This window comes from Caulobacter sp. 10L414, assembly GCF_056395525.1.
On the sequence record NZ_JBFTJR010000007.1, the window covers coordinates 1 to 57,173 of the forward strand.

Consider the following 57,173-nt stretch of genomic DNA (forward strand, 5'->3'; position numbering starts at 1 on the left):
GGAAGGGTTCGCAGGGCCCCGGATCTATCCACGAACAGACCCTGTCCCGCCTTCCCGAGACCTTCTTGCGGCCCCGCTCGATGCGGTCCTCGCCACGCTTGGGCCGGTACCAAGAGCCCTCCCCATGGCGGGGACGGCTTTGATTATGCCCCGGGTTTCAGCGCGTCTGATTGAATTGGCTGAGAAAGTTGTAGAGCGTTGAGTTCGTGGGACTCTTTTCGACGAGCGCCGGGGATGGACGGGGCTCTATCCCCATAACCGGGAACCTCCCCCCGTGGGGGAGGCGATCGCGCAGCGATCGGTGGGGGGAGTTGGAGGGAAGACGACCAATGCCCCGCAAGCTGAGAACTTCCCCCCACCGGCCTTCGGCCGCCTCCCCCACAGGGGGAGGTTCCTGGAGCCGGATGCTCCGGGGGTCTGGCGCCCTCCGGCCCTTCGGGCCGCCACCGCAGGGGGGAGGATGGATCCATCGGGACGGAACGAACCTTGGCCGGGCGTCGTTGACCGGCCGGCGCGGGGGCGCCATCGAGAGTTTCATGAGCAAGCCGACCGTCGTACCGCAAGACCTTTCCCTGCCGTCCATCGCCAACATCAAGGCCGACGAGACCATGTTCGGGCATTTCCTGGATTGGCTGGGCAAGATCGCCGTCAACCTGGTGGTCGCCGCGATCATCCTGATCGTCACCTTCTGGGCGGCCGGCTGGCTGGCGGGGGTGGCCAGGCGGGCGCTGGGCCGCGTGCATCGCACCAATCCCGACCCGACGCTGGAAAGCTTCGTCTCCTCGCTGGTGCGCTACGCCATCGTCGCCATCGGCCTGGTGGCGGTGCTGCAGCAGCTGGGCGTGCAGGCCACCTCGATCATCGCCGTGCTGGGCGCGGCCTCGCTGGCCATCGGCCTGGCCCTGCAGGGGGCGCTGTCGAACGTGGCGGCCGGGGTGATGATCCTGCTGTTTCGCCCCTATCGCGTCGGCGACGTCATCGAGACGGCCACCCGCCAGGGCACGGTGAAGTCGCTGGACCTGCTGTTCACCGAGATCGCCACGCCCGACAACGTCAAGGTGATGATCCCCAACAGCAAGGTGTTCGGCGACGTCATCCTCAACTACTCGACCCACCGCACCCGCCGCGCCGACGTGCTGTTCAAGGTGCCGCTGAAGACCGACCTCGTCCTGGTGCTGCAGAAGATGCGCGAGCGGGCCGAGAACGATCCGCGGGTGCGCAAGGATCCCGCCCCGATGATCGAGGTCACCGACCTGTCGGAGGTGTTCGCCCAGGCCGCCATCCGCGTCTGGACCGCCAAGGAGGACCACGGCCCGGTGAGGACCGACCTGATGCTGGCCGCCCACCTGTGGGCCGAGGACCCGACGCGCGAACTGCCGCCGCCCCGGGCCTCCAAGGCCCCGGACCCGTCGCCGGCCATGCCCGGCGACAAGGACCATCACCTGTTCAAGTTGCGAGCGCCGAGGAAAGGTCGGAAATCAGGTCCGAGCAGTCCTCAATCCCCACCGAAAGCCGGATGAGGGTGTCGCTGATCCCCAGCGCCTTGCGCTGATCGGCGGGGATCGAGGCGTGGGTCATGATCGCCGGATGCTCGATCAGGCTCTCGACCCCGCCCAAGCTCTCCGCCAACGTGAACAGGCGCGTGCGCTCCAGCACCCGCCGCGCGGCGGCCTCGTCGCCCTTCAGCTCGACCGAGATGATCCCGCCGAAGCCGCCGTGCATCTGGCGGCGGGCCAGGTCGTGCTGGGGGTGGGTCTCCAGGCCCGGATAGATCACCCGCTCGACGTCCTTGCGGGTGGCCAGCCACCGGGCGATCTCCAGCGCGCTGTCGCAGGCCCGCTGCATGCGCAGCGCCAGGGTCTTGACCCCGCGCAGGGCCAGGAAGCTGTCGAACGGCCCCAGCACCGCGCCGACGGCGTTCTGCAGGAACTTCAGCCTGTCGATCAGCTGCGGATTGTCGCCGACCACGGCCACGCCCGCGACCACGTCGGAGTGGCCGTTCAGGTACTTGGTGGCCGAGTGCATGACGATGTCGAAGCCCAGCTCCAGCGGCCGCTGGACGAAGGGGCTGGCGAAGGTGTTGTCGGCGACGGTGATCAGGCCGCGTCGCCTGGCCAGGGCCGCGATGGCCTCAAGGTCGGCCAGGCGCAGCATCGGGTTGGTCGGCGTTTCGACCCAGATCATCTTCGTCTCGGGGCGGATGGCCGCCTCGATCGCCGAGACGTCGCCCATGTCGACGAAGCTGAAGGTCAGGCCGGCCGAGCGCTTGCGCACCTTGTCGAACAGCCGGAACGAGCCGCCGTAGAGGTCGTCGCTGGCGATCACGTGGGCGCCGCTGTCGAGGATCTCCAGGATCGTCGAGGCCGCCGCCAGGCCCGAGGCGAAGGCGAAGCCGGCGGTCCCGCTCTCCAGGTCGGCGATCGCCCGCTCGAAGGCGAAGCGGGTGGGGTTCTGGCTGCGGCTGTACTCAAAGCCCTTGTGCTCGCCCGGGCTCGACTGGACGTAGGTCGAGGTGGCGTAGATCGGCACCATCACCGCGCCGGTGGTCGGGTCGGGGAACTGGCCGCCGTGGATCGCGCGGGTGGCGAAGGCCAGGCGGTTCTTGCCGGGGATGTCGGTCATGAAGTCTCTGGACGTTGTGGCGATGGAAGGTCGCGCAACAAGTTCGGAAGATCTTGTGCGCCATGCAGAACGCGAGCGATCAACACCGGCTGGGCGCTGGCGTCGTAGATCGCGAGATAGGGATGGTCGCGAACCGCGGCCAGTCGGAAGGGCGGGCCGATGATCTGCGGGCGCTCGAAGCCGCTTTCGGGATACTCGCCCAGCCGCACGGCGAGTTCGCGCACCAGAGCCTGAAACCGCCTTGCCGCCCGGGGACTATCGGCGGCGATCCTCGACATCGCCGCCGCGACGTCTCGCTGGGCGCGCCGTGTGAGTTGCGCGGGCTTCACCCGTGCGCTGCGGCGGCTTGTTCGGCTTCGGCGGCCTCGATGATGGCGTCCAGCTCGACCATCAGTTCATCGAGCGTGACATAGCCGTCGCGCTCGGACTCCGCGATGGCCTCGTCGATCGATCGCCTGAGCGCCAGACGTTCGGCCTCACGGCTTTGCAGCAGGGTCAGGCTTGACCTCACGACGGCGTCGATGTCGGCGTAGCGCCCCTCGGCGACGAGGTCCTCGGCGAACTTCTCCAAGGCGGGCGTCAGTTTCACCTGGATGGTCATGCGACCCTCGTGTCGATTTCGATCGCAGCATGACTCCGTGGGAACAAAACCGCAACCATCACGCCTCCAGCCGCAGGTGGTTGAGCAGGTCGACGCGGGTGATGACGCCGACGAACTCGTCGCCGTCGACCACCAGGGCCACCTCGTCGCGATCGAACACCTCGGGCAGGGCCTCGACGCCCTGGTGGGCCTGCAGGGTGTTGATCTCGCGCGTCATGGCCTGGGCGACGGCGGTCTTGAAGCGGGCCCCACGATGTTCGTCGCCGCCCTCGACGGCGGCCAGGATGTCGCTCTCGTCGAGGATGCCCACCAGCTTGCCGTGATCGACCACCGGCAGCTGGCTGATGTCGGACGAGCGCATGCGGTTGTAGGCCGTCAGCAGGGTGTCGCCCGGCCCGATGGCGATGACGCCGCCGTCGGCGTAGCGCTTGGCGATCAGGTCGCGCAGGTCGCCGTGCAGCTCGCGCTGGTCGAAGCCGTGCGCGGCCAGCCACATGTCGTTGAACATCTTGGTCAGGTACTTGGCGCCGGTGTCGCAGACCAGGGTGACGACCCGCTTGGCCTGCGTCTGCTCGCGGCAGTACTTCAGGGCCGCGGCCAGCAGGCAGCCCGAGGACGAGCCGGCCAGCACGCCCTCCTTGCGCAGCAGCTCGCGGGCGGTGTCGACGCTCTCGCGGTCGCTGATCGAATAGGCCTTGGAGACGAGGTCCATCTGGGCGTTGTCGGGGATGAAGTCCTCGCCGATGCCCTCGACGATCCACGAACCGGCCTCGCCGTAGGTTCCGGTGGCCACGTAGTCGCAGAGGATCGAGCCGACTGGGTCGGCCAGCACCATCTTCGTCTTGGGGGAATGCTTGGCCATGTAGCGGCCGACGCCCGTCAGGGTGCCGCCCGAGCCGACGCCCACCACCACGGCGTCGACGTCGCCGCCCATCTGCTCGAGGATCTCCGGGCCGGTGCCGGTCTCGTGGGCCAGCGGATTGGCCGGGTTGGCGAACTGGTTGACGTAGATCGCGCCGGGGATCGACTGGGCCAGGGCCTGGGCCATGTCCTGGTAGTATTCGGGGTGGCCCTTGCCGACGTCGCTGCGGGTCAGGCGCACGTCGACGCCCATAGCCCGCAGGTGCAGGATCTTCTCGCGCGCCATCTTGTCGGGGACGATTAGGATCAGCTTGTAGCCCTTGAGGCTGGCCACCTGCGCCAGGCCAAGGCCGGTGTTGCCGGCGGTGGCCTCGATGATGGTCCCGCCCGGCTTCAGGCTGCCGTCGGCCTCGGCCGCCTCGATCATCGAGCGGGCCACGCGGTCCTTGATCGAGCCGCCGGGGTTCTGGCTTTCCAGCTTCAGGAACAGGCGGCAGGGGCCGGTGTCGAGGTTGCGGACCTCCAGCATCGGCGTGCGGCCGATCAGGTCGAGCGCGGAACCGGCGACCGGCGGAAGTGCGGATCTGGGGTCGTTCATGGCGCGACTCCGGGTCAGGGCGAAACGATCACCCTGTGTAACGCCCAAAACCGGAAACGGGAAACGCCGTTATTCAAGCTTGGCCGTCAGGCGCCGGCGGCGGCCAGCCGGTCCATCCGCCATTCGCGCGCGAACTTGTGGCCGACGCCGACGTCCTCGAACACCACCTTGCGGCGCTCGGCGCCCAGCTCGGGCGTGTTGTGGATCATCACGAACGGAAAGCCGTTGCTGGCCAGGAAGCTCTGCACGAAGCGCGAGAACCGCACGGCTTCCTCGGCGGAAGCCAGGCAGATGTCGATGGCGATGTCGGCGGCTTTCATGGGCGCGCTCCTCAGAACTCGAGGTTTCCCGACCCTAACGCGCGAATTCGCATTTGCGAACCACCTTCGCAGCCGCAAAAAGAAACGGCCCCGGACGAATCCGGGGCCGCGCCTTGTGGTGCAACGGTTTGCGGCGACTGGAAAATCGCCCGGCCGACTACAGGATCGACTGGCCGGTGCCGGCCCAGTCCTTCAGGAACTGCTCGAGGCCCTTGTCGGTCAGCGGATGCTTGAACATGTCGCCGAACACCGCCGGCGGGATGGTGACCACGTCGGCGCCGACGATGGCGGCTTCCTTGACGTGGGCGGTGTTGCGCACCGAGGCGGCCAGGATCTCGGTCTCGTATCCGTAGTTGTCGTAGATCGCGCGGATGTCGCGGATCAGGTCCATGCCGTCGAAGCCGTAGTCGTCCAGGCGGCCGATGAACGGCGAGACGTAGGTGGCGCCGGCCTTGGCGGCCAGCAGGGCCTGGCTCGGCGAGAAGCACAGGGTGACGTTGGTCTTGACGCCTTCGTTGGCGAAGTGGCCGCAGGCGATCAGGCCGTCGCGGGTCAGCGGCAGCTTGATCACGACGTTGGGGGCGATCTGCGCCAGCTTGGCGCCTTCGGCGATCATGGCGTCGGCGGTGGTGGCGGCGACTTCGGCGCTGATCGGGCCGGGGACGAGGTCGCAGATCTCGGCGATCACTTCCAGCATCGGGCGGCCCGACTTGGCGATCAGGGTCGGGTTGGTGGTGACGCCGTCGATCAGGCCGGTCGCGGCGAAGTCGGCGATGACCTTGGTGTCGGTGCTGTCGAGGAAGATCTGCATGGCTCTGCGCGGGGGCCTTGTTGTGGAGAATTTACAGCGGGTTTAGCCCCTCGGGGCCGGCCGCGCCAGGATTTCAGATCTCGCCGTCGGCCAGCTGGCGCAGATAGCGGTGATAGCCGGTCTTAGGGGCCGGGCCGGCGAGGGCGCGCAGCTGGTCGGCGTCGATGAAGCCCATCTGGAAGGCGACTTCCTCGACGCAGCCGATGCGGAAGCCCTGCCGCAGCTCGATGGCGCGGACGTATTCGGAGGCCTCCATCAAGGAGTCGTGGGTGCCGGTGTCGAACCAGGCGTAGCCGCGGCCCAGGCGCTCGACGGTCAGGTCGCCGGCGTCGAGATAGGCGCGGTTGACGTCGGTGATCTCCAGCTCGCCGCGGGCCGAGGGCTTGAGGCCGCGCGCGATGGCCGGCGCCTTGCCGTCGTAGAAGTAGAGGCCGGTCACGGCGTGGCGCGAACGCGGCTTGGCGGGCTTTTCCTCGATGCTGAGGGCGCCGCCGTCGGGTCCGATCTCGACGACGCCGTAGCGCTGGGGATCGACCACGGCGTAGCCGAACACGGTGGCGCCGGCGGGGCGGGCGGCGGCTCTCTGCAGCACGTCGGCGAAGCCGGCGCCGAAGAAGATGTTGTCGCCCAGGACGACGACGCTGTCGGCCCCGTCGAGGAAGGCCTCGCCCAGGATCAGCGCCTGGGCGATGCCGTCGGGCGAGGCCTGGGGCTTGTACTCGATGCGCAGGCCCAGTTGCGAGCCGTCGCCCAGCAGGCGCCGGAAGGCGGTCTCGTCATGCGGGTTGGTGACGATCAGCACCTCGCGCACCCCGGCCAGCATCAGGGTGGTCAGCGAGTAGTAGATCATCGGCTTGTCGTAGACCGGCAGCAGCTGCTTGCTGACGGCCAGGGTCAGTGGGGCCAGCCGGCTGCCCGAGCCGCCGGCGAGGATGATCCCGCGCCTCATGTGTCCAATCCTTCGGCGATGATCTGGTCGGCGGCGCGCGCGACGGCGCTCGCCCATGGCTCGGCCTGCCAGCCGAACACGGCGGAAACCCGGCTGCTGTCGAGCGCGCCGTTGAGCGGCCGCGCGGCGGGTTCGGGAAAGTCGCGCTTTGCGATCGGCGACAGCCGCGCCCGCGTCAGGGGATCGCGCCGCAGGGCCGCGGCGGCCAGGTCGTGGCGCGAGGTCGCGCCGGCGTTGGTGAAGTGGAACAGGCCGAAGGCCGGATCGCCGGGCGCGGCGCCGGCCCAGCGCGGGGCGGCGGCGAGCAGGAAGTCGGCCAGGGCGACGGCGTCGGTCGGGCAGCCGTACTGGTCGGCCACCACGCGCAGTTCGTCCCTTGTCCGCCCGAGCTCCAGCATCGTGCGGATGAAGTTGCGGCCAAAGCGCGAGAACACCCAGGAGACCCGCAGCACGACGCCCTTTTCCCAGGCCAGGACGGCGGTCTCGCCCTCCAGCTTGGTGGCGCCGTAGACCGACAGCGGGTTGGGCGCGTCGTCCTCGCGATAGGCGCGGTCGAGGGTTCCGTCGAACACGCAGTCGGTCGACAGATGCACCAGCGGCAGGCCGCGGGCGGCGCAGGCCCGGGCCATGGCCGCCGGGGCCTGGGCGTTGGCGGCGCGGGCCGCCTCGGGCTCGGCCTCGGCCTTGTCGACCAGGGTGAAGGCGGCGCAGTTGATCACCAGGTCGCAGTCGGCCCCGGCGATCGCCGCCTCGATCGCGGCGACGTCGCCCAGGTCGACCTGGGCGCGCGACAGGGGCGCAAGGGCGGCCCGGCCCGGAGCGGCGGCGATCATCGCCCGCGACACCTGGCCGGTGGCCCCGAACTGGAGGATCCGGATCACGCGCTGACGCCCAGTCGCTGGCCGGCGAAGCCCTTGGCGCGCAGCGCGTCCCACCAGCCGTCGTTGTCGAGGTACCAGCGCACGGTCCGCTCCAGGCCCTCTTCGACCGTCATGGCAGGCGACCAGCCGAGATCGCGCTGCAGCTTGCCCGCGTCGATGGCGTAGCGGCGGTCGTGGGCCGGACGGTCGGTGACGTGGGTGATCAGGTCCTCGCGCGGGGTGTTGCCTGGGCGGATGCGGTCGAGGGCGGCGCAGATGGTGCGCACCAGGTCGATGTTGGCGCGCTCGGCGTCGCCGCCGATCAGGTAGGTCTCGCCCGGGACGCCGGCCTCCAGCACCCGCAGCAGCGCGGCGGCGTGGTCCTCGACGTGCAGCCAGTCGCGGACCTGCCGCCCGTCGCCGTAGACCGGGATGGGGCGCCCGGCCAGGGCGTTGAAGATCACCGTCGGGATCAGCTTTTCCGGATGCTGGCGCGGCCCGTAGTTGTTCGAGCACGAGGTGACGATCACCGGCAGGCCATAGGTGCGGCCCCAGGCGCGGGCCAGCAGGTCGGAAGCGGCCTTGCTGGACGAATAGGGCGAGGTCGGGTCGATCGGCGAGCGCTCGTCGAACGGCGCGTCGTCGGGGCCCAGCGCGCCATAGACCTCGTCGGTCGAGACATGGACGAAGCGGAAGCGCGCGGCGCGCTCGGAGGGCAGCCGGCCATGATGGGCGCGGGCGGCCTCGAGCAGCACGGCCGTGCCCATGACGTTGGTCCGCACGAAAGCCAGCGGGCCGTCGATCGAGCGGTCGACGTGCGACTCCGCCGCCAGGTGCAGCACGGCGTCGGGATCATGGCGCGCGAAGAGGGCCGCCATGGCCTCGGCGTCGGCGATGTCGGCCTGCTCGAAGGCATAGGCCGGATGGGCCTCGACCTCGGTCAGGTTGGCCAGATCGCCGGCATAGGTCAGGGCGTCGACATTGACGACGGCGTGGCCGGCGGCCAGGGCGCTGCGGACCAGGGTCGAGCCGATGAAGCCGGCGCCGCCGGTGACGAGAAGTTTCAAGCCGGATCTCCAGGCGCGGCCGGAAAACGCCGCCCCAGTTTGCGCTCGAGGAAGTTCAGCAGGTCGCCGCCCTCGAACAGGAAGCCCTCGACGCCCGCCCGGCGGGCGGCTTCGACGTCGCTGTCGTTGTCGCCGACCAGCACGCAGGTCTCGGGCGAGAGGCCGTGCTCGGCCAGGCCGCGCAGGATCATGCCGGGGTTGGGTTTGCGGTCGGGGTGGTCGTCGTGGCGATAGGCCTCGATCACGGCGTTCTTGTGGAAGGGGGCGTGATAGAACGCGGCGATCTCGCCGCCGGTGCGCGCCAGTTCCTCGCGCATGAAGGCATGCAGGGCGTGCACGGCCGTCTCGGGGAAGTAGCCGCGCGCGACGCCGGACTGGTTGGTGACCACGATGCAGCGGACACCCGCCCGGGTCAGGGCCGCGACGGCTTCCCTGGCGCCGGGGATCCATTCCAGGCGCGCGGGGTCGTGGACATAGCCGTGGTCCGCGTTCAACACGCCGTCGCGATCGAAGAAAACGGCCTTGAGCGGCGCTTCGCTGGACATCCGCTAGCCATTACGCGAGCCCCTGCACCGCCACAAGCAGAGGGTTGCGCCTCGAACGGAGCGGGCTAGAAACGGCTCACCTTGAGGAGACTTCCATGACCGACGCCGCCCGTATCGTCCGCTTGCGGGATCAGCTCAAGACATGGGCCCTGAACGACGCCTTCCCGCTCTGGTGGACGGTGGGGGCCGACCGGGTGAACGGCGGCTTCTTCGAGAAGATCGACCTCGACGGCAGCCCGGTCGAGGCGCCGCGCCGGGCGCGGGTGCAGCCGCGCCAGATCTATTCCTACGCCGTGGCGGGCATGCTGGGCTGGGAAGGCCCCTGGCGCGAGGCGCTGGCCCACGGCCTGGCGTTCTACCTGGCGCGCTACCGCCGCCCGGACGGCTTCTTCCGCACCCTGGTGGGCTCGGACGGCGCGCCGCTGGACGACAAGGTGGACCTCTACGACCAGGCTTTCGGCCTGTTCGGCCTGGCCATGGCCAGCCAGGCCCTGCCCGAGCGCGAGGACCTGCCGCAGATCGCCGTCGAACTGCGCGACGCCCTCTACGGCTCGCTGAAGCACCCGGTGGCCGGTTTCGAGGAAAGCGTTCCGCGCACCCTGCCGCTGCTGTCGAACCCGCATATGCATCTTTTCGAGGCCAGCCTGGCCTGGATCGAGGCAGGGGGCGACGCGCGCTGGCGCGAAATGGCCGACGAGATCGCCGAACTGGCGCTGGCCAAGTTCATCGATCCCAAGAGCGGCGGCCTGCGCGAATACTATGACGGCGACTGGAACCCCGCCCCCGGCGTGGCCGGGCGCATCGTCGAGCCGGGCCACCAGTTCGAGTGGGCCTGGCTGCTGCTGCGCTGGAGCCAGCTGTCCGGACGCGACGACGCCAAGACCGCGGCCCTGCGCATGATCGAGATCGGCAAGGGGCCGGGCGTGGATCCCGCGCGCGGCGTGGCGATCTTCGCCCTGCTGGACGACATGAGCGTGCACGACGGCGTCGCCCGCCTGTGGGCCCAGACCGAGTGGGTGAAGGCCGGCGTGCTGGCGGCCCAGGTCACCGGCGACGCGGCGTGGATGGACGTGGCGGCCGACGGCGCCGAGGCCCTGCTGAAGTATCTCGACGTGGCCGTGCCGGGCCTGTGGCGCGACAAGCTCCAGGCCGACGGGACGTTCGTGGAGGAGCCGGCGCCGGCCAGCTCCTTCTATCACATCGTCTGCGCCATCCTGGAGCTGGACCGGGTCGTCAGCGCCAGATCGTGATCAGGGCGGTGCTGGCCTCGGCGGCGCGCACCATGACCGGCGAGTGCAGGTCGGCGCGCGCGCCCTGGGCGTAGGTCTCGACCTCGGCTTCCAGGGCGCCGTCCAGGACTTGGATGGAGCTGGCGGGCAGGCTGGTCATGGCCCCCGCCTCGAAGCGCCAGAGCGAGACCTCGGCGGCGGCCGAGCGGGTCACCGGCTGGCGCTCGATGCCGCCGGAGAAGGCGATGGCGTGGCGGTGGGCGATGTCGCGACCGCTGGCCTTCAGCACGTCGACCAGCGTCTTGACCGCCTGGGCGTCGTCGCGGCGGCAGACCAGCACCGCGTCGTTCTCGGCCACGATCAGCAGGTCCTCGACGCCGATGGCGCCGACGAACGGACCGTTGGAGCGGGCCAGGACGCCCTTGGTGTTGATCAGGTGCACGTCGCCGTTGGCGGTGTTGCCCGAGGGGTCGCGGATCGAGGCTTCCCAGATCGCGTCCCACGCGCCCAGGTCCGACCAGGTGAAGGCGGCCGGGGCCACCGCGGCCTTCGAGGTGCGCTCCATCACCGCGTAGTCGAGCGACTTCTTGGTGGTGGTCGAGAAGGATTCCGGGTCGAGATGCAGGGTGATGCCGTTGCGGGCGGCCTTGTCGACGGCCTGGACCGCGCCGGTGCTGATCGCCGGCTCGTAGGCGTCCAGCTCTTCCAGCAGCGTCTTGGCGGAGAAGGCGAAGTTGCCGCTGTTCCAGTAGTAGCCTTCGGCCAGGTAGCGCTTGGCGGTCTCCAGGTCGGGCTTCTCGACGAAGGCCTCGATGGCCTTGACCCCGCTGGGCAGCGGCTGGCCGGGCTTGATGTAGCCGAAGCCCGTGGCCGGYCCGGTCGGCTGGACGCCGAAGGTGACGATCAGGCCGTTGCGGGCGGCGGACACGGCCGTCAGGGCGGCGTCGCGGAAGACGTCGACCTCGGCGATGTGGTGGTCGGCGGCGAGCATCAGCACCACGCCGTCGGGCGTCTTGGCGCGGACATAGGCGGCCGCGGCGGCGATGGCGGGCGCGGAATCGCGGGCCTCGGGCTCGATGATCACCACCAGATTGGCGCCGATCTCGCGGGCCTGGCGCTCGACCAGCTCGGCCATCTGGCGGCCGGTCACGACGACGATTTCCCGGGCGCCGGGCAGGTCCATCACGCGCAGGATGGTTTCCTGGAAGCTCGAGCGGTCACCGATCAGCTTGAGGAATTGCTTCGGGCGGTCGGCCCGCGACGACGGCCAGAGGCGCGTGCCTGACCCGCCGCACAGGATGACCGGATAGATGGCGTCCACCGAAAAAACCCCCAGCTTTCCAAGATGCCTATGGGGGTGCGGACTATAGGACAAATCCGGCCGGGTCCACCCGCCGGACGGTCATATTCATTGGTGTCGACCGCCAAGCGCTCTATCTGGGCGTGTTCCCGGAAAGCTCGGCCAGCCATGCATCAGCCGCGGCGTCCGAGGGCATTCGCCAGTCGCCGCGGGGCGACAGGGCGCCGCCGGACGAGATCTTCGGGCCGTTGGGCACGGCCGAGCGCTTGAACTGGTTGGCGAAGAAGCGCTTGAGGAAAAGCTCCAGCCATTTGCGGATTTCGGCCAGGTCGTAGGCGCGGCGCGCCGTCTCCGGCAGGCCGGCGGGCCAGCCGCCCTTGGCCGCGTCATGCCAGGCGCTCCAGGCCAGGAAGGCGATCTTCGACGGCGCCATGCCGTAGCGCGTCATATAGAAGAGATTGAAGTCCTGCAGGGCGTAGGGGCCCACGAAGCTCTCGGTGGCCTGCACCTGCTCGCCCGGCACCAGCTCGGGCGAGATCTCGGTGGCCAGGATGTCTTCCAGCAGGGCGGTGGTCGCCGCGTCGACGTCGCCCGAATGGGCCACGAACCGGATCAGGTGCTGGATCAGCGTCTTGGCCGCCCCGCAATTGGGGTTGTAGTGGCTCATGTGGTCGCCGACGCCGTAGGTGCACCAGCCCAGCGCCAGTTCCGACAGGTCGCCGGTGCCGACCACCAGCGCGGCGTTGTGGTTGGCCAGGCGGAACAGGTAGTCGGTGCGCAGGCCCGCCTGCACGTTCTCGAAGGTGACGTCGTAGACCGGCTCGCCGCGCCCGAACGGGTGGCCCAGGTCCTTCAGCATCTGGGTCGCGGCCGGGCGGATGTCGAGCTCGGCGGGGGTCGTGCCGACGGCGCGCATCAGGCCCCAGGCGTTGTCCTTGGTGCGGTCCGAGGTGGCGAAGCCGGGCAGGGTGTAGGCCAGGATGTTCGCGCGCGGCAGGCCAAGCTGGTCCATGGCCTTGGCCGCCACCAGCAGGGCCTGGGTGGAGTCGAGGCCGCCCGAGATGCCGATGACCAGCTTCTTAAGGCCCGAGGCCTCCAGGCGCCGGGCCAGGCCCTGGACCTGGATGTTGTAGGCCTCGTAGCAGTTCTCGCGCAGCTTGGCCGGATCCGACGGCGTGAACGGAAAGCGCTCGACCGCCCGGGCCAGGGGCAGGTCGCCGGCCGGCGGGACGAAGTCGAACGAAGCGATGCGGAACGGAACGGGCGGCGGCGCCAGGGCCATGGCGTCGCCGAAGCTGCCCACGCGCATGCGCTCCTGGCGCAGCCGCTCGACGTCGACGTYGGCATAGGTCCAGGTCGGGCCGGTCGAGAAGCGCTCGGTCTCGGCCAGCAAGGCGCCCATCTCGTGGATGTCGAGGTGGCCGTCCCAGGCGACGTCGGTCGARCTCTCGCCCGCGCCGGCCGCCGAATAGACATAGGCCGCCACGGCGCGCGACGACTGGCTGGCGCACAGCAGGCGGCGGGTCTCGGACTTGCCGATGGTGATGTTGCTGGCCGACAGGTTCAGCAGGATCTCGGCCCCGGCCAGCGCCTGGGCGGTGCTGGGCGGATTGGGCGTCCAGACGTCCTCGCAGATCTCGACGCCGACGGTGAAGCCGTCGGCGCGGAACAGGATGTCGGTCCCGAACGGAACGTCCTGGCCGGCCAGCCGCAGGGTCTTGCCCGTCACCCCGGCGCCGGGCGTGAACCAGCGGCGCTCGTAGAACTCGCGATAGTTGGGCAGGAAGCTCTTGGGCGTGACGCCCAGCACCCGGCCGGCGTGGATGGCCACGGCGGTGTTGTAGAGGCGCCCGCCGTCACGCAGCGGCGCGCCGACCACGAACATCGGCGAGAGGTGCGCGCTTTCCCGCGCCAGGGTCGCGATCGCCGCCTCGACGGCGTCCAGCAGCACGTCCTGCTGCAGCAGGTCGTCGATCGAGTAGCCGGTGAGGCCCAGTTCCGGGAACACCATCACCGCCACGCCCTGGTCGTGGCCCTGGCGGACGAGGTCGAGCACGCGGTCGGCGTTTTGGGCCGGATCGGCCAGCTTGACCTTCGGAACGGCCGCGGCGACCCGGACGAAGCCGTGACGGTAGGGAGAGAAGAACGACGGGCTGCCCACGCGGTCGACCTTTCGAGGTTATGCTGAAACTGAGCATAAGTCGGGGTCCAGCTATATCCGGTCCGCGCGCCGTTGCATAGCGGCCTCAGCCTGCGGGGCTTGTGCCCCGGTTGCTTGACCCTGGAGGCCACGCATGTCACGTGCGGGCCGCGCAGGCGCCCCCGCCGTCCACAGACATAAAAGCCGAAGAGCCAGAGCCCATGCCCGTCTCGCCGATCAAGATGGCCGACGCCATCCGCGTCCTTTCGATGGAGGCCGTGCACAAGGCCAAGTCGGGTCACCAGGGCATGCCGATGGGCATGGCCGACGTGGCCACCGTGCTGTTCAGCAAGTTCCTGAAGTTCGACGCCTCCAAGCCAGACTGGGCCGACCGCGACCGCTTCGTGCTGTCGGCCGGCCACGGCTCGATGCTGCTTTATTCGCTGCTTCACCTGACCGGCTACAAGGCCGTGACGATGAAGGAGATCGAGAACTTCCGTCAGTGGGGTTCGCTGACCCCCGGCCACCCCGAAGTGCACCACACCCCGGGCGTGGAGACCACCACCGGTCCGCTGGGCCAGGGCCTGGCCACCTCGGTCGGCATGGCGATGGCCGAGGCTCACCTCGCCGCCGTCTACGGCAAGGACCTCGTCGACCACCGCACCTGGGTGATCGCCGGCGACGGCTGCCTGATGGAAGGCGTCAGCCACGAGGCCATCAGCCTGGCCGGCCGCCTGAAGCTGTCGAAGCTGACCGTGCTGTTCGACGACAACAACACCACCATCGACGGCGTGGCCACGATCGCCGAGACGGGTGATCAGGTCGCCCGCTTCAAGGCCGCCGGCTGGGCCGTGAAGGTCGTCGACGGCCACGACCACGGCAAGATCGCCGCCGCCCTGCGCTGGGCGACCAAGCAGGACCGCCCGACCATGATCGCGTGCAAGACGCTGATCTCGAAGGGCGCGGGTCCGAAAGAAGGCGACCCCCACAGCCACGGCTACACCCTGTTCGACAGCGAGATCGTCGCCGCCCGCGCCGCCATGGGCTGGGACGCCGCGCCGTTCACCGTGCCGGACGACATCGCCAAGGCCTGGAAGAGCGTCGGCCGCCGCGGCGCCCGCGTCCGCAAGGGCTGGGAAGCCGCCGTCGCCGCCTCGGACAAGGGCGCTGAGTTCACCCGCGCGGTGGTCAAGGGCCAGCTGCCGGCCGGCGCCTTCGACAAGCTCGAGGCCCACATCGCCGCCGCCGTCGAGAACAAGCCCGTCAACGCCACCCGCGTGCACTCGGGCTCGGCGCTGGACCAGCTGATCCCGGTCATCCCGGAAATGATCGGCGGCTCGGCCGACCTGACCGGCTCGAACAACACCCTGGTCAAGGGCATGGGCGCCTATGACACGCCCGACTACGCCGGCCGCTACGTCCACTACGGCGTGCGCGAGTTCGGCATGGCCGCGGCCATGAACGGCATGGCGCTGCACGGCGGCGTCATCCCGTACTCGGGCACCTTCCTGGCCTTCGCCGACTACAGCCGCGCGGCCATCCGCCTGGGCGCCCTGATGCAGGCCAAGGTCATCCACGTGATGACCCACGACTCCATCGGCCTGGGCGAGGACGGCCCGACCCACCAGCCGGTCGAGCACGTGGCGTCCTTGCGCGCCATCCCCAACCTGCTGGTCTTCCGTCCGGCCGACGCCGTCGAGGCCGCCGAGGCCTGGCAGGTGGCCCTGCAGCAGAACACCACGCCGTCGGTGATGTGCCTGTCGCGCCAGAAGACCCCGCACGTCCGCACCGCCGCCGGCGAGAACCAGGTGGCCAAGGGCGCCTACGAGCTGCTGGCCGCCGAAGGCGGTGAAGCGGCCGTGACGATCTTCGCCACCGGCACCGAGGTCGGCCTGGCCGTCGCCGCCCGCGAAGTGCTGCAGTCGAAGGGCAAGCCGACCCGCGTGGTCTCGGTTCCGTGCTGGGAGCTGTTCGACCAGCAGCCGGCCGCCTACCGCAAGGCGACGATCGGTTCGGCCCCGGTGCGCGTGGCCGTAGAGGCCGGCATCCGCCAGGGCTGGGAGCGCTTCATCGGCGAAGACGGCAAGTTCGTCGGCATGACGGGCTTCGGCGCGTCGGCCCCGTTCGAGCGTCTTTATAAAGAGTTCGGCATCACCGCTGAGGCGGTGGTTGATGCTGTTGAACGATAAAGCGTGGGTTGCTACACGCCGCACCCATAACCCACGAGGGTGAACGGTTCGCCGTTCACCCTTTTGGGTTGGCGGGTTCGCCGGGAGCCTGTATCGAATAAGCGCGCCCCTGGGCGCTGGGGAAGAGTAGCCAATCTATGAAGCGAGCAGTTGTTACCGGCGTTACCGGTCAGGATGGCGCTTATCTTTGCCGCCGCTTGATCCAGGATGGATTTGAAGTCATTGGCACCTACCGTCGTGGGAGCTCGGTGAACTTTTGGCGACTCGATGATCTCGGTCTGCTTCAGCACCCTAAACTCTCGCTGGCGGAGTATGATCTTCTTGATATCGGCGCCGCCTATCGCCTGATCGAGCGGTCCGAGCCGACGCACGTCTTCAACCTGGCGGCCCAGAGCTTCGTGGGCGTGTCGTTCGACCAGCCGGTGGCCACGGCCCAGATGACCGGCGTGGGTCCGCTGAACCTGCTCGAGGCCATCCGGGGCGTCGACAAGACCATCCGCTTCTACCAGGCCTCGAGCTCGGAGATGTTCGGCCTGGTCCAGGCGGTGCCGCAGGACGAGAGCACGCCGTTCTATCCGCGCAGCCCGTACGCCGCCGCCAAGCTGTTCGCCCACTGGCTGACCGTGAACTACCGTGAATCCTACGGCATGTTCGCCACCAGCGGCATCCTGTTCAATCACGAGTCCCCCCTGCGCGGGCAGGAGTTCGTGACCCGCAAGATCACCAACACCGTCGCCCGCATCTCGCAGGGCAAGGAAAGCGTGCTGCGTCTGGGCAACCTCGACGCTCAGCGCGACTGGGGCTACGCCGACGAGTTCGTCGACGGCATGTGCCGCATCCTCGACCACCACACCCCGGACACCTTCGTCCTGTCGACCAACAAGACGACGACCGTGCGTCGCTTCGTCGAGATCGCCTTCGAGGCCGTCGGCGTGACCATCGGCTGGACCGGCGCCGGCGTCGACGAAAAGGGTGTGGACGACAAGACCGGCAAGGTGCTGGTCGAGATCGACGAACGCTTCTTCCGCCCGGCGGAAGTGGACCTGCTGCTGGGCTCGTACCAGAAGGCCCACGACGAACTCGGCTGGCGTCCGGAAACCACTGTGGAACAGCTCTGCAAGATGATGGTGACCGCCGACCTGCAGAGGAACGAGCGTGGCTTCTCGTTCTGATCCGGGCTCGGTTCTCGTCGTCGGCGGAGAGAGTTTCACCGGCCGCGTGCTGGTGGGGCGTCTCCGCGCCCTAGGCGTCGAAACCTTTGTCTCCTCGCGTAGCGGGGAGGACGGCGCCATCGCCGCGGATCTGCTCGATCCCGCGTCGCTGGCCCGGGCCGTCGAGATCGCGCGTCCGGACGTGGTCGTGAACCTGGCGGGCTACAGCTTCGCCGGCGGGCGCGATTACCCCGCCGTCTACGCCGCGAACGTCGTGGGGGTGGCCAACCTCCTGCAGGCGCTGGAGGATCGTCCGCCCCGGCTGACGATCATTCCCAGCAGCGCCTCGATCTACGCCCCGGCCCAGGACGGCGCCGTGGTGGGCGAAGACCACCCCGTCGCTCCGGGCAACCACTACGCCGCCAGCAAGGCGGGCGTCGAGCATATGTGCCGCGTGGCGGGCCGGACGCTGCCGATCCAGGTGGTCCGGCCGTTCAACTACACCGGTCCGGGCCAGGACGAGCGTTTCCTGACGCCGAAGATCGTGGGCGCCTTCGCGCGCGGCGCGACCAGCATCACGCTGGGCGAACTGGACCTCTACCGCGACATCTCGTCGGTCGACGACACGTGCGAGGCCTATGTCCGCCTGATCATGAAGGCCGAGCCTACCGAGCCGCTCAACATCTGCTCGGGACGGCGCGTGCACCTGGCCAGCCTGGTCGAGATCCTCAAGAAGATCTCCGGGCGCGACATGGCCGTGGTCCGCGACCAAGCCTTAATTCGGTCGGGAGAGCCCAAGAGTATCACTGGTGATCGCCGACGGCTCGAGGCCTCGATCGGGGGCTGGGATCTTCAAACGATAGAATCCCTTCTGGAAAGAATGTACCGCTCAGCCGTGAGCAACGCCGCCCTTACGTAAACAGCTTTTCACGCCTTCGGTCGCAGGGCGCGATAAAACACTGAATGCTCCTGGAGCCTTATGTCTACAGACAATTCGAGCAGATCTATCCAAGATCTCCGCGCCGGGCTGACGTCGGTCCATATCTGGATGGTTTTCGCCTGGGATGACCTTGTCAGCCGGTATCGCCGTACGACGATCGGTCCCTTCTGGATCACCATCAGCCACGCCGCGACGATCTGCGGCCTGGCCTTCATGTTCGCCAAGATCTTCAAGCGGCCTCTGGACGAGTTCTTCGTCTATCTCGCCGCCGGCATGACCTGCTGGAACCTGATCGCCAACTCGCTGGGCGAGGGGCCGGTCGCGTTCATGCGGGCCCAGGGTCTGCTGCTGTCCTACGACCTGCCGGCGTCGAGCCATGTGTTCCGCGCGGTCGCAGGCCAGTTCCTGACCTTCCTGCACAACATGATCGTCTACGTCGCGGCGCTGATCCTGGTGAAGAACGTCGCCAACGCCAACACGCTGTACCTCATTCCGGGCCTGGTGATCGTGCTGACGGCGGCCCTGGGCTGGACCTTCACGCTGGGCGTGCTGGGCACGCGGTTCCGCGACGTCTCGCCGGCCGTGACGGCCTTCGTGGGCGTGCTGTTCATGCTGACCCCGATCTTCTGGGAAAAGTCGGCCCTGGGCTCGGCCGTGTGGTTCTTCAACCTGAACCCCTTCTACCACCTGGTCGAAGTCATCCGCGCTCCCATGCTCGGCCAGATCCCGACCATGACCACCTGGGTGGGCTCGATCGCCTCGGCGCTGGCCTCCATCGTGATCGGCTGCGTGTCGTTCGTCGTCAGCCGCAAAAACCTCAGCTATTGGATCTGACCGTGGCCCTGCTGGAACTCAACTCCGTCCACGTGCGCTACCCGGTCTTCTCGGCGGGCAGCCAGCAATCGCTGTTCACGGCCGTGGCGCGTCGCGCCACCTTCGGCGTCCTCACCCGCGGCGGCGCGGCGACCTATGTCCACGCCCTGCGCGGCGTCAGCCTGAGCCTGCGCGACGGCGACCGCCTGGGCATCATCGGCCGCAACGGCTCGGGCAAGTCGACGCTGCTGAAGACGCTGGCCGGCATCAACTGGCCGCAGGAAGGTCGCCGCGTCGTTCAAGGCCGGATCTCGTCGATCATCGCGCTGGGCGCCGGCCTCGACGGCGAAAAGACCGGCGTGCAGAACATCAACTTCCTGTGCCGGCTGTTCGACATCCCGGCCCGCGACGTTCCGGCCCTGCGCGAGCGGGTGATCGAGTTCGCGGAGCTGGGCGAGTACATCAACCTGCCGACCCGGACCTACTCGTCGGGCATGCTGCTGCGCCTCAGCTACGGCCTGGCGCTGGCCCTGCCGGGGGAAATCCTGATCGTCGACGAAGTGATCGGCGCGGGCGACGCGGTCTTCCAGCGGAAGGCCGTGGAGCATACGCGGGCCGCCTTCTCGACGGCCAAGGTGTTCGCCATGGCCACCCACTCGGGCGAGGCGCTGGCCGAATACTGCAACCAGGCGATCTGGATGGATCGCGGGCGGATCGTCGACTACGGCGAGCCGCGCGAGGTCTGGGCGCGCTACGCCGATCTGGCGCCGCGCTTCCCTGAGGGTATATCCGCCGCTCGATAGTCGGCTGTCCGCGACTCAATGGTGAGTTTCAATGTCCGAGATTAAAGCAGTCCTGTTCGACATGGACGGCGTGCTCATCGATGCCAAGGATTGGCATTACGAGGCGCTCAATTCGGCTCTTCGCCATTTCGGCATGGAGATCAGCCGCGACGAACATCTGAGCATCTACGACGGTCTTCCCACCCGGAAGAAGCTGGAGATCCTCACGCGTGCGCGCCGGTTGCCCCAGAAGCTGCATGGCTTCCTGAACGACCTGAAGCAGCAGTACACGGTCGCCCTGACGACCGAGCGCTGCCGGCCGATGTTCCATCACCAGATGGCGCTCTCGCAACTCAAGCGCGACGGCTACAAGCTGGCGGTCTGTTCCAACTCCATCCGCCGCACGGTGGAGTTGATGATGGAACTGTCGAAGCTGTCGGAGTATCTCGACTTCACCCTCTCGAACGAGGATGTGCCCAAGCCCAAGCCGGCGCCGGACATCTACGAGGCGGCCATCAAGCGGCTCGGGCTCGAGCCGCATGAGTGCCTGATCGTCGAGGACAACGACCACGGCATCGCCGCCGCGCGGGCCTCCGGCGCCCACGTGCTGGTCGTCGGCACCGTGTACGACGTCAATTACGAGCGTATCGCCAAGGCGATCAGGGAGGCCGAGTCGGCTCGATGAAAATCCTCGTTCCCCTGGCCGCGCCCAACGACGCGTTCTTCGACCCGGCCAACTTCCACTTCCCCAAGCCGCTGGTCGAGGTCGCCGGCCGGCCGATGATCGAGCGCGTGGTCGAGAACCTGCGCGGTCTGAGCCCCGACGCCCGCTTCGTCTTCGTCCTGCGGGCCGAGGACTGCCGTGCGTTCAACCTCGACCAGGTCGCGCTGCTGGCCACCGACGGCAACGCCGACATCGTCATCCTGGACCGCCCGACCGACGGCGCGGCCTGTTCGGCGCTGATGGCGGTCGACTATATCGACGAAGGCCCGCTGGTGATCGCCAACGGCGACCAGATCCTCGACTTCGACCTGCGCGGCGCCGTCCGCACCTTCGAGGCCCGAGGCGACGACGCCGGCGTCCTGACGTTCGATTCCGTGCACCCGCGCTGGTCCTACGTCCGCACCGAAGGCTCGCGCGTCATCGAGGCGGCCGAGAAGCGTCCGATCAGCCGCAACGCGGTCGCCGGCTTCTACTATTTCCGCGATGGCGGCGACTTCGTGCGCTACGCCATGCGCTCGATCGAGGCCGGCCGCTCGGTGAACGGCGCCTTCTACGTCGCGCCGACGCTCAACGAGGCGATCCTCGACGGGGCCCAGGTCGGCGCGATCACGATGGAAGACGACCGCTACGTCAGCTTCTACTCTCCGCAACGCATCGAACACTACGAGGCCCGGATGGCGATGAACCGCACTGAGCGCAGCGCGCAAGGCCCGCTGGTCGTGATCCCGATGGCGGGGCAGGGCAGCCGCTTCGCCCAGGCCGGCTACACCAAGCCCAAGCCGTTCATCGACGTCCTGGGCCGTCCGATGATCGAGCAGGTCATGGAGAACCTGTCGACGCCGCACGCCGACTACCTGCTGCTGGCGCGCGGCGAGCACCTGGAGGCCGAGCCCTCGACCGTGCAGCTGCTGGAAGCCCGCGGCGACACCCAGTTCGCCGTCGTCGACCGCCTGACCGAAGGCGCCGCCTGCACGGTGCTGCTGGCGCGCGAGCAGATCGACCTTGATCGTCCGATCCTGATCGCCAACTGCGACCAGATCATCGACTTCGACTGCGCCGCCTTCATCGACGACTGCAAGACGCGCGGCCTCGACGGCTCGATCCTCTGCTTCCGCGACGCCGACCGTGATCCGAAGTGGTCGTTCGCCAAGGTCGACGACAACGGCCTGGTGACCGAGGTCAAGGAGAAGGTCGCGATCTCCGACCTGGCGACCGTGGGCCTCTACTACTTCGCGCGCGGGCGCGACTTCGTGAAGGCGGCGGTCGACATGATCGCCCGCAACGACCGGGTGAACAACGAGTTCTACGTCTGCCCGGTCTACAACTACGCGATCCGCAACGGCGCCCGCATCGGCGTCTACGAGGTGCCGGCCGCGGCCATGCACGGGATCGGCACGCCGGCCGATCTCGACGCCTACCTGGCGCTGAAGACCTCGTGAAGATCATCGTCCCGCTGGCCGGGCCCGACGTGGTCCATCCGCGCCATGGCGTGCGGGCGCTCTACGACGTGGGCGGCCAGCCCCTGGTGGCGGCCGCGCTCGAGGGGCGTCCGTGGTTCCGCTCCGGCGAGACCACGGCGCAGGACGTCATCTTCATCCTGCGCGAGGGCGAGGGACGGGACGAACTGGCCGGGTTCCTGAACGGCCGCTATGCGGGCGCGCGGCAGGTGACCCTGTCGCAGCTGACGGCCGGGGCGATGTACAGCGTCCTGGCCGGCGCGGCGCTGGCCGATCCGCACCAGCCGCTGTGCGTGGATCTGGTCGACATCCTCTATCAGTGGGACGACTGGGCCGCGGCTCGGCCGCTGATCGCCGAGGGCGGCCTGGTGCCGGTCTTCGACTCCGAGGATCCCGCCTACAGCTATCTGCGCCGCGAGAACGGCCAGGTGGTCGAGGCCGCCGAGAAGCGCGTGATCTCGCGCGAGGCCTCGGCCGGCACCTATTTCTTCGAGAATTCCGGTCTGTTCCTGCGGGCCGCGGCCCACTCGATGGCCCATGCCGATCGCCTGGCCTTCAAGGGCGCGCTGTTCGTCTGCCCGATGATGAACGGGGTGATCGCCGAGGGGCGTCGCGTGCACGCCGCCGCCGTCTCCCAGGTCCAGCCTGTCGGCAAACTTTTCCACTGAACGAGCGAGGCTGTCTTGTTGCTGTTGGCGCACCGCGGTTGGTGGCGGTCTCCCGAAGAGAAGAATAGCGAACTCGCCATCCGGCGGGCCTTCGACGCCGGCTATGGCGTCGAGACCGACCTGCGAGATCACGAGGGCCGGGTGGTGGTCAGCCACGACCCGCCGACCGGGCAGGACCATATCGGGCTGGACGACCTGCTGGCCTGGTACGCCGCCGCCGGCCAGCCCGGACGCCTGGCGCTGAACATCAAGGCCGACGGCCTGCAGAAGCCGCTGGCCGAGGCCCTGGCCCGCCATGGCGTCGACCGCTACTTCGTGTTCGACATGTCGGTGGCCGACGCCGTCGGCTACATGCGCCACGACCTCGACTGCTATTCGCGCGTTTCCGAATACGAGCCGGCGCCGAGCTTCGAAGCCCAGGCGGTCGGCATCTGGATGGACGCGTTCGTGTCGGACTGGATCGCGCCGTCCGACATCGAGGGCTGGCTGGCCAAGGGCAAGGAGGTCGCGCTGGTCTCCCCCGAACTGCACAAGCGCCCCGAAGACGACGTCTGGGCGCAATGGCGCGAGACGGCGTCGCTGGCCAGCGATCGTCTGATGTTGTGCACCGACTTCCCCGACAAGGCGGCGCGGGTTTTTGGGCTGAGTGGAGACTGAACTTGAACGGGGCTCAAAAAGATAAGGCTTCGCCGCGCGCCGTCGTGTGCGTGCCTTGGGTGGGGACGTTCGCCGGGGGGGCTGCGCGCGCGCTGCTCGACACCGCGCGGCTGCTGAGCGCCTGCGGGTGGGACGTCACGATCTTCACCACCAAGTCGGAGAGTCCCTTCAAGGACTGGGCCAAGCATCAGGACCTGCCTGACGTCGACAGCCTGGACGGGCTGCCCGTGCGCCGCTTCGCGGTGAACGCCGAGGGCATGGACGAGTACCACGCCATCAATCACCGGCTCTATTCGGGCGGCGTGCTTTCGGAAGCCGACAAGGAAGCCTTCTTCCGCCTGGGCCTGGCCAGCGACGCGCTGTACGCCGCCGTCAAGGCGCTCGACGAAGACGTGCTGGTGATCTGCGGTCCGTACTACCAGGCCCTGGCCCATGGCGTGGTGGCCGCGGCGCCGGGACGGGCCGTCGTCATGTCGGCGTTCCACGACGAAGCGCCGTTCTACTGGGAGCCGGTCAAGCGCCTGATCACCGGCGCGCGCGCGATGATGTTCCTCACCGAAGAGGAAAAGGATCTCACCCTGAGCGCCCACGGCGACGCCATGAGCCGTCGCGACGTCGAGGCGCCGGTGACCAGCCTGCCGGTCGGCACGCCCGACCAGCCGCCGGCCTACGAAGGCCGTCAGCGGCAGCTGCTCTACGTGGGCCGGCTGGATCGCGGCAAGGGTTTGCCGGTGCTCCTGGATTGGCATAGGCTTCTAAATCACAGGTTGCTTTCCTCTGGGCAGGAGCCTTTCCGCTTGACGATCACGGGCGACGGAGAGCGTTCGCTTCTCGAAGGCTACGATGTCGATTATCGCGGGTTCGTCAGCGAGGCCGAGAAGGCCGCCATCCTGCGTCAGTCGTCCGCCCTGGTGAACCTCAGCGGCAACGAAAGCTTCTCGTACGTGGTGATGGAAGCCTGGGCCCAGGGCTGCCCGGTGATCGTCAACGGCGCCTGCGAGGTGCTGAAGGGCCACATCGAGCGCTCCAACGGCGGCGCCGCGGTCTGGTCCTACGACGATTTCGAGCGCGCCTGCCTGGAGCTCTCCGAGCCGTCGGTCCGCACCCGCAAGGGCCGGAAGGGGTTTGAGTACGTCGAAAGCACCTGCGGCGAGGACGCCTTCCTCGACAATCTGATCACTCTGCTGGGCTGACATGCGGATTCTCATCGACGGCCAGACCCTGGCCACGCCTGAAGTCGGCCGCGGCATCGGTCGGGTGTTCATCGAACTGGTGTCGGCGCTGGCGCGCTACGACATCAGTCACGAATGGGTGCTGGCCATGCCGGCCGGAGCCGATCTCGACGTCTTCGCCGACGACGTCCTGCGCGTCCTGAAGCTGGAGACCATCCAGCTGCCGCCCGCCGGCGACTGGGGCGAGCGCACCCGTCTCTACGGCGAGCGCGTGAGCGACCTGGCCCGCCGGGTCGGCGCTGATTGGTACTGGAACCCCAACCCCCTGATGATGAACGTGGCGCTCCCGGCGGAGCTGCCCGGCCTCAAGGTGGCGCTGACGGTCCACGACCTGATCCCGGCCCTGCTGCCGCACATCTATCTCGACAACTGGGCGGCCGCGGACCGCGAAGAGTACCTGCGCCGCGTCGAAAGCCTGAAGACCTGGCCCGACTACCTGCCCTGCGTGTCGGCGGGCGCCGTCGCCCAGGTGCGGGACTATTGCGGCGAGCCGCGCGGCCGCCTCGACGCGGCCTCCAACGCCGTCGACTTCCGCCGGTTCTGGCCGATCGCCGGCCGGATCACGCGCAAGGACCGTCCGGGACACATCCTGACCGTTTCGGGCGACGACCCGCGCAAGGGCCTGCCGCAGGTGGTCGAGGGCTTCTGCCTGGCCGCGGCGGCCGGCGATCTGGGCGACCTGACGTTCAAGGTGGTCTGCGGCGTCAGCGAGCAGACGCGGGCCCGGCTGACGGCCATCGCCGCCGAGCACGGCCTGTCGGACCGGGTCGAGATCCTGGGCTTCGTCACCGACGCCCAGGTCGCGCACCTGACCCGCACCGCCTACGGCGTGGTGTTCGACTCGCTGCTGGAAGGCTTCGGCCTGCCGCTGCTCGAGGCCCTGGCCTGCGGCGCGCCCGTCGCGGCCGCCGACATCCCGACCTCGCGCGAGGTGTGCGGCGACTACGCCGTGTACTTCAAGCCGAACGACGCCAAGGGCGTGGCCCAGGCGCTGAAGACCATGGTGGCCGAGACCGAGGCCGGTCGTTTCGACCACCAGGGCGCGGTGCGCCACGCCCGCGGTTTCGAGTGGATGAACTCCGCGGCGCTCTATTCGCGCGGCTTCCACCCGCAGCCGCCGGCGATCGAGGCCAACAAGGCCCGCAAGATCGCCCTTCTGACCCCGTGGCCGCCCCAGGCGAGCAGCGTGGCCAACGACGCCTATCACCTGGCCATGGAACTGCGCGAGCGCTGCGTGCTGACGGTGGTCCACACCGACGACGTGCTCGACCCGACGCCCCTGGAAGGCGTCGAGATCATCCCGATGGCCAAGTTCCTGCGCCGCAAGAAGTCGTTCGACGGCGCGGTCGTGCAGATCGGCAACAACACGCCGTTCCACAAGCAGTTCTATCAGTACGCGATCGAGCACCCGTCGACGATCATCATCCACGACCCGAACATCCACCCGTTCGTGCTGGACGCCTTCGGCCGTTCGAGCAAGCCGGGCGAGCGGGCCGTCTACCTGGAGGCCCTTGGCAAGTACGTGACGCCCGAGGTGCTGAGCCACGCCGACAGCACCGACTTCACGGGCGTCGACGTCTTCGAGCATCCGCTCAACGCCCTGGTGGCCGAGCGCTCGCACCGCGTGGTGCTGCACAGCCGTGCGGCGGCCGAGGCGCTGCGGGGCGTGGTTCCCAACGTGCCGATCGACACCTACGCCCTGGCGACCCGCCGTCCGGTCTATCGCTCCGACGAGCTCGACGCCGACATCGTCGGGCTGCTGGCCAAGCTGGAGGGCCGGTTCGTCATCGGCGCCTTCGGCCACATCAACCGCCTCAAGCGCCTGCCCAGCGTCCTGAACGCCCTGGCCCGCGTGCGCGAGATGGGCTTCGACGCCGTCCTGCTGGTGGTGGGCGAGGTCAACGATCCCAGCATAGACCGCAAGGCGATGATCGAGGAGCAGGGGCTGGCCGACCACATCATCGCGACGGGGTCGTGTTCGGACATGACGTTCGACGCCTGCCTCGAGCGCTGCGACGTCGTGCTGAACCTGCGCTATCCGACCCTGGGTGAATCCTCCGGGAGCCTTCACCGGGCGTTCGCGTTCGGCAAGGCCTGCCTCGTCAGCGATGTTGGCCAGTTCGCCGAACACGCCGACGATCTGACCTGGAAGGCCGACGTGGGCGAGCACGAGGCCGAGGAGCTCGTCCAGATGCTGACCCACCTGTTCAAGAACCCGGGCGCCCGCGAGCAGCTGAGCCGCAACGGCCTGGCCTACGCCCGCAACTTCTGCAGCTTCCCCCAGTACGCCGAGCGTCTGTTCACCGCCGTGATGGAGAACGTGAAGTGAGCATTCCTTCCGAGCAGCATCACCGCGACGTCGATCTTTCGGCCCTCATGGCGCAGCTGAAGCGGGCCGCTCGCGTTCCGGCGGGGCGCCGGTTCAACGAAGCCCAGGTCGCCGACCAGGCGCCCCCGCCGCCCCCGGCGGCGGCTCCGGCGCCGGTGCACGTGGCCGCGCCGGTGGATCCCGAGCTCTACTACTTCATGGCCAACCGGCGCTTCCGCGTGCAGGACTTCCTGGGCGTCGAGCAGCACAAGTTCGTCGCGGCGATCTATGCCGGTCTGCTGCGGCGCGAGCCCGATCCGGGCGGCGCGGCCTATTACAGCAGCGGGGCGCTCGCCAGCCGCTACCACCGTCTGGGCGTCATCATCGCGGTGCGCTTCTCCGACGAGGGTCGCGCCCGCAACGTCCAGATCGAGAACCTGCTGTTCTGGCGACTGGTGCTGAAGTTCATGCGCCCCGTCGAGTATCGGCGCGCGCTCATCCGGATGCTCAAGTAGCCATGTCCGTCACTGTCGTAATCTGCGGACTCGTGCGCCGGCCGGATCTCTTTCGGCCGATCCTGAAGTCCCTGGGCGAGTACCGCCGGCAGGGGCTGGTCAACGACATCTACTATTCGACCTGGATCGGCGAGATCGACCTCTATGAAGGTCTGCGCCGGGACCTGGCCGATATCGGCGCGATCCTCATCGAGGCGCCGCAGCCGACCGGCTATGCCGGGCCCGGCCACGTCTACCTGCAGACCGCCACCTTCCGGCGGGCGCTGGAGCGGCTGCACCCCGACCAGGTGGTGCTGCGCATCCGCCCCGACATCGTGTTTCCGCACCGGGTCAATCTCGACGGCCTGCTGGCCTATCTGGCCGAGGCCGTCCCGGCGCCGGCCGATCCGCTGGGCGGCCTGAGCGGCCGGATCTTCACGGGCGCCTTCAACTCGATCCATCCGTTCTGGCTGGAAGACCGCTACATGGGCGGCAAGGTCTCCGACCTGCTGATGCTGGCGACGACCTCGATCGACTACGATCACTTCGCCCACCGCGGCGCGGCGATCGCCGAGGTGCGCTGGTACGCCCGCCCGTTCGTCGACCGCTACCGTTCGGCGCGCGACATGCTGCGCGTCAACTGGGCGGCCAGGCAGGGTCAGGGTCCGGGCTCGCGGGGCGAGATCTTCGGCCAGGTCTTCGAGCGCAACGCCGACCTGCAGCGGATGCTGGCGACCTATCACTACATCCTCGGCCGCTCCTGCCTGATCGGGGTGCCGCCGGACGTGCTGAAGCCGGACGACTACGCCAATTCGCCCGAGCCGCGGCCGGCCGACGACAAGGTCCTGCCGTGGATCATCGACAACCACCGGCATCGGCCGGCCTATGCCGAGCGTCTGGCCGAGCTGGAGCGCGATCCCAGCCACCTGCAGGACGGCCTGGTCGATCAGGAGCAGCTCGAACGCGACCTGCTGACGGTGGGCAGCGTGTTGTGGCCCGAGCCCCGGGTGACGCACGCCGCGCCGACCGAACGGCCCGCGCCGCCGACCGAACGCGCCTATCTCGAGGGTCTGGACTTCGGCATCGCCTCGCACGCGTCCACGGCGATGGCCCGCGGCGGCGTCTGGGTCAGCGTCGGCTGGCGCAACCGCAACGCCCTGATGGCCAGCAAGGAAGCCTTCCCGCGCGTGGCCTTCACCTGGTTGCGCAAGGGCTCCTCGGAACTCTCCAGCGACTGGATGGACATCGGCGCCGTCGACCGGCCGGCCGGCGAGGTCGATCTTCTGGTGCCGGTCCCGGCCAAGCCGGGGTCCTACGAGCTGCGGGCCCGCATTGTGATCGAGACCGTCGGTTGGGCCGCGCAGGAGGTCGCGATCCCGATCAACGTCGTGCGCTGAGGAGGGCGCCGTCATGAGCAGCACCCCGCTGACCGAGGCGCACGTCCGTGAAGGATATCGATGGCTTCTCGGGCGGGAGGCCGAAAGCGACCAGGCCGTGCAGTCCCACCTTTCGGCGGGGCTCAGCCTGGAGGGCTTCCGGCAGCGGCTGCTCGACGGTCCCGAATTCCTGTTCATGGCCGAGCGGGCGGGGCTGTTCGACCGCGTCGAGGGCTATCGCCACGGCGTGGAAGACGCTTTGCCCGAGGACCATGCGAGGCGGGTCTTCCTGCGGCTGCCCCAGGTCGGTTCGGATCAGGTGATGCGGCTGTTTTCCGACGGGACCGCGCAGGAGGTGCGCTGCCCTGAGGAGCACAACGGCCTGCTGTTCCGGTCGGCCGTCGACCTGGCGGCCTACGGGGCGTTCGCGGGCTTCTTCGATCGTTCAAGCCTGCGCCTGATCCCGGGCCGGCGCCAGGTGCTGCTGATGCTGGCCGAGCCCAAGGCGCGGCTGGTGCGGGTCTATCGCCACCTGCGCGCCTATGACGAGGCGCTGGTCGAGCGGATGGACTTCGAGCTGTGCCGGCTGGCCAAGCGCCTGGACCTGGCCGATTTCCTGGCCGAGGGGGCGCAGGTCGCGCCCACCGTGCTCGACAACGGCTATGCGCGCGCCCTGGGCGGTCCGTTGCCCAAGGGCCGCTGGGAAGCCGCCCGCGGCGAGGTCGCGCCGCTGGATCCGGCGACCGCGGTCGAGGCCGCCGGCGCCCTGGTCGACGAGGCCGTCGTGGGGATTTTCGAGGACCTGCCCGGCGCGCGGCGCGTTTTCGCCCAGGCCCTGGCCTGCGACGTCGGCGATCCCTTGCGGGAGCGCCACGACGACGTGGTCTATCAGGGCCGATACGACTGGGAGCCGTTCGAGGGCGTCGATCCGCGCGCGGACGATCTCCTGGAGCGACTGACCCAGCACGACGCCGCGATCTACGCCCGCGCCTCGTCGCGTTTTGACGATCTTTCCCGAAGGTGACGCCATGCAAGCTTTCCGCGCTTCCCTGATCATCGCCGCCACGCTGGGCCTGGCCGCGTGCGACCTGTCCGGCGGCTCCAGCGCCCGGTCCAACGCGCCGCTGGTCGCCGATCAGCTGCCGGCCATCGCCGACTGGGCCAAGCCGTACCTGGGCCAGAAGATGCTGGCCAAGTTCCCCGCCAAGGCCGACTGCGAGGGCTATGTCGACATCGTCACCGCCCGCTACGGGGACGGAAAGTCCGGCGTGGCCGTCGAGGGCTGGGGCTGGGACGCGACCGGCAAGCGCGGGACGCTCAAGGTGTTGCTGGTCGACGACAAGGGCGTGATCACCGGCGCCGCCGACGGCGGCCGTCCGCGCCCCGACGTGCCCAAGGCCATGCCCGCGGTGACGTCCGAGGCCGTCGGCTGGCGCGGCTATGCGACCACGGTTTCCGGCGAGGTCACGGCCTACGGCCTGGTCGACCAGGCCGACGCCGCCTGCTCGCTGGGGCGGATCCAGATCTAGGATCGCCGGCCCCGCCGCGCGCCCTTCGTCGGCTACCCGGCTTAGGGTGTTGAGCAAGCGTGCGTGATCACATAGTGTCGGCCACTATCTGAGGTGGGGTTGGTCAAGGGGAGGCGTTGTTTTCCCTCTAAGGTAGCGTTTGCGAACGTTTACCCGCGATGACCCTATCTCGATATCGCTGAAATGTATCGATGGGTCTGCGTTGTGGGTAATGCCGCGTCTAACTTGGTGACTACGGACAAAGTGTGGTTTTTCCTCACGGGTGGCACGCGTAGCGGCACAACGGTGCTCCAGCAGATCCTGAACACCCATCCGCATGTTGGGTGCATGCACGAGTACGGCCTCAAGAGCCTGTTCGACATCGCCGACCGCCTGTTCGACGCCGATCGCAGCCAGCGCGAATTCTCCTCCGTGGTGAAGCCGAAGGTCGCCCTGCAGCTGGCGGCCGCCTCGGCCGCGCCGCCCAAGGTCGAGGCCCCGGTCGAGGCGGTGGCCTCGTCCATCGATACGCCCCCGCCCGCCGCGCAGGAGATCGTCGCCCAGGAGGTCGTCGCCGACCCGGTGGCGGAAAAGCCGCGCAAGGCCGCCGCCAAGAAGAAGAAGGAAGATCCGCTCGGCGCGGCCCTGGCCCACCACACCGCGCGCGACAACAAGCGTCCGTCGAACGACATCGTCGACCTCTTGCCGGTGCCGCGTCGTGAATCGTTCTTCGACATCCTGGAGGCCGTCTATCGCGCGACGTCCGGCAAGGGCGACCTGCAGGCCTTCGGCGACAAGATGCCGAACCTCGACCTCAAGGAACGCGAGGCGCTGAAGGCCCAGTACGGCCTGTCGACCAAGGTCGTGGTGGTCATCCGCAATCCGCTCGACGTGGTCAGCTCGTCGATGCACCGGGCCAAGATGGCCAAGCTGAAGGCCGACATCTGGCACGTCGAGGACATCGGCCAGGCGATCGAGGAATGGCTGCGCAACTGGGACTACGCCCTGGCGCATCGCGACGATCCCGACCACCTGTTCGTCAAGTACGAGAGCCTGGCCAACAACTTCGAGGAAGAGGCCGGCCGCATCGCCGCGTTCCTCGGCGTCGAGAACCGCTTCGAGAACCTGATGGCGCCGCTGCCCGAGCACGCCCGGTTCTACGGCCTGGCGTCGGAAGAGCTGGCGGGCCTGCGCGGCGCCTTCCATCCGGTGGTCGACGCCTGGGACGGCAAGAGCCTGTCGGAGCTGTTCGACCTGGGCCGCGTGCATCGCGTCGTCGCCGACGGCAGCAAGGTTCTTTTCGGCCGGGCCGACGAGCGCGCGATCGGTTCGGCGGGCTTCGGCGATCCCGAGCCCGAATGGTGCTGGACCGTCGCCGACCGGGCGCGGGTTCAGTTCCGGATCCAGGATGCGCCGCCGTCGGCCGAGGCCTGGATCGACCTGGAGTTCATTCCAAGCTTCGCCGCTCAGGCGCACGTGCCGTTCATCATCCGCACGCCCGACGGCAAGGAAATGCACCACAGGGTGCGGGCCGATGAACCCATGCCCGCCCGCTACGCCTTCACCACGCGGCTGGAGAACGGCGTGGTCGACCTGGAGCTGCTGCTGCCGGTGCGAAAGCGTCCGCAGGACGAGCCCGTCGAGGACACGCGCGAGCTGGGCCTGGCCATGCGCTCGATCCAGGTGAAGCTGCTGTAGACGGCCCCCGCGGCCCGTCCGGCCGGCGTTCCGAGGGCCAGATTTTAGCCCCACGGACGCCCGCCTTGGGGTAAGGACGGCGGGCCGCCGCCCCGTGCGCGCGGCCTATCGCTCCAGGACGAAGAAACCGAACTTCATGACCCTCGACATCACCGCCATCCGCGCCGCCGCTGAGCGTCTTTCCGGTCATATCGAGCGCACCCCGTGCCGCTATTCGCGCACGCTCTCGAAGATTACCGGCGCCGAGGTGTGGGTGAAGTTCGAGAACCTGCAGTTCACGGCCGCCTACAAGGAGCGCGGGGCGCTGAACAAGCTGCTCCTGCTCTCGGACGTCGAGAAGCAGCGCGGGGTCATCGCCGCCAGCGCCGGCAACCACGCCCAGGGCCTAGCCTATCACGCCGCCCGCCTCGGCGTGCCGGCCACCATCGTCATGCCCAAGACCACGCCCTTCGTGAAGGTGCAGCACACCCGCGACTTCGGCGCGACCGTGGTCATCGAGGGCGAGACCTATGACGACGCCAACGCCCACGCCCGCAAGCTGCGCGACGAGCAGGGCCTGACCTTCGTCCACCCGTTCGACGACTACGACATCATGGCCGGCCAGGGCACCATCGCCCTGGAGATGCTGGAGGACGCGCCGGACCTGGAGATCCTGCCCGTGCCGATCGGCGGCGGCGGTCTGATCAGCGGCGTGGCCACGGCGGCCAAGGCGGTCAATCCCGACATCCGCATCGTCGGCTGCGAGCCGGCCATGTACCCGTCCTTCACCGCCAAGATGCGCGGCGTGCAGGCCCACTGCGGCGGCCAGACCATCGCCGAAGGGGTCGCGGTCAAGCAGGTCGGCGAGCTGACCTACGGCGTCGCCCGCCCGCTGATCGACGACGTGCTGCTGCTGGAAGAGCCGCACCTGGAACAGGCCGTCTCGCTGTACTGCAACGTCGAGAAGACCATTGCCGAGGGCGCCGGTGCGGCCTCGCTGGCGGCGCTGCTGGCCTATCCGGAACGCTTCCGCGGCAAGAAGTGCGGCCTGATCCTGTGCGGCGGCAACATCGACACCCGCCTCCTGGCCTCGGTGCTGACCCGCGAACTGGTGCGCGCCCAGCGGCTGGTGTCCCTGCGCATCGTCGGCGACGACCGCCCGGGCCTGCTGTCGACCGTCTCGCACGTGATCGGGACCATGGGCGCCAACATCATCGAGGTGAACCACAACCGCCTGGCGCTGGACGTGCCGGCCAAGGGCGCGGAGTTCGACATCACCATCGAGACCCGCGACGCCCAGCACACCCAGGAAGTCATCGACGCCCTGCGCGAGCACGGCTACCCGCCGCGGACGGTTTAAGGCCGGCGCAGGAAAAACCTCCAAAGCTCGTCATCCCGGCTCTGCGCTGCGCTTCGGCCGGGATGACGAGCTTTGGAGGCGACAGCAAAAAGGCCCCTCTCGTCGGAGAGGGGCCTTTTCGATTTCCGCCTTCGAGGATCCCTACAGCAGCGAGGAGATCGCCGCGCGGGCCGCTTCGCCCAGGTCCGGGCGCTTGAGCGCCAGGGCGACATTGGCCTTCAGCAGGCCGATCTTGTCGCCGCAGTCGTGGGTGTCGCCTTCGTAGACATAGGCGTGGAAGGCCTGGTTCTGCATCAGCTTGGCCATGGAGTCGGTCAGCTGGATCTCGTTGCCGGCGCCCTTTTCCTGGCTGGCCAGCAGGTCGAAGATTTCCGGCTGCAGGATGTAGCGGCCGGCGATGGCCCAGTTCGACGGGGCCGTGCCCTTGGGGGGCTTCTCGACCATGCCGCTCATGGTGGCCAGGCGGCCCTCGACCTTGCTGGGGGCGACGACGCCGTACTTGTGGGTCTCGCTTTCGGGCACTTCCTCGACGCCGATGACGTTGCCGCCGCCGACCTGGTCATAGACCTCGATCAGCTGGGCCAGCGCCGACTTGGGCGCGTCGACGATGACGTCGGGCAGCAGCACGGCGAACGGCTCGTCGCCGATGATGTCGCGGGCGCACCACACCGCGTGGCCCAGGCCCAGGGGCGCCATCTGGCGCACGAAGCTCATCTCGCCCGGCTTGGGCAGCTCGTCGCGCAGCTGCTTGAGGATGTCGAGCTTGCCCTTGGCCTCGAGCTGCATCTCCAGCTCGACCTGGTGGTCGAAATAGTCCTCGATCGCGCCCTTGCCGCGGCCGGTGACGAAGATGAAGTGCTCGATGCCGGCGGCGCGGCCTTCCTCGACGATGTAGGACAGGATCGGCCGGTCCACGACGTTGAGAAGTTCCTTCGGCGTCGACTTCGTCCCGGGCAGCACGCGGGTGCCCAGGCCGGCGACAGGAAGGACGGCCTTGCGGACGGGTTTCATGAGCACCTCGTATCTGTGTCTCGGATGACAGGGTTCTAGAGTGTGGCCGCCGACCACGCCACCACCGTTGCGTGACAACGATGTCTGCAATGCGTTCCAAGCACGGAATGATTGATGTTCGCGCCAAGCCTGCTAGCTCAGGACGCGGATATGGCCATCGGAAACACCTTCATGCGCGCTCGGTTCCTTCTTCTCGCCGCCCTGGCCGGCCTGTCGCTGGCGGGATGTGGTCCTTCCAAGGAGGATCTGGCCGCGCGGCAGGCGGCGATGTCGGCGGCCAAGACCGCCGGGGCCGACTTCCTGGCCAAGAACGCCAAGGAGCCGGGCGTCGTCACCCTGCCCAGCGGCCTGCAGTACAAGGTGATCCGCTCGGGTCCGGAAACCGGCCTGCACCCGCGTCCGATCGACGAGGTCAAGGTCCACTACGAGGGCAAGCGCCTCGACGGGTTCGTGTTCGACAGCTCCTACGAGCGCGGCGTGCCCGCCTCGTTCCCGCTGCGCGGCCTGATCCCCGGCTGGGTCGAGGCCATGCAGCTGATGCGCCCGGGCGACGAGTGGATGCTCTACGTGCCGGCCGACCTGGCCTATGGCGACAACCAGGCCGGGGCCGACATCCCGCCGGGCAGCACCCTGGTCTTCAAGATCGAGCTGATCGACGTGCTGCGCAGCAAGCTGCAGGCTCCCAAGAGCTGATCCGTGGCCTGACGGATGGGGCTGAGCGTGGGCGCGTTCCTTGCGCCTACGTTTCCGGCTGGTTTCAAATCGTTGCCGCGCGGTCAAAGCGCTTGGTTCTCCGGCTTGCCGGGCTGATAGCGACACTCACTCGCAAGAAGCTTGGCTGGAGTTGGGGATGTCGCGCGTCACGTTTGCTTCCGTTCTGATGGGGTCCGCCGCGGCCCTGGCCCTGTCGGGCGCGGCCATGGCCGCCGAACCCGCGCCGGACGCGGCCGACCTGGACGGCGTCGTCGTCACCGCCGCCGGCTTCGAGCAGAAGCTGGTCAACGCCCCGGCCAGCGTCACCGTCGTGCCGCGTGAAGAGCTGCAGGAGATGCGCGCGGCCAGCCTGGCCGAGGTGCTGACCAATGTCGAAGGCGTCGACGTCGGCTCGGCCGTGGGCAAGACCGGCGGCCTCAACATCAACATCCGCGGCATGGGCAGCGACTACACGCTGATCCTGATCGACGGCCGCCGCCAGAACACCGCCGGCAGCGTCACGCCCAACGGCTTTGGCGAGACCTCGACCAGCTTCCTGCCGCCGGTGGCCGCCATCGAGCGCATCGAGGTGGTGCGCGGTCCGGTCTCGACCCTCTACGGGTCGGACGCCATGGGCGGCGTCGTCAACATCATCACCCGCAAGGTCGGGACCAAGTGGAGCGGCACGGCCAGCCTCGACGGCACGCTGCAGGGCGACGACGAGTTCGGCAATCTCTATGGCGGCAACCTCTACGCCAACGGGCCGATCGTCCGCGACCTGCTGGGCCTGGCCGTGCGCGGCAGCTTCCTGAACCGCGAAGCCTCCAAGCTGACCTACGAGAACGTCGGCGGCGTCGACACCCCGATCACCGGCTTTGGCCGCAGCGCCACCAAGAGCGAGCTGCGCACGATCGGCGCGCGTCTGACCCTGACGCCGCACGCCGACCACGACCTGTGGCTGGACATCGACGAGTCCACCCAGTGGTACGACAACTCAGCTGGCCAGATGGGCACCAACACCACGGCCGGCGGCTACGCCAACGCCCTGGAGTTCAACCGTCGCCAGATCGCCCTGGCCCATAACTGGCGCCTGCCGTTCGGCCAGATCGAGAGCAACCTCTCGCAGGCCAAGACCGAGACCATCGGCCGGATCATCCCCAACGGCGTGGCCGGGGCCGGCGGCGCCCGCGACCTGGAGTCGACCAACACCATCTTCGACACCAAGCTCTATTCGCGCTGGAAGAACCACACCTTCACGATCGGCGGCCAGTACTGGGACGCCGAGATGAAGGACGGCGTCGCGCCGCAGCCGTTCGTGCACGAGCAGTGGGCGGTGTTCGCCGAGGACGAGTGGCGCTTCACCGAGGGCCTGGCCCTGACGCTGGGCGCGCGCCACGACGACCACAGCGTGTTCGGCGGCCACTTCAGCCCGCGCGCCTACCTCGTCTGGAACGCCAACGACAACTGGACCTTCAAGGGCGGCGTGAGCCAGGGCTTCAAGACCCCGCGCCTGGAGCAGCTGGCCCCCGGCATCAACGGCTTCGGCCAGCAGGGCCGCCTGCCGCTGCTGGGCTCGCCGGGCCTGCAGCCGGAAACCAGCACCAGCACCGAGGCCGGCGCCTACTACGACAATCAGAACGGCTTTACGGCCAACGTCACGGTCTTCCACAACAAGTTCGAGGACAAGATCGCCTCGGGCCCGCCGGTGACCAACTGCGCCTTCGGCCTGACCCAGGCGCAGTACAACGCCGGCACGGGCCGCCCCGCCGGCTGCGTCGACGTGGGCTTCTTCCCCAACGCCGCGACCTTCGGCCAGAGCATCAATATCGACGAGGCGGTGACGCAAGGGGTCGAGGCCGCCGCGCGCTGGCGCTTCGCCGACGACTGGACGCTGGGCCTGAACTACACCTTCACCGACAGCGAGCAGAAGAGCGGGGCCGAAGCCGGCCGCAAGCTGACCGACACGCCCGAGCACATGCTCAACGGCAACCTGCGCTGGCGGGTGACCGACCGGGTGAACGCCTGGGTGCGCGGCGAGTACCGCAGCGAGCGCTATCGCGGCGAGGGCCCGGCCCGCGTCGCCCTGGGCGACTACAAGGCCTACAGCCTGTTCCACCTGGGCGGCTCGTTCAAGGCGACGCAAGCCGTCACGCTGAACGCCACGATCTACAACCTGTTCAACAAGGACTTCGTGCGCCAGCTGCCCTATGGCGCGCCGGTGGCCTACGCGCCCGAATACACCAACAACCAGGAGCCCCGCCGTCTGTGGGTCTCGGTGCAGGTGGACTTCTAGGCGTCGCGATCGCGCGCAGAACGCAGAAGGGGCGGCCCGTCGGGCCGCCCCTTTTCGTTTGAAGCCTTCAAGGCCGCGTCAGTCGGTGAACACCACCGTCTTGCGGCCGTTCAGCAGCACGCGGTCCTCCAGGCGCCAGCGCAGGGCGCGGGCCAGCACGCGGCGTTCGATGTCGCGGCCCTTGCGGACCAGGTCTTCGGGGGTGTCGCGGTGGCTGATGCGCTCGACGTCCTGCTCGATGATCGGACCCTCGTCGAGGTCGCCGGTCACGTAGTGGGCCGAAGCGCCGATCACCTTCACGCCGCGGGCGTGGGCCTGGTGATAGGGCTTGGCGCCCTTGAAGCCCGGCAGGAACGAGTGGTGGATGTTGATGCAGCGGCCCGAGAGCTTGGCCGCCAGGCCGTCCGACAGCACCTGCATGTAGCGGGCGAGGACGACGATGTCGGTCTGCGTCTCCTGGATCAGCTTCCAGAGCGCGGCCTCCTGCTCGAACTTGGTCTCCTTGGTCACCGGCAGGTGATGGAAGGGCAGGCCCGACAGGTCGACGTGGGTGTAGGTCTCGGCGGGGTGATTGGCCACGATCGCGGTGACGTCCATCGGCAGCTCGCCGATGCGCCAGCGATAAACGAGGTCGGCCAGGCAGTGGTCGAACTTGCTGGCCAGGATCATGACGCGATAGCGCTCGGCCGGGTCGCGCAGGCTCCAGCGCATGGAAAAGCCCTTGGCCAGGGCCTCGAACTCGGCGCGCAGGGCCTGGCGGTCGGCGCCGTCGGGATCGAAGACGACGCGCATGAAGAAGTCGCCCGTCTCCTGGTCGTCGAATTGCTGGGCGTCGAGAATGTTGCAGCCGCGCTCGAACAGGAAGGTCGAGACCTTGGCGACGATGCCGGGCTGGTCGGGGCAGGAGAGGGTCAGGATCATGGTCCGTTTCCTCTAAAGCTTGGCTCGGATGAAGAAAAGCCGTGAGCGAGCACGTTTCTTGCGCGCGCCGTGAGCTTTTCTCAGGTGTTCGCACGAACCTGCCCAGGGTGCGCCGGGCGGGCTTGGCGGCCCGGGGCGGCGCGGCCTAGGCTTGGCGGATGGTTTCCTCTCCCGAAGCGCTTTCCGCCCGCGCCGTCGACATCCTGGCCAAGCTGGTCGCCTTCGACACCACCTCGCGCGGCTCCAACCTGGCCCTGATCGAATGGGTCGAGGCCTATCTGTCCGACCTGGGCGTGGCCTCGCGGCGCGTGCCCAACGCCGACGGGACCAAGTCCAACCTGATGGCCAGCATCGGGCCTGCGGCCCCGGGCGGGGTCGTGCTGTCGGGCCACACCGACGTGGTGCCGGTCGACGGCCAGCCCTGGTCGAGCGACCCCTGGACCCTGACCGAGCGCGACGGCCGCCTCTATGGGCGCGGAACCTGCGACATGAAGGGGTTTCTGGCCCTGGCCCTGGCGGCCGCGCCCGACCTCGTCGCCAGCGATCTCAAGCGTCCCGTGCACCTGGCCTTCTCCTATGACGAGGAGGTCGGCTGCCTGGGCGCGCCCGACATGATCGCGGTCATCGCCCGCGACCTGCCCCGGCCCGCCCTGGTGGTGGTGGGCGAGCCCACCGACATGGTCGCCGTCCAGGCCCACAAGGGCATCGCCAGCTACTGGGTGACGGTGACGGGACGCGAGGCCCATTCCAGCCTCACCCACCTGGGCGTCTCGGCCAACATGGTGGCCGTCAGGCTGATGAGCCATCTGGTGGCGCTGTCCGAGCGACTGGAGCGGCAGGCCGACCCGGCCTCGCCGTTCATGCCCAAGGGCGCGACCCTGACCATCGGCCAGGTCAACGGCGGCACGGCGGTGAACATCCTGGCGCGCCAGTGCGTGTTCGTGTTCGACCTGCGCACGCCGCCGGGGCTGGATCCGGCCGCCATCCTGGCCGACTTCTTCGCCCTGGCCGCGTCGCTGGACGCCGAGGTCAAGGCCAGGGCGCCCGAGGGCGGGGTCAAGGTCGAGGTGCGCTCGCTGACGCCGTCGTTCGCGCCGGAGCCGGACGGCGCGGCCGAGGCCTTCGCCCGCCGCATGGCCGGCGACAACGGTCCGGCCCGCGTCGCGCCCTATGCGGCCGAGGCCGGGCAGTTCCAGGGCGCGGGCTTCTCCACCGTCATCTGCGGCCCGGGCTCGATCGACCAGGCCCACCAGCCCGACGAGTATGTCGAGATCGCTCAGATGGAGCGCGGCGCCCAGTTCATGCGGCGTCTGATCGACGACCTCGCCACTGCCTGATGACGATCCGGCGGCCGAAGAAGGCCACCGGGTCCAGGGCCATGGCCCGCAGGATGTCGATCGCCGGCGCCTTGCGGGCGGCCTGGATCTGCCGGCGCGAGGCCAGGATCGGATCGAGGTCGGCCTTCACGAAGGCGGCCTTGAAGCCTTTCCACACCGGCCCGGCGTCGCGCCGGCGCACATGCAGCAGGAAGAGGCCGGCGGTGACCGCGAAGTGCAGCGGCGCGCTCCACCACAGCATCGGCGCGGGCGTGTTCTTCAGGAAGGTCCAGACCCGGTTGCGGGTGCCGTGGAACAGGGCGAAGTCCGAGCGCACGCCCAGCGTCGCCGAGCCGACGTGCTCGACCTTGGCGTCGGGAACCAGCAGGGTCGGCTCGCCCTCCAGCCGCAGCCGGTAGCCCAGGTCGACGTCCTCGCAATAGCAGAAGAACCGCTCGTCGAAGCCGCCCAGGCGCAGGAACAGCTCGCGGTCCAGCATCATCGCCGCGCCGCAGGCTGAGAACACCTCGCCCTCGAACACCTTGGCCGACTCCCTGCGGCGATAACCGCCGCGGAACGGGATGCCGGCCGAGGTCATGACGTCGCCCGCGCCGTCCATCAGGCCCGGCTCGTCGGCGACCAGCTGCAGCGAGGCGAAGCTCATCACGTCCGGATGGCGCCCGGCGGCGGCCGCCAGCCTGGCCAGCCAGTCGGGGTGGGGATAGGCGTCGGGGTTCAGCAGCACCAGCCAGCGGCCTTTGGCCTGGCGGGCGGCGATGTTGTTGCCGGCCGCGAAGCCGGTGTTGGCGCCCGGTTCGATCAGCCGGATCGACGGATCGGCCGCGGCGGCGGCCTGCGGCGCGCCGTCGCTGGAGGCGTTGTCGACCAGCAGCACCTCGAAATCACGGAAGGTCTGGGCGGCGAGCCCGGCCAGGCACCGGCCCAGGGTGGGGCCGCTCTGGTAGGCGACGACGATGACGCTGAAGGCGGGAGAAACGGTCGGCATGCCCAAATGCTTGGTTGAACGCGGCGCGACACTCGCTAACACAGGGGCCCGGGCAAAGGTACGGCGAAGGTGATCAAGCAGCTCAAGCGTCTGGTCTGGCGCGCCCTGCCGGGGGCGGCGCACGCCGTCTCGGTTCGCCTGCCCACCGTCCGCGCCTGGCTCGACTACGGCTGGAACCGCCGCCGTCCGGCTCCGGCGCCGGCCGATGCGCCGGTCATCGTCGCGGGCTTCCACGGCGCGGTCCTGGGCCTTGGCGAGGCGGCCCGCGGTCTGGCGAAGGCCCTGCGGGCGCAGGGGCGGCAGGTCGTCGACTGGGACGTTTCCGAGCGCCTTGGCCATGCCCGCCGGCTGCCCGACGGCGATCCGGGCGAGCCGCCGGCCGGCCCCGCCGTGCTGATCGCCCACATGAACCCGACCGAGCTGATCCATCTGGTCGCCCAGACGCGCGGCGCGCCCTTCCGGGGCCGCCGGACGATCGGCTACTGGGCCTGGGAGCTGCCTCGCATCCCCCGGGCCTGGCGGGCGGCCTTCCGCTATGTCGACGAGGTCTGGACGCCGTCGCGCTTCACCGCCGACGCCGTGCGCGCGGCCGCGCCGCGCGGCCTGGTCGTGCGGGTCATGCCCCATCCGGTTCCGCTGTCGGACGCGCGCGCCGACCGGGCCCGCTTCGACCTGCCGCAGGACGCGGTGATCGTGCTCTGCGCCTTCGATTTCCGCTCCTCGATAGCCCGCAAGAACCCGCTGGGCGCGCTGGAGGCCTATCGCCGGGCCGCCGCGCGCAGCGACGTGCGGACCCTGCTGGTGCTCAAGACCGTCGGCGCCGACGACGCGCCCGAGGCGGCCGCGACCGTGCGGGCCGCGATCGGCGCGGCCGACGACGTGCGGCTGCTGACCGCGTCGATGAGCGCGCAGGACCGCGACGACCTGCTGGCCTCCTGCGACATCCTGCTGTCGTTGCACCGCGCGGAGGGTTTCGGCCTGTTGCCCGCCGAGGCCATGGCCGCCGGCAAGCCGGTGGTGGCCACGGGCTGGTCGGGCAACCTGGATTTCATGGGCGACGGCGCCGCCGCGCTCGCGCCCGCACGGCTGGTTCCGGTCGACGACGCCCAGGGGATGTATGCGGACGATGTCTGGGCCGAGCCCGACCTCGACGTCGCCGCCCAGCTGCTGGCCGACCTGATCGGCGATCCCGCCGCCCGCGCCGCGCTCGGCGCGCGGGGCCGGGCCGCGGTCGCCGGCCTGCTGTCGCAGTCCACCGTCGGCGAGAGCGCCGTCGCCGCCCTTTCCGGACACGTCCAATGAAGATCACCCCCCTGGCCATCCCCGACGTCCTGCTGATCGCGCCGGTGCGCCACGGCGACGAGCGCGGCTGGTTCTCCGAGACCTTCCGGCAGTCGGCGCTGGACGAAGCCGGCTTCAAGGGCGGCGGCTTCGTGCAGGACAACCACGTCCGCTCGACCACCCGCGGGATCGTCCGTGGCCTGCACTTCCAGAGGCCGCCGCTGGGCCAGGCCAAGCTGCTGCGTTGCGCGCGGGGCGCGATCTTCGACGTGGCGGTGGACATCCGCGTCGGCTCGCCCACCTACGGCCAGTGGGTCGGCGCCGAACTGTCGGCCGACAACGCCCTGCAGCTGCTGGTTCCCGAGGGTTTCGCCCACGGCTACTGCACCCTGACCGACGAGTGCGAGGTGCTCTACAAGGTCACGGGCTACTATGCGCCGCAGGCCGAGGGGACGCTGCGCTTCAACGACCCGGCGCTCGCCATCGACTGGACGATCCCCGAGGCCGAGCTGTCGGCCAACGCCCGCGACGCCGCCGCGCCGCTGCTGGCCGACCTCGCCAGCCCCTACGTCTACGAGGCCTGAGCCCCCGCCAGCCGCGCCGCCGCCCAGTCGGCGGCGTCGCGCACGGTTTCGTCGGGATCGCCGCGCAGGGGCTCGACCACGGCCATCAGGCCCGCGTCGCCGCTGTTGCCGATGGCGTAGAGCACGTTGCGCACGAAGCGGTCGCGGCCGATGCGCTTGATCGGGCTCTTGCTGAACAGCGCCCGGAACGACGGGTCGTCCAGCGCGGCCAGCTGCGCCAGCGACGGGGTCTTCAGGGTCTCGCGGGCGTGGAACTTGGCCTCGGCCGACAGGCTGGCGAACTTGTTCCAAGGGCAGGCGGCCAGGCAGTCGTCGCAGCCGTAGATGCGGTTGCCGAGCATGGGGCGAAACTCGTCCGGGATCGGACCGGCCAGCTCGATCGTCAGGTACGAGATGCAGCGCCGCGCATCCAGCCGGTGGGGCGCTGGAAAGGCGCCCGTCGGGCAGATGTCCAGGCACGCCCGGCACGAGCCGCAGCGGTCGTACTCGGCCGGATCCGGCGGCAGGTCCAGCGTGGTGAGCACGCTGCCCAGGAACAGCCACGAGCCGAACTGGCGCGAGACGAGGTTGGTGTGCTTGCCCTGCCAGCCCAGGCCCGCGCGCTGGGCCAGCGGCTTTTCCATCAGCGGCGCGGTGTCGACGAACACCTTGACCTCATTGCCCCAGCGGCGGTGCATCCAGCCGGCCAACTGCTTGAGGCGCTTCTTGACCACGTCGTGATAGTCGTCGCCTTGGGCGTAGACGCTGATGGCGGCGCGGTCCCGGTGCTCAAGCTGGGTCAGCGGATCGATGTCGGGACCGTAATTGACGCCCAGCACCACCGCGCTCTTCGCATCCGTCCACATGGCGGTGGGGTGGCTGCGGCGCTCCAGCGTCTCTTCCATCCAGCCCATGGCGCCGTGCAGGCCTTCGGCCACGAACTGGCGCAGCCATTCGCCGTTGGGCCAGGCGTCGGCCGCCGAGGCGAAGCCGCAGGCGTCGAAGCCCAGCGCGAGGGCTTCGCGGCGGATCTCGTCCCGGATAGCTTGAGGCGTCAGGTCAGAAGTCGAGGTCGTCATAGTGCGCGGCCGGCGCGAGGCCGGGCCAGCGGTCGGCCAGGATGGGCCGGAAGCACGGCCTCGATTTCAGCTTCATGTACCAGGTGCGGACCGCGGGGAAGTCCTTCCACGGCACGTCGCCGAAATAGTCGATGACCGAAAGGTGCGCCGCGCCGGCGAAGTCGCCGAGACTCATGCGGCGGCCGGCCAGCCAGTCGCGCTGCTGCAGCAGGCTTTCCATGTAGCCCATGTGATTGCGCAGGGCGTCGCGGCCCTGGCGCAGGGCGCCCAGGTCGGGCGCGCCCATGCGCAGCAGGCGCTTTTCCATCTTCTCGTGCAGCAGGAAGCCGTTGACCTCGTTGTCGAACTTGCGGTCGAACCACTGCATCAGGCGGCGCGCCTCGGCGCGTTCGCCGGCCTCGCGGCCCAGCAGGGCGGGTTCGGGCTCCTGTTCCTCGATGTGCTCGAGGATGGCGCGGCTTTCGCAGATCACGGCGGTGCGCTGGTGGCGGGTCTCGACCAGCACCGGCGTCAGGCCCGAGGGGTTCAGCGCCGTGAACTCCGGCGGCGACTCCCAGTAGCGCACCTGGATCTCGGAGAACGCCACCCGCTTTTCGCCCAAGGCGAGGCGCACCTGGCGCGAGGCCGGGTCCAACGGGAAATGGTGAAGAGTGCGTTCGACGCTCATGCCCACATGCGTTCAGGCTGCATCGTCTGATCGATGCGCCGCTTTGCTTAACAAGATGTTGCCGGGGCGGGGCTATTCCGAGGAATGAGCGTTTTTGGGGCCCCCTCAGTCGCTTCGCGACAGCTCCCCCAGAGGGGGAGCATCTGAGACCGTAGATCCYCCCCCTCTGGGGGAGGTGGCCCGGAGGGCCGGAGGGGGCGCCGCGGAGCGGCCTAAGGCGTATTGGCCCGCGCGATCAGCGCCGTGGTGCTCTGGCCGGCCTTCAGGTCGGCCAGCACCACGCGGCCGCCGTTGGCCAGCACGACGTCCGAGCCGACCACGGTCTCGACCGTATAGTCGGCGCCCTTGACCAGCACCTCGGGCTTGATGGCGGTGATCAGTTCCAGCGGGGTGTCCTCGTCGAACAGGGTGACGAGGTCGACGGCCGACAGCGAGGCCAGCACTGCGGCGCGGGCGTCCTCCTTCTGCACCGGACGGGTCGGGCCCTTCAGGCGCTGGACCGAGGCGTCGGTGTTGAGGCCCAGCACCAGGCGGTCGCAGGCGGCCTTGGCCTGGGCGAGCAGCGAGACGTGGCCGGGGTGCAGCAGGTCAAAGCAGCCGTTGGTGAAGCCCACCTTCAGGCCGCGCGCGCGCCAGCCGGCGACGATCTCCAGCATCCGCTCGCGGCCGGCGATCTTCTCCTGGCCCGGGTCGCCGTGGGCGCCGGCCAGCACGGCCTTGAGCTCGGCGGCGGTGACGACGTCGGTGCCCAGCTTGGCGACGACGAGGCCGGCGGCGGCGTTGGCCAGGCGCGCGGCGGCGGGCAGGTCCGCCCCGGCCGCCAGCGACAGGGCCAGGGTGGCCGCGACGGTGTCGCCCGCGCCCGAGACGTCGAACACCTCCAGCGCGCTGGCCGGCAGGTGCACGTGGGCCGCGCCGCGCTGCGACAGGGTCATGCCGGCCGCGCCGCGGGTGACCAGGGCGGCCGACAGGTTGGGGGCGGTGGAAAGGATCGCCTCGCCGGCGGCCTCGGCGGCCTCGTCGCCGGCGCCCGTCACGCCGGTGGCCTCGGCGGCCTCGCGACGGTTGGGCTTGATCACCGTCGCGCCGTCGTAGCGGGAAAGGTCGCGGCTCTTGGGATCGACGATCACCGGCTTGCCGGCCGTGCGGGCGGCGGCGATGGCGGCGGTCAGGACTTCGGGGGTGAGAACGCCCTTGGCGTAGTCCGACAGCACCACGACGTCGGCGGCGGGCAGGGCCTTTTCGAAGGCGGCCAGCACCAGGGCCTGGTCGGCCGGATGGCGGTCCTCGCGGTCGGCGCGCAGCATCTGGTGCGAGGCGGCGACGTAGCGGGTCTTTTCGGTGGTGCGGCGCGAGGGATCGACGGCCAGGGCGCTTTCCAGGCCCGGCTCGCGCTCGACCAGCGCCCGGACGGCCTTGCCCGCGTCGTCGTCGCCGACCAGCCCGGCCAGCACGGCCTTGCCGCCCAGGGCGGCGACGTTGCGGGCCACGTTGCCCGCCCCGCCCAGCATGGTGGTCTCGCGCTCGATGGCGATCACCGCCACCGGGGCCTCGGGCGAGATGCGGTCGACCGCGCCGTAGACGAACCGGTCGAGCATGACGTCGCCCAGCACCAGCACGGTCTTGCCGGAAAAGGCGTCGGGCAGGCGGGCCAGGGTGTCGTCCATCGGGGATAGCGCTCGTCGATCAGGGAAGGCCGCTAATTGGGCGCATAGCGGCCGGAGGGCAAGACCCTCCCCCTGAAGGGGGAGGTGTCGGCGAAGCCGACGGAGGGGGATGTGGTCGCTGAAATCAGAGCCGCTGGAAAGGTGGAGCTTTCTTCCCCCTTCGGCCCTCCGGCCCACTTCCCCCTTCAGGGGGAGGATCTATTTGCGCGGATCGGGGTGCAGCAGCACGTCGGCCGTCGGGAAGGCGGCTTTCACCCGGGCTTCGGCGGCGCTCATGATCGCGTGGGCTTCGGCCAGGCTCTGGGCGGCGGCCAGATCCATGTGGCCCTGGACGTGGATGTGCGGGCCGGCCGCGCGGGTGCGCAGCTGGTGCACGCCGCCGATGCGGGGATCGTCGGTCAGCAGGGCCAGGATCTGCTCGCGCTCCTCGACCGGCAGTTCATGGTCCATCAGCTGGTCGGCGGCCTGGCGCAGCACCCCCACCGCGCCCCACAGCAGCCAGGCGGCGACCACCAGGCCGGCGGCGKCGTCCACCCACGTCCAGCCCAGCAGGGCGACGGCGGCCAGGCCAAGCAAGGTGACGGCGTTGGACGCCAGGTCGGCGGCGTAGTGGGCGTGGTCGCCGGCCACGGCCACCGAGCGGGTCCTGGCCATCACCGCGGCCTGGGCGCGGATCAGGGCCAGGGTCAGGACGATCGAGACGACCATCACCCCGACGCCCCAGATCCCGTGCTCGACGGGCTTGGGATGCAGCAGGCCGCCGATCGCCTCGCGCCCGATCAGGGCCGCCGAGGCGAAGACCAGGCCCGCCTGGATCAGGCTGGAGAAGGCCTCGGCCTTGCCGTGGCCGAAGCGGTGCTCGGCGTCGGGCGGCTCGGCCGCATAGCGCACCGCGAAGAAGGTGATCAGCGAGGCGACGAGATCGAGGCCCGAGTCCGCCAGCGAAGCCAGCATGGCCAGCGAGCCGCTGGCGATCCACGCCGCGCCCTTGATGACGATCAGGATGGCGGCGGTTCCCACCGACAGGGTGGTGATCCGGCGGGTGAGGGCCTGGTGCTCTGCGGCGGAGGCGGCGGGCGCGATCATGGGCCCTGTCTACCAGCGGGCGAGGCCTGAGAAAATCCACGCGAGGGTCTAGCGGCGCCTTTGAAATCGTCGTCTGATTACGGCTGTAGAAAAGGGGGCGTGCATGACGCGTTGGGCGGCCGGACTGGCCCTGGTGATCGCGGCGACGGCGGGCGCGGCGATGGCGCAGCCTGCGGGGATGTCGCTCGACGACCTGGCGACCCTGTCCGACGCCGAGATCGTGGCCCGGACCATGGCCCAGATCGGCGCCGACGTCGTGCATGTGGACCGGCAAGAGCCGCGCGCGGTGTTCATCTTCCCGTCCGAGCCGGTGCGGCGGCGGATCAGGTTCATGCTGCGGCCGCGCGCGGCGGCGGGCATGCCGGGGCTGTGCGTGGCGCCCTTCTGGGACGTCCTGTTCGAAGAGGAGGGCGGGGAGCGTCCGCCCCGGACGGCCTTTCGGGATTTGACCGTGGAGCGCGCGTATCGCGTGGTCGACGAGGTCGGCTTGCGCATCGGCGAGGGGGCGGCGGTGGATCCGATCACCGAGGCGCGCTGCGCGGAGATCGAAACGCCCGACGAACTGCTTGAGGCGAGCGACCAGAACATGGCCTGGCAGGCGGCGTCCCTGGCCCAGACGGTCAGGCGCGATTTCGCCAGCCTGCCCGCCGACAAGGTCAACTGCCTGCTGGAGGAGGGCTGCGAGGCTCTGGTGCGAAGCCTGACGGCCCGTTCCGTCGCCTGGGCGTCGTCCTGTTCCGATCTGAACGGACACGCAAGGGCGGCCGACGAGACCTGCACCACCTTTTCCGTTCGCGGCACGCGAACGCGCGGCAGCCTCGACGTCTACGTTACCGTGACGGCCGCATTCGACGCCGATCCCTTCCGCTGGCGGCTCCGCGAGCTGGAGATCCATCGTCCGCCGCGTCCGGTCGAGTGACGGTGTTGGCGGCCGGGAAGGGCCAGGCCCCTCCCGGCCCTATCCCTACTGCCGGTAGGTCAGGCGGAAGTAGAAGTAGCGCCCCGGCGCGTCATAGGCGTTGGGGTCGAAGTTGTTGAGGCCGCAGCTGATGCAGCCCGGCGGGTCCTTGTCGAACAGGTTGTTGACCCCGAAGGCCACCGCGGTGGTCTCGCCCAGGAAGTCGGGCTTCCAGCGCAGCTGGGCGTCGAAATAGGTGCGCGAAGCCAGCTTGGCGTCGGCCGCCTGCGTCTCCTTGACCGACGACAGGTAGCGGGCCGAGGCGCTGGCGCCCCAGCTCTTCCAGTCCCAGTCGACGGTGAAGGTCGACTTGGTCTTGGGATAGGCCTGGTCGGGGCTGCCGCGCTCGGCGCCTTCGCGCGGGATCTCGGTGAAGCCGGTGGCCGTCGGCACGATCTCGGCGAACTCCAGCAGGAAGGTCGAGTACGACCGCACCGCCAGGCGGCCGAAGCTGTAGTCCGGCGAGGTCCACAGCAGGTTCAGGTCGATGGCCCGGGTCTGGATGCCGCCGATGTTGATCAGCGGGTTGGTGATCGCCGCCACCTGGCCCGAGGCCGTGCGGGTGATGGTCGAGCAGGCCAGGGCGTCGGCCAGCTCGGCGCAGCGCGACAGCAGGCTTTCCCCCGACAGCGCCTGGATGGCCGAGTCGAGCTCGATGTCGGAATAGGCCAGCTCGATCGAGCCGCCGCTGGCCCAACTGGCCTCCTTCAGCGCCTTGGGCTCCCAGACGATGCTGAAGTTCTTGCTCTCGCTGGTCTCGGGCTTGAGCGTGTCGTTGCCGCTGGTGATCACCGACAGCTGCGGATTGAGCTGCACGTAAGAGCCGCTGGCCGGCACGCCGGCGGCGATGCAGTTGGCGCGGACGGTGGCCGTCGCCGGCGTTCCGCCCGACAGGCCCAGCATGTCCGAGCAGGGATCGGTGATCTCCTGGTCGAAGCGCGAGGCCGCGCCGTAGAGCTCGCCGATCGACGGGGCCCGGAAGCCCTGGCCCCAGGAGGCGCGCACCAGCACGTCTTCCGTCGGCCGCCAGTTGAGGCCGGCCTTGTAGATCGAGTCCGAACCCGAGGTGGAATAGTCGAACCAGCGGCCGGCGCCCGAGATCTCCAGCCGGTGGATCAGCGGCAGGTCGGCCAGCAGCGGGGCGCGCAGTTCCAGATAGGCCTCGTCGACCTTGATCTCGCCCTTGGCCGGCTGGGCGGGAATGTCCGACGACAGGCCGGCAGCGACGATGGCGTCGGGCTGGAAGTAGCCCTTGGTTTCGCGGTGCTCGTAGCCGGCGGCGAAGGCCAGCGGGCCGGCGGGCAGCTCGAAGAGGTCGCCGGTCAGGTTGGCGGTGAAGTCGTGCAGTTCCTGCTGCGAGACGTCCTGCTGGGTGAAGCCGATGAAGCTCAGCATCTCCGGGGTGATCGAGCCGACGCCGCCGAAGATGTTCAGCGGCACGCACGAGCCGGTGCAGCCCGAGACCGGGCCCAGCGCCTGCTGCACGCGCTGGGCGTTGATGTTGCCGGTGAAGCTCTGTTCGGCGTGGTTGCGCGAGGCGGTGTAGCCGACGTCCCAGTACCAGCGGCGCGAGCCCACGGCCCAGTCGCCCGACAGGGTGGCGTTGACGTTCCAGGTGTCGACGCTCTGGGCGTAGTGGCGCGGTCCGGCCTCGATCATCCGCCGGCCGACGAAGGCGTAGGTGCCGCTGGTCAGGGTGAAGCCGAACGGGTTGTAGGGGTTGGTGGCGTCGATCGAGATGGTGTCGAGCAGGTTGCCGTTGCCGGCGTCGGGGCCGACGAACAGCGGGATGGGCGCGGCCTGGTTGGCCGATTTGCGCTGCACGTAGCTGGCGCGCACCTTCAGCTTGATGCTGTCGGTGAAGTCGTGGGTCACCGCGCCGAACAGGCTGACCCGCTCGGACGGGGTGACGATGTAGTTGTAGGGCTGGAAGTTGAAGCGGTCGGCGTCGCCGGCGAAGTTGCGGAAGCTGCTGCCCGCGCCGGTGGGATCCAGCGGCGTGTAGGTCGGCCGCACCCCGGCGGCCAGGGCCGCCTTCAGGGTCAGGTCCATGTCGTTGCCGGTGTTGGGGTCGCTGACGATGAACCGGCCCAGCGGCGTGCCCGACGAGCAGCCGCCGGAAAGGCACGAGGTGCCATAGGGGCTGGGATAGAGCGAGATGTCGCGGTCGGCCGACAGCACGCTCTTCTGCTTGAAGTAGCCGCCGCCGACGACGATGCTGGTCTTGTCCTCCGAGGCGCCCCACGAGACGTTGTAGTCCTGCGAGAAGCCGTCGCCCTCGCCGTAGCCGCCCACCTGGGCCGACAGTTCCAGACCCTGCTGGCGCTCGCGGGTGATGATGTTGATGACCCCGGCGATGGCGTCCGAGCCGTAGATGGGCGAGGCGCCCTCCTGCAGGATCTCGACGTTGCGGATCATGGCGCTGGGAATGGTGTTGAGGTCCACGGCCCCCGGCACGCCCGAGGCCGAGGCCCCGCTGACCCAGCGCTGGCCGTCGACCAGCACCAGCGCCCGGCGCGAGCCCAGGTAGCGCAGGTCGATCTCGGCCGAGCCGGCGCCCACGCCGCCGCCGTCGGGCGGATTGCCGAAGTTGCCCGAGTTGTTGAACTTGGAATTGAGGCCGCCGCCGGCGGCCGGCACGCGCTGCAGCACGTCGACGATCGAGGTCAGGCCGGTCTTGGCGATCGCCTCCTGGTCGATCTGGAAGACGGTCTGGGTCTTGTCGAGCGGGCTGACGCGGATGCGCGAGCCGGTGACCACGACGCCCTCGACGTCGGTTTCGGCGGGCGTCTGGGCGTGGGCCGCCAGCGGCGCGGCCGCGACGGTGGTCAGAAAGAGCGAAAGGAGTCCTTGGCCGATGCGGTTCATGCCGTCCCTCTTGCTGCGACATCCGTATGGTCAAGGTTGAACTACGGATTCGCTCGCGCTGAAGGTGAATCGGCGGTCAAAAATGTGTCAAGTTCGGCGAACGTTGATATGTACTTTCGCCCTCATGTGTGTCTTTCGCAACAAATTTGCGCAGCAGGAAAGCAGCGGCCGTCAGGCCGCCGCCCTGGGCCGGGGCCCGACATAGACCGACTGCGGACGAATGAGCTTGCCGCTGGCCTGCTGCTCGCGGGCGTGGGCGATCCACCCGGCCGTGCGCCCGGCGGCGAACACGCAGGTGAAGGCCTCCGGCGGCAGCTCCAGCGCTTCCAGCAAAAGCGCGGTGTAGAACTCGACATTGGTCTCCAGCGGCCGGTCGGGCTTGCGGCGGCGCAGGATGTCGAGGGCCGCGCGCTCCACGGCTTCGGCCAGAGCCAGGCGGCCGGGCAGGGCGCCGGCGCTTTTCGACAGTCGCGAGAGGGCGGCCTTCAGGGCGTCGGCGCGGGGATCGCGAACACGATAGATGCGATGGCCGAACCCCATCAGCCGCTCGCCGGCGTCGAGCGCGGCGTCCAGCCAGGAGACGGCGTTGTCGGCCGTTCCGATGGCGTCGAGCATGTCGATCACCGGCCCCGGCGCGCCGCCGTGCAGCGGACCCTTCAGCGTCGACAGTCCCGCCAGCACGGCCGAGCCCAGCCCCGCCCGCGTCGAGGCCGCCACCCTGGCGGCGAAGGTCGAGGCGTTGAGGCCGTGGTCGCAGACCGTGACCAGATAGGCGTCCAGCGCGCGGGCCTCGCCTTGCGTCGCGGGGGCGCCCCGGACCATCCGCAGGAAATCGGCGGCGTGGGGCAGGGCGGGGTCGGGCGCGACCGCCTCCAGCCCGTTTCGGCGGCGCAGGACCGCGGCGGTGAACACCGCCGGGGCGACGGCCAGCGCCAGGGCGTCGTGCACGCCGTCGCCGTCGGGCAGGCGGGCCAGCAGGGCGCGCATGGCGTCGTAGGACTCGCGGGCGACCAGGGCCTCGTCCATGGCGGCGACCTCGGCGAAGGCCCGCACGCGCGCCTGGCCCAGGGCCGGCGCCAGGTCGGCCGGCAGGTCGTCGAAGAAGCCGTCCAGCAGCAGGTGGACGGCGTCCTCGAAGCGGGCGCGGCCGGCCAGGTCCTCGACCGCCCAGCCGCGGATGGTCAGGCGGCCGGCCTGGCCGTCGACGTCGGAAAGCACGGTGGCGGCGGCGATGACGCCTTCGAGGCCGGCGGAAACTTGGACCATGGGAGGTCTCCTTTCGCCCCTGATCTTGGCTCCCGCCGGTTGATCGTCAATCTTGATCAATGTAATCAATATACATGGCGGACGATTGGCTCGATGCGGACCAGGCGATGGCGCGGCTCGGCGTGCGGGCCCAGACGCTGTACGCCTATGTCAGCCGGGGCCGGATCGAGGCCCACGCTCATCCCGAGGATCCGCGCCGCAGCCTCTATCGCGCCTCCGACGTGGCGGCGCTGGCCAAGCGCAAGGCCAGGGGCCGCAAGGCCGCCGACGTCGCCGCCGAGGCCATCGCCTGGGGCGAGCCGGTGCTGGCCTCGGCCATCACCACCGTGCGGGCAGGGCGCCTCTGGTACCGCGGCCGCGACGCCGTCGACCTGGCCAGGACCGAAAGCTTCGAGGCGGTCGGCCGGCTGCTGCGCGACGACACGGCGCAGGCCGCCCTGGCCGTCCGCGCGCCCAGCGCCGCCCCGACCATCCGCGCCMGGCTGTTCGCCGACCTGGCCGTCCGCGCGGGCGAGGATCGGCCGGCCCGGGGCCGCGCGCCGCTGATGCTGGCCCAGGAGGTGGCGGGCCTGCTGGACCTGGTCGCCGACGCCGTCGCGGGACGGGCGGGCGAGGGGCTGATCCACCAGCGGCTGGCGGCCGCCTGGGGCCTGGACGCGACCGGCGGCGACCTGGTGCGGCGGGTGCTGGTGCTGCTGGCCGACCACGAACTCAACGCCTCGACCTTCGCCGCCCGGGTGGCGGCCTCGACCGGCGCGTCGCTGGCGGCTTCGGCCCTGGCCGGCCTGTCGGCGCTGTCGGGACCGCTGCACGGCGGCATGGCCGCCCGCGTCGAGGCCCTGGCCTGCGAGGCCAGGCGCGAAGGTCCGGGGCGGGCCGTCGCCGTCCGCCTCGACCAGGGCGCGCCGCTGCCGGGCTTTGGCCACCCGCTCTATCCCGATGGGGACCCGCGCGCGGCGGCGCTGCTGGCGGCCTTCGCGCCGTCGGCGGAGATGGCCGCGCTGCACGAGGCGGTGGTCGCCGCCACCGGCCAGCCGGCCAACATCGACTTCGCCCTGGTCGCCCTGGCCCAGACCCTGAAGCTGCCCGACGACGCCCCCTTCGCCCTGTTCGCCGTCGGCCGCACGGCGGGCTGGCTGGCCCATGCGCTGGAGCAGGGGAAGACGGGAAGGCTGATCCGTCCCCGGGCGCGGTATGTGGGGCCGGAGGGGTAGGCTGCTCCCATCTTCGTCATCCCGGAAAGCGCGTAGCGCTTATCCGGGACCCAGGAGCAGGTGCAGTGCGGCGGCCCCTGGGTCCCGGCTCTACGACCTGCTGCGCAGGTCTCCGGCCGGGATGACGACGTAGAGAGTGGCCTAGGTGGCCGCCTACCACCCCGCCGCGGCGAACTTGGCGAACATGTCGGCGAAGGTCAGGCGGGTGTCGATGGTGGTGTAGACCCGCATCGGCCGGCCGTTCGGATCGGGCTCGTACTGGGCCCGCGCGACGACGCGGGGCGTAGGCCGCACGACATAGGCGCTGGATGCGCTGTCGGGCTCGAACGACGACTGCAGGGCCGTCAGCGTCACCAGCGGGCTGTCGCCGAGGATATAGGTCTCGCCCAGGCTGATCTTGGGCGTGGAGACCACGCGCTCCAGCTGTTCCAGCAGGTAGGTCCCCAGGCTTCCCGAGGGCTTGAGGCCGGCTTCGAGCTCGGCATGGCTGATCATCAGCTGGCGATAGACGTTGCGCGGGATCTGCCAGATCTCGATGGCGGAGTCGTTGAACACCGTCTGCACGGCGGCCAGGTCGATGGTGGCGTTGTACTCGGCGTCCTTGCGGCGGGGGACGCCGGGCAGCAGGTCGTCGTGCTCGTGCCCGCCGATCCAGACCAGCGTCATGCGGCCGGCGATCTTCGGCTCCAGCCGCAGGGCTTCGGCCAGATCCGTCAGGCCCGCGCCGGCGCAGTAGAACAGCGGCAGCCTGGTGTCGTCGCGCAGGGCCTCGGCGATGATCGCCTTGGCGGCCGGGGTGGCTTCGGGCCTGGCGCCGGCGGGCGGAGCGGCGTTGCGGCCGGCGATCACCGGCGGCTGCCGGACCAGCTTCATCCGTGAACAGATCGCCTTGACCTGGGCGACGGCGTTGTCGGCCTGGGTGGTCGAGCCGTCGAGGAAGTCGTTCACGTGGATATGCGAGCCGATGATCAGCGGGATCTCCACCGATGGCGAGGCCAGGTGGTGGGCCAGCTGGAACAGGCCGTCCGGATCGCCCGAGAAGTCGTTGTCGAGGATCACCCGCAGGCGGGGGCGGGCGGTCAGGGCCAGGGCTTGCCCGCCCGTCGCCACCGCGCCCAGCAGGGCTGCGCCGCCGGCCATCAGTCCGCGCCGCGAGGGGGCGGTGGTCTTGGTCTCGAAGCTCACTGGAACATCCCCGACGCAGGAAATCGACGGCGGGCAGATCAGCATTTCCGCGTCGCGCCGGGCAAGCGTCCAGGGGTGTTCCTGACACAACAAAGGGGAGCGCTCGGGCCGGAGCGCTCCCCTCGTCGTGCGGCGGGCTGGGAGGCGCGCCGCGCGGCCGTCGCCCCGGAAGAAGGCGACGGATCTCGTTGCGGGCGGGCCCTTAGGCCCGCTCGTGAACCGCTTCCTCGGCCGCCAGCGGCTGGGGCAGGCGGCTGATCATTTCCTTCGGGCAGACCTGCCAGAAGAGATCGCGGGCGCGGTCCCAGTCGCGCAGCAGGCTCTCGGCGAAGGCCGAGTCCGTCTCGCGGGCGTGTTCGGCGATCAGCGAGCGCAGCACGCCTTCCCAGTAGGGCGAGGCCAGGCGCTGAACGACGATGCTCTCGGGATTGTAGTTGGTCGAGAACCGGTCGTGCTGGTCGAGCACGAAGGCCATGCCGCCGGTCATGCCGGCCCCGAAGTTGCCGCCCGTCGGGCCCAGGATCACCACCTGGCCGCCGGTCATGTATTCGCAGCCGTTGGTTCCGCAGCCCTCGACCACCGTGGTGGCGCCCGAGTTGCGGACGGCGAAGCGCTCGCCGGCCTGGCCGGCCGCGAACAGGCGGCCCGAGGTGGCCCCGAACAGCACGGTGTTGCCGATCAGGGTGTTGGTCTCCGGCGCCGCCAGGCCGCGGGGCGGCTTGATGGTGATCGTCGCGCCCGACAGGCCCTTGCCGACATAGTCGTTGGCCTCGCCGGTCAGCTCGATGCGCAGGCCTTGCACCGCGAAGGCGCCCAGGCTCTGGCCGGCCGAGCCCTTCAACTGGACCGTAAGGTGGCCGGCGGGCAGGCCCTTCATGCCGAACTTGCGGACGATGTGGCTCGAGGTGCGGGTGCCGATGGTGCGCGCCGTGCTGCGGACCGTGTAGGTCAGCTGCATCTTCTCGCCGCGCTCCAGCAGCGGCGCGGCGTCGCGGACGATCTGGGCGTCCAGCGTGTCCGGCACCGCGTTGCGGCCCTCGACCGTGTTGTACGGCTTGTTCTGGCCGGGGTCGGCGCGAACCAGCAGCGGGTTCAGGTCGAGGTCGTCGAGGTGCTCGCCGCCGCGCGAAACCTGCGCCAGCAGGTCGGTGCGGCCGACGATCTCCTGCAGGCTCTTGAAGCCCAGGCCCGCCAGGATCTCGCGCACTTCCTCGGCCACGAAGGTGAAGAGGTTCACGACCTTGTCCGGCGTGCCGGTGAACTTGGCGCGCAGCGCTTCGTCCTGGGTGCAGACGCCCACGGGGCAGGTGTTGGAGTGGCACTGGCGCACCATGATGCAGCCCATCGCCACCAGCGAGGCGGTGCCGATGCCGAACTCCTCGGCGCCCATCATCGCGGCGATGACCACGTCGCGGCCCGTGCGCATGCCGCCGTCGGCCCGCAGGACGACGGAGTGGCGCAGGTTGTTCAGCGTCAGCACCTGGTTGGCTTCCGACAGGCCCATCTCCCACGGACCGCCGGCGTACTTCACCGAGGTCTGGGGCGAGGCGCCCGTGCCGCCGACGCCGCCGGCGACCAGGATCACGTCGGCCTTAGCTTTCGCAACGCCGGCGGCGATGGCGCCGATGCCGGTGGCCGCGACCAGCTTCACCGTGACCCGAGCGACCGGGTTGATCTGCTTCAGGTCGTAGATGAGCTGGGCCAGGTCCTCGATCGAGTAGATGTCGTGGTGCGGCGGCGGGCTGATCAGCATCACGCCCGGCGTCGAGTGACGCAGGCGGGCGATCATCTCGGTCACCTTGAAGCCAGGAAGCTGCCCGCCTTCACCCGGCTTGGCGCCCTGGGCGACCTTGATCTCCAGCTCGACGCACTGGTTCAGGTATTCGGCGGTGACGCCGAACCGGCCCGAGGCCACCTGCTTGATGGCGCTGTTGGGGTTGTCGCCGTTCGGCAGCGGCTTGTAGCGGGCCGAGTCCTCGCCGCCTTCGCCCGACACCGAACGGGCGCCGATGCGGTTCATGGCGATGTTCAGCGCGCCGTGGGCCTCAGGCGACAGGGCGCCCAGGCTCATGCCCGGCGTGACGAAGCGCTTGCGGATCTCGTTGACGCTTTCGACGTCGTCGGTCGAGATCGGGTTGCGGTCCGAGCGCCAGTCGAGCAGGTCGCGCAGCTGGATCGGCTTTTGCGTGCGCAGGCCCGAGGACCAGCGGCGATAAAGCTCGTAGTCGCCGGTGTCGCAGGCGCTCTGCAGGGTGTGCATGAGCCGGGCTTCGAAGGCGTGGGCCTCGCCCGAGCGGCGCGACTTGTAGAGGCCGCCGACCGGCAGAGTCACCGCCGACAGCTCCCAGGCCTTGCGGTGCAGCTCGACCGTCTTGGTCTCGATGCCGGCCAGGCCGATGCCCGAGATGCGCGAGGGCATGCCGGGGAAGAATTCGGCGGCCAGGGCGCGCGACAGGCCGACGGCTTCGAAGTTGTAGCCGCCGCGGTACGAGGAGATGACGCTGATGCCCATCTTGGAGATGATCTTCAGCAGGCCGCCCTCGATGGCGCCCTTGAAGTTCAGGCACACGTCGCGCAGCGACTTGTCGCCCACCAGGCCCCGCTCCAGGCGGTCCTGGAAGCTTTCCTGCGCCAGGTAGGCGTTGACCGCCGTGGCGCCGACGCCGACCAGCACCGCGAAATAGTGCGTGTCGAGGCACTCGGCCGAACGCACGACCAGCGAGACGTAGGAGCGCAGGCCCTTGGCCACGAGGTGGGCGTGCACGCCGCCGGTGGCCAGGATCATCGGCAGGGCCACGCGGCTGGCGTCGGTGGCCTCGTCGGTCAGGACGATGGCGCCGCAGCCGCGCAGGACGGCGTC

49 protein-coding genes (1 of these 49 running past the window's edge) are annotated in these 57,173 nt (G+C 69.5%); 26 read left to right on the forward strand and 23 right to left on the reverse strand.

Features of this window, described 5'->3' with window-relative positions; genetic code table 11:
• The first annotated feature begins 536 nt into the window (after positions 1 to 536).
• Positions 537 to 1,520 carry a mechanosensitive ion channel family protein gene (locus AC1DCG_RS03930; RefSeq protein ID WP_477030240.1) on the forward strand — a complete coding sequence of 328 codons (984 nt, stop codon included), beginning with the start codon at positions 537 to 539 and terminating at the stop codon, positions 1,518 to 1,520.
• On the opposite strand, the gene AC1DCG_RS03935 is transcribed toward AC1DCG_RS03930, so the two are convergent.
• From AC1DCG_RS03935 to AC1DCG_RS03980, 10 genes are all read right to left on the reverse strand, one after another.
• Complete coding sequence (locus AC1DCG_RS03935) at positions 1,447 to 2,622, reverse strand: trans-sulfuration enzyme family protein (protein ID WP_477030241.1); 1,176 nt, start codon at positions 2,620 to 2,622, stop codon at positions 1,447 to 1,449. The genes AC1DCG_RS03930 and AC1DCG_RS03935 overlap by 74 nt on opposite strands.
• Positions 2,619 to 2,900: a type II toxin-antitoxin system RelE/ParE family toxin gene (locus tag AC1DCG_RS03940; protein ID WP_477030242.1), complete on the reverse strand. Its 282-nt coding sequence runs from the start codon at positions 2,898 to 2,900 to the stop codon at positions 2,619 to 2,621. The genes AC1DCG_RS03935 and AC1DCG_RS03940 overlap by 4 nt, the downstream gene beginning before the upstream one ends.
• 47 nt (positions 2,901 to 2,947) lie before the next feature.
• On the reverse strand, positions 2,948 to 3,223 hold the full coding sequence (locus tag AC1DCG_RS03945; protein ID WP_165258775.1) for a type II toxin-antitoxin system ParD family antitoxin: 276 nt from the start codon (positions 3,221 to 3,223) through the stop codon (positions 2,948 to 2,950).
• 58 nt (positions 3,224 to 3,281) lie between these two features.
• Positions 3,282 to 4,682, reverse strand: coding sequence for a pyridoxal-phosphate dependent enzyme (locus tag AC1DCG_RS03950; protein WP_477030243.1), 1,401 nt, complete (start codon positions 4,680 to 4,682; stop codon positions 3,282 to 3,284).
• Positions 4,683 to 4,768: 86 nt separating this feature from the next.
• Positions 4,769 to 5,002 (reverse strand): hypothetical protein, encoded by a 234-nt coding sequence (locus AC1DCG_RS03955; protein WP_165258779.1) that lies wholly within the window; start codon positions 5,000 to 5,002, stop codon positions 4,769 to 4,771.
• A gap of 157 nt (positions 5,003 to 5,159) precedes the next feature.
• On the reverse strand, positions 5,160 to 5,813 hold the full coding sequence (fsa, locus tag AC1DCG_RS03960) for a fructose-6-phosphate aldolase (RefSeq protein ID WP_165258781.1): 654 nt from the start codon (positions 5,811 to 5,813) through the stop codon (positions 5,160 to 5,162).
• Positions 5,814 to 5,886: 73 nt separating this feature from the next.
• Positions 5,887 to 6,762, reverse strand: a complete 876-nt coding sequence (rfbA, locus tag AC1DCG_RS03965) for a glucose-1-phosphate thymidylyltransferase RfbA (RefSeq protein ID WP_477030244.1) — start codon at positions 6,760 to 6,762, stop codon at positions 5,887 to 5,889.
• On the reverse strand, positions 6,759 to 7,643 hold the full coding sequence (gene rfbD / locus AC1DCG_RS03970; protein WP_477030245.1) for a dTDP-4-dehydrorhamnose reductase: 885 nt from the start codon (positions 7,641 to 7,643) through the stop codon (positions 6,759 to 6,761). Before rfbD ends, rfbA begins: the two co-directional genes overlap by 4 nt.
• On the reverse strand, positions 7,640 to 8,689 hold the full coding sequence (gene rfbB, locus AC1DCG_RS03975) for a dTDP-glucose 4,6-dehydratase (protein ID WP_477030246.1): 1,050 nt from the start codon (positions 8,687 to 8,689) through the stop codon (positions 7,640 to 7,642). The genes rfbD and rfbB overlap by 4 nt, the downstream gene beginning before the upstream one ends.
• Positions 8,686 to 9,234, reverse strand: coding sequence for a D-glycero-alpha-D-manno-heptose-1,7-bisphosphate 7-phosphatase (locus AC1DCG_RS03980; RefSeq protein ID WP_477030247.1), 549 nt, complete (start codon positions 9,232 to 9,234; stop codon positions 8,686 to 8,688). The genes rfbB and AC1DCG_RS03980 overlap by 4 nt, the downstream gene beginning before the upstream one ends.
• A 95-nt stretch (positions 9,235 to 9,329) precedes the next feature.
• On the opposite strand from AC1DCG_RS03980, the gene AC1DCG_RS03985 reads away from it, so the two are divergent.
• Complete coding sequence (locus tag AC1DCG_RS03985) at positions 9,330 to 10,484, forward strand: AGE family epimerase/isomerase (RefSeq protein ID WP_477030248.1); 1,155 nt, start codon at positions 9,330 to 9,332, stop codon at positions 10,482 to 10,484.
• Here AC1DCG_RS03985 and AC1DCG_RS03990 read toward each other — a convergent pair.
• Positions 10,468 to 11,784, reverse strand: a complete 1,317-nt coding sequence (locus AC1DCG_RS03990; RefSeq protein ID WP_165258793.1) for a mannose-1-phosphate guanylyltransferase/mannose-6-phosphate isomerase — start codon at positions 11,782 to 11,784, stop codon at positions 10,468 to 10,470. The two genes, AC1DCG_RS03985 and AC1DCG_RS03990, sit on opposite strands and share 17 nt — an antisense overlap.
• Positions 11,785 to 11,896: 112 nt before the next feature.
• Positions 11,897 to 13,924: an NAD(+) synthase gene (locus AC1DCG_RS03995; protein WP_477041385.1), complete on the reverse strand. Its 2,028-nt coding sequence runs from the start codon at positions 13,922 to 13,924 to the stop codon at positions 11,897 to 11,899.
• Positions 13,925 to 14,124: 200 nt separating this feature from the next.
• Between AC1DCG_RS03995 and tkt the strand changes: the two genes are divergently transcribed.
• From tkt to AC1DCG_RS04080, 17 genes are all read left to right on the forward strand, one after another.
• Positions 14,125 to 16,092, forward strand: coding sequence for a transketolase (gene tkt / locus AC1DCG_RS04000; protein WP_477030250.1), 1,968 nt, complete (start codon positions 14,125 to 14,127; stop codon positions 16,090 to 16,092).
• 137 nt (positions 16,093 to 16,229) lie between these two features.
• Positions 16,230 to 17,264 (forward strand): GDP-mannose 4,6-dehydratase, encoded by a 1,035-nt coding sequence (gmd, locus tag AC1DCG_RS04005; RefSeq protein WP_477030251.1) that lies wholly within the window; start codon positions 16,230 to 16,232, stop codon positions 17,262 to 17,264.
• Complete coding sequence (locus AC1DCG_RS04010) at positions 17,248 to 18,162, forward strand: NAD-dependent epimerase/dehydratase family protein (protein ID WP_477036927.1); 915 nt, start codon at positions 17,248 to 17,250, stop codon at positions 18,160 to 18,162. Before gmd ends, AC1DCG_RS04010 begins: the two co-directional genes overlap by 17 nt.
• Before the next feature lie 129 nt (positions 18,163 to 18,291).
• Positions 18,292 to 19,017 carry an ABC transporter permease gene (locus AC1DCG_RS04015; RefSeq protein ID WP_165258803.1) on the forward strand — a complete coding sequence of 242 codons (726 nt, stop codon included), beginning with the start codon at positions 18,292 to 18,294 and terminating at the stop codon, positions 19,015 to 19,017.
• Between the two features lie 2 nt (positions 19,018 to 19,019).
• Positions 19,020 to 19,799, forward strand: coding sequence for an ATP-binding cassette domain-containing protein (locus AC1DCG_RS04020; protein WP_165258805.1), 780 nt, complete (start codon positions 19,020 to 19,022; stop codon positions 19,797 to 19,799).
• 31 nt (positions 19,800 to 19,830) lie between these two features.
• Complete coding sequence (locus AC1DCG_RS04025) at positions 19,831 to 20,463, forward strand: HAD family hydrolase (RefSeq protein WP_477030253.1); 633 nt, start codon at positions 19,831 to 19,833, stop codon at positions 20,461 to 20,463.
• Positions 20,460 to 21,941 (forward strand): glycosyltransferase family 2 protein, encoded by a 1,482-nt coding sequence (locus tag AC1DCG_RS04030; RefSeq protein WP_165258809.1) that lies wholly within the window; start codon positions 20,460 to 20,462, stop codon positions 21,939 to 21,941. The genes AC1DCG_RS04025 and AC1DCG_RS04030 overlap by 4 nt, the downstream gene beginning before the upstream one ends.
• On the forward strand, positions 21,938 to 22,627 hold the full coding sequence (locus AC1DCG_RS04035; RefSeq protein ID WP_477030254.1) for a glycosyltransferase family protein: 690 nt from the start codon (positions 21,938 to 21,940) through the stop codon (positions 22,625 to 22,627). Before AC1DCG_RS04030 ends, AC1DCG_RS04035 begins: the two co-directional genes overlap by 4 nt.
• Before the next feature lie 15 nt (positions 22,628 to 22,642).
• Positions 22,643 to 23,284 carry a PI-PLC domain-containing protein gene (locus AC1DCG_RS04040; RefSeq protein WP_477030255.1) on the forward strand — a complete coding sequence of 214 codons (642 nt, stop codon included), beginning with the start codon at positions 22,643 to 22,645 and terminating at the stop codon, positions 23,282 to 23,284.
• A gap of 59 nt (positions 23,285 to 23,343) precedes the next feature.
• Positions 23,344 to 24,477: a glycosyltransferase family 4 protein gene (locus AC1DCG_RS04045; protein WP_477030256.1), complete on the forward strand. Its 1,134-nt coding sequence runs from the start codon at positions 23,344 to 23,346 to the stop codon at positions 24,475 to 24,477.
• Position 24,478: 1 nt separating this feature from the next.
• Positions 24,479 to 26,845: a glycosyltransferase gene (locus tag AC1DCG_RS04050; protein ID WP_477030257.1), complete on the forward strand. Its 2,367-nt coding sequence runs from the start codon at positions 24,479 to 24,481 to the stop codon at positions 26,843 to 26,845.
• Entirely contained in the window at positions 26,842 to 27,339 is a 498-nt protein-coding gene (locus AC1DCG_RS04055) for a DUF4214 domain-containing protein (protein ID WP_165258817.1), read from the forward strand. Before AC1DCG_RS04050 ends, AC1DCG_RS04055 begins: the two co-directional genes overlap by 4 nt.
• A gap of 2 nt (positions 27,340 to 27,341) precedes the next feature.
• Positions 27,342 to 28,715 (forward strand): hypothetical protein, encoded by a 1,374-nt coding sequence (locus AC1DCG_RS04060; protein ID WP_477030258.1) that lies wholly within the window; start codon positions 27,342 to 27,344, stop codon positions 28,713 to 28,715.
• Between the two features lie 13 nt (positions 28,716 to 28,728).
• The gene (locus AC1DCG_RS04065) at positions 28,729 to 29,718 is read left to right on the forward strand and encodes a hypothetical protein (RefSeq protein ID WP_477030259.1); all 990 of its coding nucleotides are present in this window, start codon (positions 28,729 to 28,731) and stop codon (positions 29,716 to 29,718) included.
• A gap of 4 nt (positions 29,719 to 29,722) precedes the next feature.
• The gene (locus AC1DCG_RS04070) at positions 29,723 to 30,223 is read left to right on the forward strand and encodes a hypothetical protein (RefSeq protein ID WP_477030260.1); all 501 of its coding nucleotides are present in this window, start codon (positions 29,723 to 29,725) and stop codon (positions 30,221 to 30,223) included.
• Between the two features lie 183 nt (positions 30,224 to 30,406).
• Positions 30,407 to 31,900 carry a sulfotransferase family protein gene (locus AC1DCG_RS04075; RefSeq protein ID WP_477030261.1) on the forward strand — a complete coding sequence of 498 codons (1,494 nt, stop codon included), beginning with the start codon at positions 30,407 to 30,409 and terminating at the stop codon, positions 31,898 to 31,900.
• A 136-nt stretch (positions 31,901 to 32,036) separates the two neighbouring features.
• Positions 32,037 to 33,239: a threonine ammonia-lyase gene (locus AC1DCG_RS04080; protein WP_477030262.1), complete on the forward strand. Its 1,203-nt coding sequence runs from the start codon at positions 32,037 to 32,039 to the stop codon at positions 33,237 to 33,239.
• A 141-nt stretch (positions 33,240 to 33,380) separates the two neighbouring features.
• Here AC1DCG_RS04080 and galU read toward each other — a convergent pair whose 3' ends face one another.
• Positions 33,381 to 34,250, reverse strand: a complete 870-nt coding sequence (gene galU, locus AC1DCG_RS04085) for a UTP--glucose-1-phosphate uridylyltransferase GalU (RefSeq protein WP_477030263.1) — start codon at positions 34,248 to 34,250, stop codon at positions 33,381 to 33,383.
• A 171-nt stretch (positions 34,251 to 34,421) separates the two neighbouring features.
• On the opposite strand from galU, the gene AC1DCG_RS04090 reads away from it, so the two are divergent.
• Entirely contained in the window at positions 34,422 to 34,943 is a 522-nt protein-coding gene (locus AC1DCG_RS04090; protein WP_477030264.1) for an FKBP-type peptidyl-prolyl cis-trans isomerase, read from the forward strand.
• 157 nt (positions 34,944 to 35,100) lie between these two features.
• Complete coding sequence (locus AC1DCG_RS04095) at positions 35,101 to 37,236, forward strand: TonB-dependent receptor domain-containing protein (protein WP_477036928.1); 2,136 nt, start codon at positions 35,101 to 35,103, stop codon at positions 37,234 to 37,236.
• Between the two features lie 78 nt (positions 37,237 to 37,314).
• Here AC1DCG_RS04095 and purU read toward each other — a convergent pair whose 3' ends face one another.
• On the reverse strand, positions 37,315 to 38,157 hold the full coding sequence (gene purU, locus AC1DCG_RS04100) for a formyltetrahydrofolate deformylase (protein WP_165258832.1): 843 nt from the start codon (positions 38,155 to 38,157) through the stop codon (positions 37,315 to 37,317).
• 158 nt (positions 38,158 to 38,315) lie between these two features.
• Between purU and argE the strand changes: the two genes are divergently transcribed.
• Positions 38,316 to 39,494: an acetylornithine deacetylase gene (gene argE, locus AC1DCG_RS04105; protein WP_477036929.1), complete on the forward strand. Its 1,179-nt coding sequence runs from the start codon at positions 38,316 to 38,318 to the stop codon at positions 39,492 to 39,494.
• Here argE and AC1DCG_RS04110 read toward each other — a convergent pair.
• On the reverse strand, positions 39,457 to 40,479 hold the full coding sequence (locus AC1DCG_RS04110; RefSeq protein WP_477030267.1) for a glycosyltransferase family 2 protein: 1,023 nt from the start codon (positions 40,477 to 40,479) through the stop codon (positions 39,457 to 39,459). The genes argE and AC1DCG_RS04110 overlap by 38 nt on opposite strands.
• 69 nt (positions 40,480 to 40,548) lie before the next feature.
• Between AC1DCG_RS04110 and AC1DCG_RS04115 the strand changes: the two genes are divergently transcribed.
• Together AC1DCG_RS04115 and rfbC are read left to right on the forward strand one after the other, a co-directional pair.
• Positions 40,549 to 41,781, forward strand: coding sequence for a glycosyltransferase family 4 protein (locus AC1DCG_RS04115; protein ID WP_477030268.1), 1,233 nt, complete (start codon positions 40,549 to 40,551; stop codon positions 41,779 to 41,781).
• Positions 41,778 to 42,344 (forward strand): dTDP-4-dehydrorhamnose 3,5-epimerase, encoded by a 567-nt coding sequence (gene rfbC / locus AC1DCG_RS04120; protein ID WP_477030269.1) that lies wholly within the window; start codon positions 41,778 to 41,780, stop codon positions 42,342 to 42,344. The genes AC1DCG_RS04115 and rfbC overlap by 4 nt, the downstream gene beginning before the upstream one ends.
• Here the strand turns inward: rfbC and queG are convergent.
• The 4 genes from queG to AC1DCG_RS04140 all read right to left on the reverse strand — a co-directional run bounded on the left by queG (position 42,332) and on the right by AC1DCG_RS04140 (position 46,822).
• Positions 42,332 to 43,402, reverse strand: coding sequence for a tRNA epoxyqueuosine(34) reductase QueG (gene queG / locus AC1DCG_RS04125; RefSeq protein ID WP_477030270.1), 1,071 nt, complete (start codon positions 43,400 to 43,402; stop codon positions 42,332 to 42,334). The two genes, rfbC and queG, sit on opposite strands and share 13 nt — an antisense overlap.
• Entirely contained in the window at positions 43,383 to 44,069 is a 687-nt protein-coding gene (gene fzlA, locus AC1DCG_RS04130; protein WP_477030271.1) for an FtsZ-binding protein FzlA, read from the reverse strand. Before fzlA ends, queG begins: the two co-directional genes overlap by 20 nt.
• A 212-nt stretch (positions 44,070 to 44,281) precedes the next feature.
• Complete coding sequence (gene rfaE1 / locus AC1DCG_RS04135; protein ID WP_477030272.1) at positions 44,282 to 45,736, reverse strand: D-glycero-beta-D-manno-heptose-7-phosphate kinase; 1,455 nt, start codon at positions 45,734 to 45,736, stop codon at positions 44,282 to 44,284.
• Positions 45,737 to 45,934: 198 nt separating this feature from the next.
• Positions 45,935 to 46,822 (reverse strand): cation diffusion facilitator family transporter, encoded by an 888-nt coding sequence (locus AC1DCG_RS04140; protein ID WP_477041386.1) that lies wholly within the window; start codon positions 46,820 to 46,822, stop codon positions 45,935 to 45,937.
• A 103-nt stretch (positions 46,823 to 46,925) separates the two neighbouring features.
• Here AC1DCG_RS04140 and AC1DCG_RS04145 point away from each other — a divergent pair, with 103 nt between their 5' ends.
• Positions 46,926 to 47,741, forward strand: coding sequence for a hypothetical protein (locus AC1DCG_RS04145; protein WP_477030274.1), 816 nt, complete (start codon positions 46,926 to 46,928; stop codon positions 47,739 to 47,741).
• A gap of 45 nt (positions 47,742 to 47,786) precedes the next feature.
• On the opposite strand, the gene AC1DCG_RS04150 is transcribed toward AC1DCG_RS04145, so the two are convergent.
• Together AC1DCG_RS04150 and AC1DCG_RS04155 are read right to left on the reverse strand one after the other, a co-directional pair.
• Positions 47,787 to 50,648 carry a TonB-dependent receptor domain-containing protein gene (locus AC1DCG_RS04150; RefSeq protein WP_477030275.1) on the reverse strand — a complete coding sequence of 954 codons (2,862 nt, stop codon included), beginning with the start codon at positions 50,646 to 50,648 and terminating at the stop codon, positions 47,787 to 47,789.
• 171 nt (positions 50,649 to 50,819) lie between these two features.
• Positions 50,820 to 51,914: a citrate synthase/methylcitrate synthase gene (locus tag AC1DCG_RS04155; RefSeq protein WP_477036923.1), complete on the reverse strand. Its 1,095-nt coding sequence runs from the start codon at positions 51,912 to 51,914 to the stop codon at positions 50,820 to 50,822.
• A 74-nt stretch (positions 51,915 to 51,988) separates the two neighbouring features.
• Between AC1DCG_RS04155 and AC1DCG_RS04160 the strand changes: the two genes are divergently transcribed.
• Complete coding sequence (locus AC1DCG_RS04160) at positions 51,989 to 53,128, forward strand: citrate synthase family protein (protein WP_477030277.1); 1,140 nt, start codon at positions 51,989 to 51,991, stop codon at positions 53,126 to 53,128.
• Between the two features lie 153 nt (positions 53,129 to 53,281).
• Here the strand turns inward: AC1DCG_RS04160 and AC1DCG_RS04165 are convergent, their stop codons facing one another.
• Together AC1DCG_RS04165 and gltB are read right to left on the reverse strand one after the other, a co-directional pair.
• Complete coding sequence (locus tag AC1DCG_RS04165) at positions 53,282 to 54,313, reverse strand: nucleoside hydrolase (protein ID WP_477030278.1); 1,032 nt, start codon at positions 54,311 to 54,313, stop codon at positions 53,282 to 53,284.
• A 202-nt stretch (positions 54,314 to 54,515) separates the two neighbouring features.
• A protein-coding gene (gene gltB / locus AC1DCG_RS04170) for a glutamate synthase large subunit (protein WP_477030279.1) crosses the window boundary here: on the reverse strand, positions 54,516 to 57,173 show its 3' portion. It continues 1,866 nt past the right edge of the window; 2,658 of the gene's 4,524 nt are visible here — the last part of the coding sequence; its start codon lies beyond the right edge, outside the window — the gene reads right to left on this strand; its stop codon occupies positions 54,516 to 54,518.

Bases quoted from the DNA above. Each gene is read 5' to 3' on its own strand.
- AC1DCG_RS04065 (WP_477030259.1), top strand. From the start codon at position 28,729: ATGAGCAGCACCCCGCTGACCGAGGCGCACGTCCGTGAAGGATATCGA.
- rfbC (WP_477030269.1), top strand. From the start codon at position 41,778: ATGAAGATCACCCCCCTGGCCATCCCCGACGTCCTGCTGATCGCGCCG.
- AC1DCG_RS03935 (WP_477030241.1), bottom strand. From the start codon at position 2,622: ATGACCGACATCCCCGGCAAGAACCGCCTGGCCTTCGCCACCCGCGCG.
- rfaE1 (WP_477030272.1), bottom strand. From the start codon at position 45,736: ATGGACGACACCCTGGCCCGCCTGCCCGACGCCTTTTCCGGCAAGACC.
- queG (WP_477030270.1), bottom strand. From the start codon at position 43,402: ATGACGACCTCGACTTCTGACCTGACGCCTCAAGCTATCCGGGACGAG.
- AC1DCG_RS03955 (WP_165258779.1), bottom strand. From the start codon at position 5,002: ATGAAAGCCGCCGACATCGCCATCGACATCTGCCTGGCTTCCGCCGAG.
- fzlA (WP_477030271.1), bottom strand. From the start codon at position 44,069: ATGAGCGTCGAACGCACTCTTCACCATTTCCCGTTGGACCCGGCCTCG.
- gmd (WP_477030251.1), top strand. From the start codon at position 16,230: ATGAAGCGAGCAGTTGTTACCGGCGTTACCGGTCAGGATGGCGCTTAT.
- argE (WP_477036929.1), top strand. From the start codon at position 38,316: ATGGTTTCCTCTCCCGAAGCGCTTTCCGCCCGCGCCGTCGACATCCTG.
- AC1DCG_RS04025 (WP_477030253.1), top strand. From the start codon at position 19,831: ATGTCCGAGATTAAAGCAGTCCTGTTCGACATGGACGGCGTGCTCATC.
- AC1DCG_RS03945 (WP_165258775.1), bottom strand. From the start codon at position 3,223: ATGACCATCCAGGTGAAACTGACGCCCGCCTTGGAGAAGTTCGCCGAG.
- AC1DCG_RS04050 (WP_477030257.1), top strand. From the start codon at position 24,479: ATGCGGATTCTCATCGACGGCCAGACCCTGGCCACGCCTGAAGTCGGC.
- AC1DCG_RS04060 (WP_477030258.1), top strand. From the start codon at position 27,342: ATGTCCGTCACTGTCGTAATCTGCGGACTCGTGCGCCGGCCGGATCTC.
- AC1DCG_RS04015 (WP_165258803.1), top strand. From the start codon at position 18,292: ATGGTTTTCGCCTGGGATGACCTTGTCAGCCGGTATCGCCGTACGACG.
- AC1DCG_RS04095 (WP_477036928.1), top strand. From the start codon at position 35,101: ATGTCGCGCGTCACGTTTGCTTCCGTTCTGATGGGGTCCGCCGCGGCC.
- AC1DCG_RS04090 (WP_477030264.1), top strand. From the start codon at position 34,422: ATGCGCGCTCGGTTCCTTCTTCTCGCCGCCCTGGCCGGCCTGTCGCTG.
- AC1DCG_RS04080 (WP_477030262.1), top strand. From the start codon at position 32,037: ATGACCCTCGACATCACCGCCATCCGCGCCGCCGCTGAGCGTCTTTCC.
- galU (WP_477030263.1), bottom strand. From the start codon at position 34,250: ATGAAACCCGTCCGCAAGGCCGTCCTTCCTGTCGCCGGCCTGGGCACC.
- tkt (WP_477030250.1), top strand. From the start codon at position 14,125: ATGCCCGTCTCGCCGATCAAGATGGCCGACGCCATCCGCGTCCTTTCG.
- AC1DCG_RS04150 (WP_477030275.1), bottom strand. From the start codon at position 50,648: ATGAACCGCATCGGCCAAGGACTCCTTTCGCTCTTTCTGACCACCGTC.
- AC1DCG_RS04030 (WP_165258809.1), top strand. From the start codon at position 20,460: ATGAAAATCCTCGTTCCCCTGGCCGCGCCCAACGACGCGTTCTTCGAC.
- AC1DCG_RS03950 (WP_477030243.1), bottom strand. From the start codon at position 4,682: ATGAACGACCCCAGATCCGCACTTCCGCCGGTCGCCGGTTCCGCGCTC.
- purU (WP_165258832.1), bottom strand. From the start codon at position 38,157: ATGATCCTGACCCTCTCCTGCCCCGACCAGCCCGGCATCGTCGCCAAG.
- AC1DCG_RS03985 (WP_477030248.1), top strand. From the start codon at position 9,330: ATGACCGACGCCGCCCGTATCGTCCGCTTGCGGGATCAGCTCAAGACA.
- AC1DCG_RS03940 (WP_477030242.1), bottom strand. From the start codon at position 2,900: ATGTCGAGGATCGCCGCCGATAGTCCCCGGGCGGCAAGGCGGTTTCAG.
- AC1DCG_RS04075 (WP_477030261.1), top strand. From the start codon at position 30,407: ATGTATCGATGGGTCTGCGTTGTGGGTAATGCCGCGTCTAACTTGGTG.
- AC1DCG_RS04110 (WP_477030267.1), bottom strand. From the start codon at position 40,479: ATGCCGACCGTTTCTCCCGCCTTCAGCGTCATCGTCGTCGCCTACCAG.
- AC1DCG_RS03980 (WP_477030247.1), bottom strand. From the start codon at position 9,234: ATGTCCAGCGAAGCGCCGCTCAAGGCCGTTTTCTTCGATCGCGACGGC.
- AC1DCG_RS04070 (WP_477030260.1), top strand. From the start codon at position 29,723: ATGCAAGCTTTCCGCGCTTCCCTGATCATCGCCGCCACGCTGGGCCTG.
- rfbA (WP_477030244.1), bottom strand. From the start codon at position 6,762: ATGAGGCGCGGGATCATCCTCGCCGGCGGCTCGGGCAGCCGGCTGGCC.
- AC1DCG_RS04155 (WP_477036923.1), bottom strand. From the start codon at position 51,914: ATGGTCCAAGTTTCCGCCGGCCTCGAAGGCGTCATCGCCGCCGCCACC.
- AC1DCG_RS04145 (WP_477030274.1), top strand. From the start codon at position 46,926: ATGACGCGTTGGGCGGCCGGACTGGCCCTGGTGATCGCGGCGACGGCG.
- fsa (WP_165258781.1), bottom strand. From the start codon at position 5,813: ATGCAGATCTTCCTCGACAGCACCGACACCAAGGTCATCGCCGACTTC.
- AC1DCG_RS03930 (WP_477030240.1), top strand. From the start codon at position 537: ATGAGCAAGCCGACCGTCGTACCGCAAGACCTTTCCCTGCCGTCCATC.